At 69.8% G+C, this 57043-nt stretch carries 48 protein-coding genes, 1 tRNA gene and 1 pseudogene (2 of these 50 cut by a window edge); 28 read left to right on the top strand and 22 right to left on the bottom strand.

What is annotated here, in order from left to right; all coding sequences use genetic code 11:
• On the top strand, positions 1-1093 hold the 3' portion of the coding sequence (locus AB0M36_RS09860) for a hypothetical protein (protein WP_364154946.1). Its footprint begins 74 nt before the window's first position; the window shows 1093 of its 1167 coding nt (coding positions 75-1167); its start codon lies beyond the left edge, outside the window; the stop codon is at positions 1091-1093.
• 3 nt (positions 1094-1096) lie between these two features.
• On the opposite strand, the gene AB0M36_RS09855 is transcribed toward AB0M36_RS09860, so the two are convergent.
• From AB0M36_RS09855 to AB0M36_RS09840, 4 genes are read right to left on the bottom strand one after another with little or no spacing between them, the layout of a single operon-like run.
• Positions 1097-1978, bottom strand: coding sequence for an ABC transporter permease (locus AB0M36_RS09855; RefSeq protein WP_364154945.1), 882 nt, complete (start codon positions 1976-1978; stop codon positions 1097-1099).
• Positions 1968-2741 (bottom strand): ABC transporter ATP-binding protein, encoded by a 774-nt coding sequence (locus AB0M36_RS09850; protein WP_364154943.1) that lies wholly within the window; start codon positions 2739-2741, stop codon positions 1968-1970. The genes AB0M36_RS09855 and AB0M36_RS09850 overlap by 11 nt, the downstream gene beginning before the upstream one ends.
• Before the next feature lie 54 nt (positions 2742-2795).
• Positions 2796-3848, bottom strand: coding sequence for an ABC transporter substrate-binding protein (locus tag AB0M36_RS09845; RefSeq protein WP_364154942.1), 1053 nt, complete (start codon positions 3846-3848; stop codon positions 2796-2798).
• Positions 3849-3856: 8 nt separating this feature from the next.
• Complete coding sequence (locus AB0M36_RS09840; RefSeq protein WP_364154940.1) at positions 3857-4270, bottom strand: Rrf2 family transcriptional regulator; 414 nt, start codon at positions 4268-4270, stop codon at positions 3857-3859.
• Between the two features lie 223 nt (positions 4271-4493).
• Between AB0M36_RS09840 and AB0M36_RS09835 the strand changes: the two genes are divergently transcribed.
• Entirely contained in the window at positions 4494-5783 is a 1290-nt protein-coding gene (locus AB0M36_RS09835) for a radical SAM protein (RefSeq protein WP_364154939.1), read from the top strand.
• Here the strand turns inward: AB0M36_RS09835 and AB0M36_RS09830 are convergent.
• From AB0M36_RS09830 to AB0M36_RS09815, 4 genes are read right to left on the bottom strand one after another with little or no spacing between them, the layout of a single operon-like run.
• Positions 5681-6058, bottom strand: a complete 378-nt coding sequence (locus AB0M36_RS09830; protein ID WP_364154937.1) for a hypothetical protein — start codon at positions 6056-6058, stop codon at positions 5681-5683. The genes AB0M36_RS09835 and AB0M36_RS09830 overlap by 103 nt on opposite strands.
• Positions 6059-6117: 59 nt before the next feature.
• Positions 6118-8196, bottom strand: a complete 2079-nt coding sequence (locus AB0M36_RS09825; protein WP_364154935.1) for a hypothetical protein — start codon at positions 8194-8196, stop codon at positions 6118-6120.
• Positions 8193-9464, bottom strand: coding sequence for a YqgE/AlgH family protein (locus tag AB0M36_RS09820; protein ID WP_364154933.1), 1272 nt, complete (start codon positions 9462-9464; stop codon positions 8193-8195). Before AB0M36_RS09820 ends, AB0M36_RS09825 begins: the two co-directional genes overlap by 4 nt.
• Before the next feature lie 4 nt (positions 9465-9468).
• Positions 9469-9822 carry a hypothetical protein gene (locus AB0M36_RS09815; RefSeq protein WP_364154932.1) on the bottom strand — a complete coding sequence of 118 codons (354 nt, stop codon included), beginning with the start codon at positions 9820-9822 and terminating at the stop codon, positions 9469-9471.
• Between the two features lie 131 nt (positions 9823-9953).
• Between AB0M36_RS09815 and AB0M36_RS09810 the strand changes: the two genes are divergently transcribed.
• The 4 genes from AB0M36_RS09810 to mptB all read left to right on the top strand — a co-directional run bounded on the left by AB0M36_RS09810 (position 9954) and on the right by mptB (position 15062).
• Positions 9954-11261 carry a pitrilysin family protein gene (locus AB0M36_RS09810; protein WP_364154930.1) on the top strand — a complete coding sequence of 436 codons (1308 nt, stop codon included), beginning with the start codon at positions 9954-9956 and terminating at the stop codon, positions 11259-11261.
• On the top strand, positions 11258-12577 hold the full coding sequence (locus AB0M36_RS09805) for a pitrilysin family protein (RefSeq protein WP_364154928.1): 1320 nt from the start codon (positions 11258-11260) through the stop codon (positions 12575-12577). Before AB0M36_RS09810 ends, AB0M36_RS09805 begins: the two co-directional genes overlap by 4 nt.
• Complete coding sequence (gene nudC, locus AB0M36_RS09800) at positions 12574-13569, top strand: NAD(+) diphosphatase (RefSeq protein WP_364154927.1); 996 nt, start codon at positions 12574-12576, stop codon at positions 13567-13569. Before AB0M36_RS09805 ends, nudC begins: the two co-directional genes overlap by 4 nt.
• A 62-nt stretch (positions 13570-13631) precedes the next feature.
• On the top strand, positions 13632-15062 hold the full coding sequence (gene mptB / locus AB0M36_RS09795; protein WP_364154925.1) for a polyprenol phosphomannose-dependent alpha 1,6 mannosyltransferase MptB: 1431 nt from the start codon (positions 13632-13634) through the stop codon (positions 15060-15062).
• Between the two features lie 38 nt (positions 15063-15100).
• Here the strand turns inward: mptB and AB0M36_RS09790 are convergent, their stop codons facing one another.
• Positions 15101-15724, bottom strand: a complete 624-nt coding sequence (locus AB0M36_RS09790; protein ID WP_364154923.1) for a TetR family transcriptional regulator C-terminal domain-containing protein — start codon at positions 15722-15724, stop codon at positions 15101-15103.
• 90 nt (positions 15725-15814) lie between these two features.
• On the opposite strand from AB0M36_RS09790, the gene AB0M36_RS09785 reads away from it, so the two are divergent.
• Complete coding sequence (locus AB0M36_RS09785; protein WP_364154922.1) at positions 15815-16264, top strand: DUF1453 domain-containing protein; 450 nt, start codon at positions 15815-15817, stop codon at positions 16262-16264.
• Between the two features lie 92 nt (positions 16265-16356).
• Here the strand turns inward: AB0M36_RS09785 and AB0M36_RS09780 are convergent, their stop codons facing one another.
• Positions 16357-16620, bottom strand: coding sequence for a mycoredoxin (locus AB0M36_RS09780; protein ID WP_364154920.1), 264 nt, complete (start codon positions 16618-16620; stop codon positions 16357-16359).
• Between the two features lie 81 nt (positions 16621-16701).
• Here AB0M36_RS09780 and AB0M36_RS09775 point away from each other — a divergent pair, with 81 nt between their 5' ends.
• The 3 genes from AB0M36_RS09775 (at position 16702) to AB0M36_RS09765 (ending at position 19791) form a co-directional block, all read left to right on the top strand.
• Entirely contained in the window at positions 16702-18843 is a 2142-nt protein-coding gene (locus AB0M36_RS09775) for an ATP-dependent DNA helicase UvrD2 (RefSeq protein WP_364154919.1), read from the top strand.
• Positions 18844-18961: 118 nt separating this feature from the next.
• A complete protein-coding gene (locus tag AB0M36_RS09770; RefSeq protein WP_364154918.1) occupies positions 18962-19285 on the top strand; it encodes a hypothetical protein in 324 nt (107 codons plus the stop codon).
• A gap of 143 nt (positions 19286-19428) precedes the next feature.
• Positions 19429-19791: a WhiB family transcriptional regulator gene (locus tag AB0M36_RS09765; RefSeq protein ID WP_364154917.1), complete on the top strand. Its 363-nt coding sequence runs from the start codon at positions 19429-19431 to the stop codon at positions 19789-19791.
• Positions 19792-20942: 1151 nt separating this feature from the next.
• Here AB0M36_RS09765 and AB0M36_RS09760 read toward each other — a convergent pair.
• The 3 genes from AB0M36_RS09760 to AB0M36_RS09750 all read right to left on the bottom strand — a co-directional run bounded on the left by AB0M36_RS09760 (position 20943) and on the right by AB0M36_RS09750 (position 24307).
• Positions 20943-22289, bottom strand: coding sequence for an AarF/ABC1/UbiB kinase family protein (locus AB0M36_RS09760; RefSeq protein WP_364154915.1), 1347 nt, complete (start codon positions 22287-22289; stop codon positions 20943-20945).
• A gap of 4 nt (positions 22290-22293) precedes the next feature.
• On the bottom strand, positions 22294-23706 hold the full coding sequence (locus tag AB0M36_RS09755; RefSeq protein WP_364154914.1) for a hypothetical protein: 1413 nt from the start codon (positions 23704-23706) through the stop codon (positions 22294-22296).
• A 439-nt stretch (positions 23707-24145) separates the two neighbouring features.
• Positions 24146-24307 carry a DUF5679 domain-containing protein gene (locus AB0M36_RS09750; protein WP_015625326.1) on the bottom strand — a complete coding sequence of 54 codons (162 nt, stop codon included), beginning with the start codon at positions 24305-24307 and terminating at the stop codon, positions 24146-24148.
• Between the two features lie 665 nt (positions 24308-24972).
• Between AB0M36_RS09750 and AB0M36_RS09745 the strand changes: the two genes are divergently transcribed.
• The gene (locus AB0M36_RS09745) at positions 24973-25506 is read left to right on the top strand and encodes a M48 family metallopeptidase (protein WP_364154913.1); all 534 of its coding nucleotides are present in this window, start codon (positions 24973-24975) and stop codon (positions 25504-25506) included.
• A gap of 54 nt (positions 25507-25560) precedes the next feature.
• Positions 25561-26157 carry a hypothetical protein gene (locus AB0M36_RS09740; RefSeq protein WP_364154911.1) on the top strand — a complete coding sequence of 199 codons (597 nt, stop codon included), beginning with the start codon at positions 25561-25563 and terminating at the stop codon, positions 26155-26157.
• A gap of 48 nt (positions 26158-26205) precedes the next feature.
• On the opposite strand, the gene AB0M36_RS09735 is transcribed toward AB0M36_RS09740, so the two are convergent.
• Positions 26206-27450, bottom strand: a complete 1245-nt coding sequence (locus AB0M36_RS09735; RefSeq protein ID WP_364154910.1) for a zinc-dependent metalloprotease — start codon at positions 27448-27450, stop codon at positions 26206-26208.
• A 90-nt stretch (positions 27451-27540) separates the two neighbouring features.
• Between AB0M36_RS09735 and AB0M36_RS09730 the strand changes: the two genes are divergently transcribed.
• The 4 genes from AB0M36_RS09730 to AB0M36_RS09715 all read left to right on the top strand — a co-directional run bounded on the left by AB0M36_RS09730 (position 27541) and on the right by AB0M36_RS09715 (position 33585).
• The gene (locus AB0M36_RS09730) at positions 27541-28569 is read left to right on the top strand and encodes a PDZ domain-containing protein (protein ID WP_364154909.1); all 1029 of its coding nucleotides are present in this window, start codon (positions 27541-27543) and stop codon (positions 28567-28569) included.
• Positions 28570-28678: 109 nt separating this feature from the next.
• Positions 28679-31648, top strand: a complete 2970-nt coding sequence (locus AB0M36_RS09725) for a UPF0182 family protein (protein ID WP_364154908.1) — start codon at positions 28679-28681, stop codon at positions 31646-31648.
• 670 nt (positions 31649-32318) lie between these two features.
• Positions 32319-32392: transfer RNA gene (locus AB0M36_RS09720), tRNA-Met, on the top strand.
• Positions 32393-33417: 1025 nt separating this feature from the next.
• Complete coding sequence (locus AB0M36_RS09715; protein ID WP_364154907.1) at positions 33418-33585, top strand: hypothetical protein; 168 nt, start codon at positions 33418-33420, stop codon at positions 33583-33585.
• Between the two features lie 210 nt (positions 33586-33795).
• Here AB0M36_RS09715 and AB0M36_RS09710 read toward each other — a convergent pair whose 3' ends face one another.
• A complete protein-coding gene (locus AB0M36_RS09710) occupies positions 33796-34710 on the bottom strand; it encodes a hypothetical protein (RefSeq protein ID WP_364154906.1) in 915 nt (304 codons plus the stop codon).
• A gap of 228 nt (positions 34711-34938) precedes the next feature.
• On the opposite strand from AB0M36_RS09710, the gene AB0M36_RS09705 reads away from it, so the two are divergent.
• From AB0M36_RS09705 to AB0M36_RS09695, 3 genes are all read left to right on the top strand, one after another.
• Positions 34939-36360: a hypothetical protein gene (locus AB0M36_RS09705; RefSeq protein WP_364154905.1), complete on the top strand. Its 1422-nt coding sequence runs from the start codon at positions 34939-34941 to the stop codon at positions 36358-36360.
• A 651-nt stretch (positions 36361-37011) separates the two neighbouring features.
• Entirely contained in the window at positions 37012-38607 is a 1596-nt protein-coding gene (locus AB0M36_RS09700; RefSeq protein WP_364154904.1) for a hypothetical protein, read from the top strand.
• A gap of 647 nt (positions 38608-39254) precedes the next feature.
• Positions 39255-39431 (top strand): hypothetical protein, encoded by a 177-nt coding sequence (locus tag AB0M36_RS09695; protein WP_364154903.1) that lies wholly within the window; start codon positions 39255-39257, stop codon positions 39429-39431.
• 19 nt (positions 39432-39450) lie between these two features.
• On the opposite strand, the gene AB0M36_RS09690 is transcribed toward AB0M36_RS09695, so the two are convergent.
• Together AB0M36_RS09690 and AB0M36_RS09685 are read right to left on the bottom strand one after the other, a co-directional pair.
• A complete protein-coding gene (locus tag AB0M36_RS09690; protein ID WP_364154901.1) occupies positions 39451-39861 on the bottom strand; it encodes a hypothetical protein in 411 nt (136 codons plus the stop codon).
• 91 nt (positions 39862-39952) lie between these two features.
• Complete coding sequence (locus AB0M36_RS09685; protein ID WP_364154899.1) at positions 39953-42343, bottom strand: hypothetical protein; 2391 nt, start codon at positions 42341-42343, stop codon at positions 39953-39955.
• A gap of 374 nt (positions 42344-42717) precedes the next feature.
• On the opposite strand from AB0M36_RS09685, the gene AB0M36_RS09680 reads away from it, so the two are divergent.
• On the top strand, positions 42718-43296 hold the full coding sequence (locus AB0M36_RS09680) for a DUF3558 family protein (protein ID WP_364154898.1): 579 nt from the start codon (positions 42718-42720) through the stop codon (positions 43294-43296).
• A gap of 10 nt (positions 43297-43306) precedes the next feature.
• On the opposite strand, the gene AB0M36_RS09675 is transcribed toward AB0M36_RS09680, so the two are convergent.
• Together AB0M36_RS09675 and AB0M36_RS09670 are read right to left on the bottom strand one after the other, a co-directional pair.
• Positions 43307-45010, bottom strand: a complete 1704-nt coding sequence (locus AB0M36_RS09675) for an insulinase family protein (RefSeq protein ID WP_364154897.1) — start codon at positions 45008-45010, stop codon at positions 43307-43309.
• On the bottom strand, positions 45007-45951 hold the full coding sequence (locus AB0M36_RS09670; protein WP_364154896.1) for a hypothetical protein: 945 nt from the start codon (positions 45949-45951) through the stop codon (positions 45007-45009). Before AB0M36_RS09670 ends, AB0M36_RS09675 begins: the two co-directional genes overlap by 4 nt.
• A 381-nt stretch (positions 45952-46332) precedes the next feature.
• Between AB0M36_RS09670 and AB0M36_RS09665 the strand changes: the two genes are divergently transcribed.
• The 3 genes from AB0M36_RS09665 to AB0M36_RS09655 all read left to right on the top strand — a co-directional run bounded on the left by AB0M36_RS09665 (position 46333) and on the right by AB0M36_RS09655 (position 47515).
• On the top strand, positions 46333-46497 hold the full coding sequence (locus AB0M36_RS09665) for a hypothetical protein (protein ID WP_364154894.1): 165 nt from the start codon (positions 46333-46335) through the stop codon (positions 46495-46497).
• Positions 46498-46563: 66 nt separating this feature from the next.
• Positions 46564-46947, top strand: a complete 384-nt coding sequence (locus AB0M36_RS09660; RefSeq protein ID WP_364154893.1) for a helix-turn-helix transcriptional regulator — start codon at positions 46564-46566, stop codon at positions 46945-46947.
• Positions 46948-47026: 79 nt separating this feature from the next.
• Entirely contained in the window at positions 47027-47515 is a 489-nt protein-coding gene (locus tag AB0M36_RS09655) for a hypothetical protein (RefSeq protein ID WP_364154891.1), read from the top strand.
• A gap of 4 nt (positions 47516-47519) precedes the next feature.
• Here the strand turns inward: AB0M36_RS09655 and AB0M36_RS09650 are convergent, their stop codons facing one another.
• Together AB0M36_RS09650 and lysX are read right to left on the bottom strand one after the other, a co-directional pair.
• Positions 47520-49157: a methyl-accepting chemotaxis protein gene (locus tag AB0M36_RS09650; RefSeq protein WP_364154890.1), complete on the bottom strand. Its 1638-nt coding sequence runs from the start codon at positions 49155-49157 to the stop codon at positions 47520-47522.
• A 128-nt stretch (positions 49158-49285) separates the two neighbouring features.
• Complete coding sequence (gene lysX / locus AB0M36_RS09645; protein WP_364155414.1) at positions 49286-52660, bottom strand: bifunctional lysylphosphatidylglycerol synthetase/lysine--tRNA ligase LysX; 3375 nt, start codon at positions 52658-52660, stop codon at positions 49286-49288.
• 252 nt (positions 52661-52912) lie between these two features.
• On the opposite strand from lysX, the gene AB0M36_RS09640 reads away from it, so the two are divergent.
• The 5 genes and pseudogenes from AB0M36_RS09640 to AB0M36_RS09620 form a co-directional block, all read left to right on the top strand.
• Complete coding sequence (locus AB0M36_RS09640; RefSeq protein WP_364154888.1) at positions 52913-53854, top strand: hypothetical protein; 942 nt, start codon at positions 52913-52915, stop codon at positions 53852-53854.
• A complete protein-coding gene (locus tag AB0M36_RS09635; RefSeq protein ID WP_364154887.1) occupies positions 53851-54918 on the top strand; it encodes an alpha/beta hydrolase-fold protein in 1068 nt (355 codons plus the stop codon). Before AB0M36_RS09640 ends, AB0M36_RS09635 begins: the two co-directional genes overlap by 4 nt.
• Before the next feature lie 11 nt (positions 54919-54929).
• A complete protein-coding gene (locus AB0M36_RS09630; protein WP_364154885.1) occupies positions 54930-55619 on the top strand; it encodes an SGNH/GDSL hydrolase family protein in 690 nt (229 codons plus the stop codon).
• Positions 55620-55770: 151 nt separating this feature from the next.
• Entirely contained in the window at positions 55771-56514 is a 744-nt protein-coding gene (locus tag AB0M36_RS09625) for a hypothetical protein (RefSeq protein ID WP_364154884.1), read from the top strand.
• A gap of 22 nt (positions 56515-56536) precedes the next feature.
• Positions 56537-56758, top strand: a pseudogene (locus AB0M36_RS09620) (hypothetical protein); the annotation flags it as partial.
• Positions 56759-56770: 12 nt separating this feature from the next.
• Here AB0M36_RS09620 and AB0M36_RS09615 read toward each other — a convergent pair.
• Positions 56771-57043, bottom strand: partial view of a DMT family transporter gene (locus AB0M36_RS09615; RefSeq protein WP_364154883.1) — the final stretch only. It continues 744 nt past the right edge of the window; only the last 273 of its 1017 coding nucleotides appear in the window; its start codon lies beyond the right edge, outside the window — the gene reads right to left on this strand; the stop codon is at positions 56771-56773.

The raw sequence follows: 57043 nt of genomic DNA, 5'->3' as shown, positions 1-57043 counted from the left end.
CGGCGAGGCTAACCGCGACCCCGACGGGGAGGCTAACCGCGACCCCGACGGCGAAGCTGACCGCGAGCCCGACCGCGAGGGTGCACGCGATCCCGCCCGCGACCCCGACGGCGAGCCCGACCGCGACCCCGCCATCGCACCGGATTCGCGTTCGCGTTCGGCGGGGACACCACGCCCCGCCCCGGTGGTGTTCACTGGGATGATGCCCGAAAGCACAAAGACCCCCAGCGCCTGGCCGCGGCCGGGTGGTCCATGGGCTTCCGGCATGGTCACCGTCCACGACGTCCCCCGCCTCGTGCCGCCGCCGGACGAAGACCCGCCAACATCGTCCAGCGCGGACGGCCCACGCCGACGCCGGCAGCAGCTGGCGATTTTCGGCGGGATTGCCGGGGCGATCCTGGCGATCGGTCTGACGATCATTCTCATCGTGGGCCTGTCCTCGGAGGGCGACCCGTTCGGCAGTAAGGCCGCTGCGCCGAGCGAGGTCCGGCCGCCGCTCGCCCAGATGTGTCCGGCGCCGACGGTGCCGCCCAGCGCTGGCCCGGCCGTGCCGCGCGGCCAGCTGCCGCCCGTGACCGGCGAGCGGACCATCGATGCCGAGTCGGGCATCTCCTACCGCAGGTACGGCGCCCCGTGGCAGCCGTGGAACGACACCTGGCGTGCGGGAACGTTGCAGGTGCCCTACAAGGTCGGTCAGCACTTCATCACCGAGCAGTACAGCATGGGGACGTACCATGCCTCGATCTTGTCGGCGGCGGTGCCGGCGGCGGACAACGACGCCGTGAGTCTCAACCTGGAGTGCGTTGGCCGTCAGGTGTCCGCCGACGTCCGTGCCGAGTACTACCCGCAGCCGAACCGGTTGGAGCAGCTGCGGGACGAGATGACCACCCTGGGCGGGCGGCCGGCGTGGCTCAGCGAGTTCCGGCTGCATTTCCAGCAGCCGGGACTCACTGTGACGAACGAGCGGTCGGCGGTCGCGATCATCGACGTGGGCAAGCCGACGGCGGCCGTGCTGTATGTGTCGATCCCGGGCACTCACCGGCAGTTCGACTACGTGATCGACGAGGTCATGAAGTCGGTCCGTCCAGTCTGACCTTCAGGACCCGGTCAGGCCCCACCGCTTGCGCAGGGCGTTGTCGGCGGCGTTGAAGAGCACGTCGATCAGGATGCCGATCACGAGGACCACGATGATGAAGGAGATCACCAGGCTGGCCTCGCTGAGGTCCCGGGCCTGCTGCATCCGTACGCCGATCGACAGCGACCCCGGCACGATCACCAGCAGTTCGCCCGCCATCAGGCTGCGCCAGGAGAACGCCCAGCCCTGTTTCAGGCCGGAGATGAACGATGGCAGGGACGCCGGCAGGATGAGGTGGCGGTACTTGGCGAAGCCTTTCATGCCCAGCACCTGTCCGACCCGCAGCCAGGTGCGGGGTACGTAGTCGATGCCGCTGATCAGCCCGTTGGCCACCGAGGGGGCCGCGCCGATGACGACCACGAACATGATGGCGCTCTCGCTGATCTGGAAGAGCAGGATGGCGAGCGGGAACCACATGATCGACGGCATGGTCTGCAGGCCCGTGATGAGCGAGCCGATCGCCGCGCGCAGCGGGGCGAACCGGGAGACCGCCGCGCCGACGACCGTGCCGATGGCGACGGCCAGGGCGAAGCCGGTCAGTGCCCGGATCATGGTCAGGCGTACGCCCTCCCAGAAGTCGCCTGTGGTGATCAGGGTGCCGAGGTCGGAGAAGACCGTGAGCGGGCCGGGCAGGACATAGATCGGCTTCCATTCGGCCCAGACCACGACCTGCCAGACGGCGAGGACGATGGCGATCGCCAGCAGCTTCGGCCAGGCGCTGCGCCAGATTCGGGTGCCGAGGGCGGGCCTGTCGCTCTTGCCGCCGAGTTCGAGGGCGTCGAGGCCGGTGACGCGGTCGGCGGCCTCGGCCTCCCGCCGGGCGGTGGGGATTTCAGCCTGCATGACGGGCGACCTCCGCGCGGAGCCGGTCGGTGATCTCGGCGGCCTGGTGGGACACCTCGGGGGAGTCGATGCGTCGGGGCCGCTCGTGGGTCACGGGGTAGTCCTCGATGACCCGGCCGGGGCGGCTGCTGAGCAGGATGACCCGGTCGCCCAGGCGCACCGCCTCGCGCACGTTGTGCGTGACGAACAGGACCGTGAGCTGCTGCTCGCGCCAGATCCGCTCCAGCTCGTCGTGGAGGATGTCGCGGGTCATCGCGTCGAGGGCGCCGAAGGGCTCGTCCATGAGCAGGATGTCCGCGTCCTGGGCGAGGGAGCGGGCCAGGGCGACGCGCTGACGCATGCCGCCGGAGAGCTCGTGCGGCCGCTTGTCGGCGAAGCCGTTGAGCCGCACGATGTCGAGCAGTTGCGCGGCGCGCCTCCGGCGTTCGGCCTTGCCGACGCCGCGCAGCCGCATGGGCAGCTCCACGTTGCCGGTGACCGACAACCACGGGTACAGGGCCGCCTCCTGGAACATCAGGGAGACGTGCCGTCCGCCGGTGTCGAGGGTGCCGCCGCTGATCCGGTCGAGGCCGGCGACGAGGGAGAGCAGGGTGCTCTTGCCGCAGCCGGACGCTCCCAGCAGGCACACGAACTCGCCCTTGCGGACGGTCAGCGAGACCTTGTCGAGGGCGAGGAGGGCGTTGCCGCCGGTGCCGTACTGCTTGGAGACGTGGTCCAGGCGCACGACGTCGGTTCTGAGATCGGTTGCTTCCGCGATGCTCATGGTTTCTCCGCGGGTGAGTGCCGGCCGGACCCCGCGGGCCCGGCCGGCGGCTGGTCAGGAGGCGGCGTCGGTGACCGCGGGCTGACCGTCGGCCTTGAGCAGCTCGTTGAGCGGGCCGAGGTCGTAGATCCCCTTGAGGTCGACGGGCTTGAGCAGGCCGACGTCCTGGGCGTGCTGGGCGCTGGTGTAGAGCGAGGACGCGATCGGGTCGTTGGTGAAGGTCAGGTTCTTGAACGCGGCGGCGAGGATGTCGTCCTTGAGCGGCTTGCCGGACAGCGCGGCGATCTGCTCGTTGGCGGCCTTCTGCGCCCCGGCGTTGTCGCCGGCGATGTACTTCTCGGCGGCGATGTGGCCCTGGAGCAGCTTCTTGACGACGTCCGGGTGGTCCTCGAGGAACTTCTGCTTGACGATCAGGTGGGTGGTCACGAACTGCCCGCCCGGCCAGAGGTCCTTCTCGTTGACCAGGATCTTGCCCTTGGACTCGAGCACCATCCGGCTGAGGTTGGGCTCGGGCACCCAGGCGCCGTCGATGGCGCCCTGGGCGAACGCCTGGAGGGCGGTCGCGTTGTCCTGCGGCAGCACCGAGACGTCGCCGCCGCCCTGCTGGTCGGCGTTGAGGCCGTTCGCCTTCAGCCAGGCGCGCAGCGCGACGTCCTGGGTGTTGCCGAGCTGCGGCGTGGCGATCTTCTTGCCCTTGAGGTCGGCGGGGGCGTTGATGCCCTGCTTGACGACCAGGCCGGCGCCGCCGGAGGTGCTACCCGCGATGATCTTCAGCGCGGTGCCCTTGGACGTGGCCCAGCCGTTGATGGCGGGGTTCGGTCCGATGTAGGTGGCGTCGATCGCCCCGGAGAAGAGCGCCTCGATCGCGGCCGGGCCGGCGTTGAAGGTCTTCGCCTCGAGCTTGGTGCTGCCCAGCGCCTGCTGGTAGAGGCCGTTCTTGACGCCGATCAGCGCGGGCGCGTGGGTGATGTTCGGGAAGTAGCCCAGGCGCAGGCTGGTGACTTTGCCGCCGGCGTCCGCGGCGTCGTCGCCGCAGGCGGAGAGGGCGGAAGCGGAGACAAGGGCGGCGGCAGCGAGGGCAAGCGCACGGAGGGTGCGGGAGCTCATGCTCACTCCTAAATGGTGGAAGTCGCGGGAATAGTGAGTTCAGCGAGGGTGCGGTGGTCGACGACTCCCTCGATGGCCTCCTCCACCGCGAGCCATACGTCCCTGAGGCCGGTCGCGACCCCGTGGTACGTCGTGGTCGTGGTGGGTAGGCCACGAACGGTGGTCAGCGCTCCGCCGGAGGCCCGGACGACGTCGCCGACGGTGATCTCCTCGGCCGCTCGGGCCAGGGAGTATCCGCCGTCGACGCCGCGGTGGCTGTGCAGCAGGCCGGCGCGGCGCAGGTCGAGCAGGATGCCCTGCAGGAAGCTGAGCGGGATGTCCTGTGCCGCGGCGAGGTCGGCGGCCTTGACCAGGTGCGGATGGTCGGCGGCGACCGCCAGCATGGCCCGGACGGCGTAGTCGGTGCGTGCCGAGACGTACACAGGGATGTCCTCTCGGTCCGAACTCCGGCGGAGCGAAACTCTATCTGATGGATGGGAATAGTGGATCAGATGGGAGAAGTGCGTCAAGCCCCGACCGCATCATGGGAAGCTCCTCACCCGAACCGGGTCGGACGAAAGGCCCACAGAACCGAGCACACATGTCAGAAAAGTGTCAGGAAAGTGTCAGGGGTCGGGGAGCCCCGGCTGTGGGACTATCACCCCCGTGTTCGCTCTGACCGAGCGTCGTCGCACGTCACAGGTCGTACGCCTGGCACCCGGAGTGCGGGTTCGCGGGCCGATCGCCTACGTCCCGCAGCGCGACCACTTTTTCGCCCTCGATCCCGCGCACGAGTCGGTCGTGCGCCGGCTGGGTGGCTGCCGCTGGAGGATCGAGGGCCACGAGGACGAGGTGCGGACCCTCGCCCAGCTCGGCATCTGTGACACCGAGCCCTGGACGCCGCGCCGACCGTTCTTCGGGCGCTCCGTGGTCGGACGGCTGGACGCGCTGCCGCCGATCACCGAGCCGCTGGTCGTCAACTGCTTCGCGACGGCCCACTGCCCGCTGCGGTGCGCCTACTGCCACGCCGACGACCTCATGACCGGCTACCGCGAGCAGGAGAACGCCCGCTGGCTGGAGCGGGTGCTGCGGGTCGCCGGCGCCACCCCGGCGATGGTCGGCGTGGTCACCGGGGGCGAGCCACTGGCCCGCATCGACCGCACCACGCGGCTGGTCGAGCGGCTAGCCGCGACCGGCAAGGCGGTCGTGCTCGACACGTCCGGCGTCGGCGACTTCGGCCGCGTCGTGCCGTTGTTGGTGCGCCACCGGGTGCACGTACGGATCTCGTTGGACAGCGCGGACGCCGCGCTCAACGACTCCCTGCGCCCGGCGAACCGGAGGTTCGTGCCGCTCGGGACGAGCGCGGCGGCCTGTGCCAGACAGGCGATCAAGGTGGCCGTCCGGGCTGGCGTCCCGTGCAGCGTGCAGACCGTGGTCACCGCGCGCAACACCTCGGTCGTCGGGCTGCTCGCCCTGCGCGACCTGCTCGTGGAGCTCGGCGTGACGACGTGGGTCCTGCACGTCGTCGTGCCCGTGGGCAAGGCCGCCGACCCGCGGCGGGCCGCGCTGCTCGCGCCGGAGACCGTGCAGGACGTCCTCGACGAAGTGGTCCGGCGGACCGCCGCCGAAGGGGTGGCGATCGACATCCGGATCACCGGCACACACCGGGCGCCCAATTCCACCCTGCTGATCAGCGCGAAGGGCGAGCTCGCCGTGGAGGATGTGGCGCGGGGCGGCAAGAAGACCTTCGTGCTGCCGCGCATCGGCCTGCGCGGCGCGGTGCTCCGGCACTTCCGCGCCCACGTGGACCTGGAAGGACACGCGAACCGCTACCTCAACGGCTCACTGGCCGCCTATGACGCGAGGCTGAACGACCACGCCGCAGCGGTCTCGAGCAGCGCCTTCACGCTCGTCTCGTCGCCCTCCGAGAGCCGTAACACCCGCGCCGGGACATAGCCCTCGGCATCGACTTCCCGCAGCCAGGCGGCGGCCATGTCGGTGCGGTTGGCGGTCTCGAAGACGCTGACGATCTCGGCGGCCGCGGCGAGGCGCCGGCGTACCGCGTACCCGGGTCGGGTCGGCGCGGCGAACCAGGACCGGAACTCCGCGACGGTGGTCGCGCCGGCCAGGTAGGCGGTCAATTCGTTTCCGAGCGCGGTGACGCACAGCTCCGCGTGGTCGTCGACAGTCGCGGGGTGGTGGCCGACGCGCTCCAGCACGGGAGCAGTCATGACATCGACGCTAGCTCCGTCCGGCCAAGAGCGCGACCGCCGAACGGACACCTCGTGCTTCATCGGAGAAAAAGGTCGGTAACCCGGGCGGCGAGATCGTCGAGAACGGGCTTGCCGTCCTCGATCGCCGCGACGAACGCCGCCCACGAGTCCAGCGGGAAGTCGTCGGTCTCCGGCACCGGCTCATGATTGAGGTACCCGGGCAGAAGCAGCGCGTTCTGGAACAGCCAGGGAATGTAGCTGCCCTCCGCGTCCCAGCCGGGCAGCTCCCGGGTGCGGTGCAGATAACGCCCCAGCTCCTCCTGCGACGACCACCGCAGCATGTGGGCGTCATGGCGCAGACTCTTGATGTACGGGTTGTAGAGATGCCCCGGACCCAACCCGAACGTCTGTCGCCACTGTGCCCACAGGATCGCCTCGTCGCGCCCGCCCAGCGTCATGACGTCGTTGGTCGCACTCTCCAAGAGCATGCTGTTCAGGTACGGCCACAGCGTCAGCGGCGTCAGCAAATTCTTCGCATCCGTACGCAGCAACGACTGCAAGATAGGCCACGCGTTCTTCTCGAGCTCGTCCCACGACGTCAGGTTGGGCACCGCCTTCACCGCCGCCAGCAGACTGTAGAGCGACGGGTTGTGGTCGCCGTAGAAAGTGCGGGCCACCGACCAGGGATCCGTGGGGCGCAGCAGCGCCTCGGGGCCGTCCGCGGCCGGGAGCCGCGAGCTCTGGTCCAGGAATTCCGTCAGGCTGACGAAGTCGCGCACCGCGCCGTGGCCGGTGTGGTCGATCCACCGGTCCAGGTCCGCGCGGAATTTCTCCTGCGAGTCGTGGTTGCGGGAGCCGACGTCGTCCACGCAGACCCGGACCTCCACGCCGAGGCGGGCGAGCGCGCCGGCCACGAACGCCTGCACCATGTGGATCACCGACGCGCGGGCGCGCAGCCGTACCGGCCAGAGCATCCGGATCGGCTGGACGGTGCCGCTCAGCTGGGTCACCCAGCCGAACCGGCGTTCCAGCTGCAACAGCAGGCCGGCCACGTCGCGCGGCGGCAGCGTGCCGGGCTGGGAGACGAGCTGGCGCTCCCAGATGTGGTGGCGTACCCGGTTCTGCAAGCCGGTCGCGCGTGGCGGCACCGGCACCTCGGCCCGCTCGGCCAGCGCCGGGAACAGCCGTTCCGAGTCGACGCCGGGGAAGCACTCGACGGCTACTCCGGTCCGGTCGCGCAGCCCTTCCGCCGTGCTCAGCGCGGTGGCCGCGTCCGCGTCGCCGAGCGCCCACAGCACCCGCATCGGCCGGGTACGGCCCAACGCCGCGGCGATCGTGCCGGCCCAGTCGCTGCTGCCGATCACGCAGACCGTGTCGCCGCGGATCAGGTCGGCGGTGGTGGCCACCAGCGGCGCGTTGTCGGCGAGTCGGGCGGGGTCGTGCAGCAGCTGGGGGCCGCGGACGTGCAGGGTCGGCCGCCAGAAGCCGTGCAGGTGGAAGACGCGGACGGCACCGTCGGACCCGCCGGTGTGCCCGAAGCTGCCCCGGCTGTCCAGCGGCAGGCTCACCGCGCGCCCACCCGCGTCGCGGATCGCGATCTCCAGCAGCGGGTCGAAGTTGGTGGTCAGCACCCGGTGGTCGAACGCCTCGGGGATGCGCGCGAGCAGATGCCCCAGGGCCTGCACGCCGCGCGGCAGCTGCCACGAGAAGCGGTCGTTCTCCACGCCCTCGCCGATACCGCGCTCGAGGCGTTGGCCCAGGCCGTGGGTGGCCAGCGGCGACTCCATCGGGTCCGGGGCCGCGTACGCCTTCAGCACGGCCTGCTGCGCGATCACGTCGAACGCGTCGCCGGAGACCCAGTCGGTGAAGACCCGCCTGTACGCGCGGTAGACGGCGATCGGCGCGGCGCCCACCAACTCGGCCCGCGCCTGCGCCAGGGCTCGCTCCAGCGCCCCGTCGTCGTTGCGCCCCGCGGCGTAGCCCTCGGCGATCTCCAGAACGCCGTGCACCCGGGGTATGACGCTCGCCGTGATGCCGGAGCCGACGAGCAGGGTGATCTGGTCGGCGTCGCGCAGCGCCGCCGTCAGCCGATCGAGCAGCAGCAGCTCGCCGGCGCTCAGGCCGCCGTCCACCGGCTCCGCTTCCGGCGTCGTCATCGGCCCGCCTGCAAGGACTGCCAGAGTTCGCCGGGGCGTTCGGTGAAGACCTGCCGGGAGGTGTGCCGGCTGGTGATCAACGCGCCGCGGTCGAGATATTCCTCGAGCTCCCCGGCCCGCCACCCGAGGTAGCCGATGAAGACCCGCATCGCGTCGACGCTCTCGCTGACGTCCTCCGGGGTCCCGGAGAGGTGCATCGTGCCCAGTCGTTCGCGGACCGGCGTGAACCGCAGCGGCTTCGGGGCGCCCGCGCGCAGCGAGGTCACCACGATGTAGCCGTCCTGGGCCACCGGGCCGCCGTGGAACAGCATCATCGGGTTGCGCAGCAGCGGCCGCCACGAGGCGGGAAAGTCGGCGGGGAGGTCGCCCTCGGGACGGGTGATGCACACGCCGAGGGCGCCCGTCTGGTTGTGCCGCAGCACGAGGATCGCCCGCTGGCCCAGGTCCTCGTCGACGAACCAGGGCGCCGCGTAGAGCACGCTGCCGGCCAGGTTGTGTCGGGGCGCGGCCGCGTTGTGCACCAGGGAGATCTCCCCGCCGGCGTCCCGGGCCCGCAGTTCGGGCCGCTCGAAGCCGCGGCGCAGCATGGCGCGGCGCACCGTACGCCAGATGGCGTGGACGGTGAGCGCCGGCGGCATGGCCTCCGGCGGCGGTGGCCGCAACCCCTCGCGCAGCAGCCGGATCAGCTCCCCGGTGAACGCGGTGTGCACCTCGTCGCGCGGTGCCATGGCGGGCCGGTTGGCCGGAGCGGACACCAGCAGACACGTGCCGGCGGTCTCCGCCTTGTCGGCGACCGCGTCGGTGCCCGTGCTGTCCCCACCCATCTCCGACCCGGCGCGGCCGGAGTAGCAGCAGTCGAGGATCACGACCCGGCGGCGGGCCCGGGTGTCCGCGACGGCGCGGCGGATCCATTCGTACGGAACCCCGCGCTCGTAGGGCACCTCGGGGTCGCAGCCGGGCAGCCCCAGGATCAGGTTGTCGTCGTCCGCGTCGACCAGCCCGTGCCCCGCGAAATACACCAGCAGCAGCCCGTCCCGCTCGGTCGCGGCCGCCGCCCGCCGGATCGCCCGGCTGACCTCGGCCGGGTCCTCGGGGTCCGCCAGCACCTGCACGTTCTCCGCGGGCACACCCCAGAGATCCTCGCTGTGCAGCAGATCGTTCAGGTCGATCACGTTGCGCCGGGCGGCGGGCAGCGGGGAGAGCCGACGGTACGCCGCGACGCCGATCAGCACGACCTGCGAGACGGCCGGGTCTGCCACGTCAGCCATCGGCTTACTGCTGCTCGCGGTCTTGAAGCTGCTGGAGGGCGTTGGCGAGGGCCTGAGGGTCCTCCGCCTCGATCCGGGTGGTGGTGCCGTCCGCGGCCGAGTGCACGATGGTGACGTGTGGGCTGGGATGGCGCGCCTGCCGCCAGGACGCCACGGCGAGGGCGAGCTGACCGGCGGAGAGCCCGCTGCCGATGACGAGTGTCAGAACGTCGAGCAGGGCGCCCATGGCCTCCGGGTCGTCGCTTTGCGCCCGCGCGAGCCGGCCGTCGACGCGTACCCGCTGCTCGCCGCGTAGCCAGCGGTGAAGCGACTCGGCGTCCTCGGTCGACGCGCACTCCAGTCGCAGCTCAACCGGCATTGAGCCCCCTCGCTCATATCGATGCATTTAATGACGTCGTGGACCTGCGTTACGCGAAAGCTAGCACTCCGCCTCCAGCCGGTGACCGGGCGTACCCATCGGATGCGGTGGCGGGGGGTTAGATTCTTGGGGTGGCCCGCAGAACGAAGATCCCCGCGACGAAATATCCGGTCGAACGGTTCACCCTCGGCAATGGCTTGCGGGTGGTGCTCACGCCCGACCGCAGCGCGCCGGTCGTCGGCGTGGCGGTGGTCTACGACGTCGGCATCCGCTCCGAACCCGAGGGGCGCACCGGCTTTGCCCACCTCTTCGAACACCTGATGTTCCAGGGCTCGGAGAACCTCGAGAAGCTCGCGCACTTCCGGCACGTGCAGGGCGCCGGCGGCAGCTTCAACGGCTCCACCCACCTGGACTACACCGACTACTTCGAGATCCTGCCCGCCGGCGCCCTCGAGCGCGCGCTCTTCCTCGAGGCGGACCGGATGCGCGGTCCCCGGCTGACCGAGGAGAACCTGCGCAACCAGGTGGACGTGGTCAAGGAGGAGATCCGGGTCAACGTCCTCAACCGGCCGTACGGCGGCTTCCCCTGGCTGAAGCTGCCCCCGGTGATGTTCGAGACCTTCCCCAACGCGCACGACGGGTACGGCTCCTTCACCGACCTGGAGAGCGCGACCGTCGACGACGCGGCCGAGTTCTTCCACAAGTACTACGCCTCGGGCAACGCGACGCTGGCGGTGGCCGGTGACTTCGACCTGGCCGCCACCGTCGAGCTCGTCGAGCGGCACTTCGGCGACGTGCCGGCCCGGCCGAAACCGGAGCTGCCGGACTTCGCCGAGCCCGCGCTGTCCGGCGAGCGCCGGGAGAGCTATGTCGACCAGCTCGCCCCACTGCCGGCGATCGCCGCCGGGTGGCGGGTGCCGGATCCCATCGCCGACTTCACCGCCTACCTGCCGTACGTCGTGCTGGCCGAAGTGCTCACCGACGGCGACGCCTCGCGCCTGGTGGAGCGGCTCGTGCAGCGGGACCGGATAGTCACCAGCGTTGGCGGCTACCTCGGCTTCATGGGCGACGAATACCAGGTTCGCAACCCGACGGCGCTGCTGTTGCAGGCGCACCTGCCACCCGGCGGCGACGCCGACAAGGTGCTGCGGGTCGTCGACGAGGAGCTCGACCGGCTTGCCACCGGCGGGCTCGCGCCGGGCGAACTCGCCCGCACCCAGGCCCGCATGGCCACGCACCTGCTCCGCGACACCGACGCGGTGCTCGGCCGCGCGCTGCCGATGGCGGTGCTCGAATTGCAACGCGGAAGGCCGGAACTGCTCAACGAATTGCCGAAACTTGTCGGCGAGGTCACCGAGGCGCAGGTCGTCGCGGCCGCCGCCACCCTGCGGCCCGAGGGCCGCGCCACCGTCGAGGTCGTCCCGGGAGTCGACAAGTGAGCGCCAGGACCCTGCCGGACCTCATTCCGGATTCCAAGATCAAGCTGCCGAAGCAGGCCGAGCGCACGCTGAGCAGCGGCCTCACGGTCATCGCCATCCGGCGACCGGCCGTGCCCCTGGTCGAGCTGCGGCTGCGGATCCCGTTCGGGCGCTCGCCGCTGGCCCGCGCGACCCTGCTGTCACAGGCCCTGTTCACCGGCACGGCCACCATGTCCAGCGTCGACATCGCCGCCGAGCTGCAGACCGTCGGCGGTGGGCTGTCCGCCGGACTCGACCCCGATCGACTGCTCGTCACGGGCAACTCGCTCGCGTCCGGCCTGGACCGGATGCTGGAAATCCTCGCCGGGGTGCTCACCGACGCGGCGTACCCGGCCGAGGAGGTCGCCACCGAGCGGGACCGGCTGGTCGACCACATCCAGGTCGCCCAGAGCCAGCCGGGGCACCTGGCCCGCACGGCGCTGCTGAAGCGGATGTACGGCCGGCACCCGTACGCGGTCCAGACCCCGGAGCCGGAGCAGGTCAAGGGCGTACGCCCGGGGCAGCTGCGTGCGCTGCACGCCGACCGGATCCGCCCCGACGGCTCGGTGCTGGTGCTCGTCGGCGACATCAACGTCGAGAAGGCGATCGACGCGGCGGAGAAGGCGCTCGGCGGCTGGATCGGCGCGGGCCGCGACGGCAACGTGCCCGCCACGCCGGCGCTCGAACCCGGCCCGCTGCTGCTGGTCGACCGGCCCGGCTCGGTGCAGTCCTCGATGCGCATGGCGCTGCCGGCAGTGCCGCGCACCGACCCCGACTACGCCGCGCTGCAACTGGCCAACATGGTGTTCGGCGGCTACTTCTCCTCGCGCTGGGTGGAGAACATCCGCGAGGACAAGGGATACACGTACGGGCCGCACACCGCGATCGAGCACTTCGTCGCGGGCTCGGCCCTGGTGGTGGCGGCCGAGGTGGCCACCGAGGTGACCGGCCCGGCAATGCTCGAAACCCTGTACGAGCTGGGCCGGATCGCGAGCCTGCCGCCGGGCGAGGACGAACTGGAGCAGGCCCGCCGCTACGCCCTGGGCACGATGCGCCTGGGCATGTCGACCCAGGCCGGCCTGGCCGGGCTGGCCAGCATCTACGCCACCTTCGGCCTGCGGCTGGACTACCTCACCGAACACTCGGCGGCGCTGGCGTCGGCGACCCGCGAACAGGTTGCCGAGGCGGCCTCGCGCTACCTCGCCCCGTCGCGGGCGGTCTCCGTGGTCCTCGGCGACGCGGACCGGGTCGAGAGCCAACTCGCCACCCTGACAACGGTCGAGCGCGGCGCCGCGTGAGCCTCTCATCCCCACAGCAAGCGGACCAGCCTGACGTCGGCGAGCAGCAGCCGGGCCTCGACGGCCCGCCGCTCGCCCGCACCTCCCTCGACCGGGCGTCGCACCACCGACAGGACGAGGCCTGGCTCGCCGAGGCGTGGAAAACCGGCCTCGTCCTGATCGTCGACATCGCCAAGGGCGGCCGCGCGCTCGTGTCGGGTGCGTCCTCGGACAACCCCGCGTTGGTGCTCGTCGGCGCGGACGCGGCCCCGGAGGGCGAACGGCTGTTCCTGGGCATCGACCCGGGCGGCGTACCGATCTTCGCGGTCGACGCGCCGCTGCCCGAGACGGACGGCGCCGAGCCCCGCAGCCTGCGAGACATCGGCGACCGGCTCGACGCACGCGACGCCGGCATCCTCACCGCCGCCGCCGCACTGGGCAACTGGCACGCCACGCACCTCTACTCGCCGCGCTCCGGGCAACGGACCACGGTCATGGAGGCGGGCTGGTCACGGATCGACGCGGACGGCGCCCAGATGTGGCCACGCACCGACCCAGCCATGATCGTCCTGGTGCACGACGGCGTCGCCGGGCCGGAGGGAGTCTGCCTGCTCGGCCACAACGTTGCCTGGCCGGCGCAGGACGGCGTCCGCCGCTTCTCCTGCCTGGCCGGCTACGTCGAGCCCGGGGAGTCCGCCGAGGCCGCGGTCGTCCGCGAGGTCCGGGAAGAGGTCGGCGTCAGGCTGCGGTCACTGCGCTACGAAGGCAGTCAGTCGTGGCCGTACCCGGGCTCGCTGATGCTCGGATTCACCGCCGTCGCCGACCGGAACCAGACGATCGTCGTCGACCCGGAGGAGATCGACGAGGCGCGGTGGTTCACCCGGCGGGACGTCGCTCGGATGATCGCCGGAGACTACGTCGACCCGGCCTCCGGCGTACGGATGAGCCTGCCGATGCGGTCTTCGATCGCCTTTTATCTGGTCGAGCGCTGGTTGGGCGATTCGCTCCCGTAAGGCGGGCTACTGCCCACCGTTTGGCGGAGGTTGTGTGCACCGGCGAACCTGATCATGTGGTCGTGACCCCGAAATTCCTCCGCTACCTGGGGCTGGCCGGCTCGGTGCTGCTCGCCACCGCCGGCTGGCTCGGCGGTGCGCTGCCCGCGGCGGACCTCGCCGCCACGCCGGTCAGCATCGCGCGCGGTTCCTATGGCCCGGCCATCGTCGGTTTCTGGTTGGTTGGGACCGCTTTGCAGGCGTACGCCTGGTGGGCCGGCCGCGACCGCATCCCCTCGGCCCGCTGGGCGTTGACCACGGCGCTGCTGTGGATGGCCCCGTTCCTGCTGGTCCCGCCAGTCGGCAGCCGGGACATCTACTCGTATGTGTGCCAGGGCGAGATGTATCTGCAGGGCGTCGACCCGTACACGAACGGGGTCGGGGTCCTGCCCTGCACCTGGCTGGAGACCGTCTCGCCGATCTGGCGCGACACCGCGACCCCCTACGGTCCGCTTTTCATCGTCATCGCCGCGGCGGCAATCTCGGTGGGCGGCAGCCTGACCGGCGCTCTGATCGCCTTTCGCCTGATCACCGTCGTCGCGATCGTCGCGATCGCGGCCGGCCTGCCGACGCTGGCGCGCCGCTGCGGCGTCGAGCCGCGACTGGCGCTCTGGGTGGGCCTGGCCGGTCCGCTCGTAGGTGCACACCTACTCGGCGCGCCCCACAACGATGCGATCATGCTCGGCCTGGCGGTTGTCGCGCTCCTTCTGATCGTACGGATGAGCCCGCACCCGCTCGCACTACTGATGGCCGGGGCGCTGCTGGGCCTGGCCGTTGCCGTCAAGGCGACGGCAGTAGTAATCGTCCCGTTCGCCGTTCTGGCCGCTTCCCGTCCGCTATGGCGGGCGTTCGCGTTGGTCGGCGGCTCGGCGCTGGCTGTTCTCACGGCGGTGACCGTGGCCAGCGGGCTCGGTTTCGGGTGGATTCCCGCGATGCGCGGCGGCAGCTCCCTGATCCAGTTCACCTCGCCGCCCACGGCGATCGGGATGACCCTGACCTACATCGGGCGGCTGTTCGATCCCGACTTCGACGCCGTCCCCGCCGTCCGTACCCTGGCTCTCGCGCTGCTCGCCGCCGTTCTGGTCGCGCTCTGGTGGTGGGCGTACCGCAACCCGGACCCCACACGTGCCGCACTGCGCGGCGCCGCCCTCGCGCTCGTGGCGTTCGTCGCTCTGGCCCCCGTCTTCCACCCCTGGTACGCGCTGTGGCCCCTGACCCTGCTCGCGGCCACCACCACCCGCATCCGGGCAGTCATGATGATCTCGATCGCCGCCGCCTTCTCGGTCATGCCCGACGGCAGCGGCCTGACCCGCTTCGTCAAATTCCCCGGCGCGCCGATCGTCACCCTGCTCCTCATCGCCCTGCTGGTGACGGCTGTCAGGCGCTCCGGCGCACGCAAGAGCCCCGGCTCATCGCCGGGGCCCGATGCGTCACTGAACCGCTCAGCGGTGTGAAAGTCGGATCAACCAGCCACGTCTGTTACTCCCCTGCGTCATGCCGCGGCGGTCAGCGAGTCCAGGTGACGGCGCACGACCTTGCTCAGGAGGTCCGGCGGGAACCGCTGCGGGAACAACACGGCCTGCAATCCCAGCCCGTCGAGCACGGCGTGCAGGCGGATGCTCTCCAGCTCCACATCGAGGTCAGCAGGCAGGCCGCCGGCTGCCTGCGCACCGCGCAGCGTGCGGTGGACCAGGTCGTACATGGTCTGCTGGATCGCCTCGGCGTGCGTCAGCAGGGTGGGACGAGTCTGGGCCGCTACCGCGAACGCGTGCCGCAGCACCACTTCGTCGCGGCGTACGTCGTCTAGCGGGAGCAACTCGGCTAGCAGCTCCTCGGTGCGGTGCCGCCGTTCCTCCCGGCTGTCGCTGGTGCCCGTCAGCAGGCGTTCGGCGTGCGTCCACACTCGTTCCCCGACGCGGCGCCCCAGCTCCTGTACGGCGAAGATCATCAACTCGTCGTGATCGGTGAAGTAGTGCCGGACCGACCCGATGGCCAGTCCGGCCTCGTCCGCGACGTTGCGCAGCGTGGCCGCTTGCAACCCGTAATGCGCGACGACGGCGTGCACGGCGTCGGCCACCGCGCGGCGCCGTTGCTGGGGATCCACGATCTTCGGCATGGGCTTTTATAGCACGGTCATGCCACAATGTTTTGGCACGGTGATGCCAAATACGGAGGTTGCGGAATGAGCGGCTGGACTCTGGCGACGATGACTGTCGTAGTGCTGATCGTCATCGTGGTGAAGAGGTTGATCGGCGAGCCGCTCAACCTGCGGGACGCGTGGGCGGCGCCGGTCATTCTCACCGCGATCGGCCTCTACGGCCTCTTCAAGGCAGAGGGCCTGGACGTCGGCGACTACGCCTGGCTGGTCGGCGGCTCCGTGCTGGGTCTTGCGCTCGGCTACCTGCGCGGTTCCTTCGTCGTGGTCTACGAGAAACGCGGCTTCCTGTGGCAGCGATACCGCGGCCGGACCTTTGCGGCGATCATCGGCACGCTGGTCCTGATGTTCGGCTACAGCCTGCTCGCCGACAAGCTCGGCATGCGGGCCGAAGCTCGCCCGATCCAGCTCGCCATCGGCATCAGCTTCATCGGTGAAGCGCTGGCCGTGACCCGCCAGGGACTCGCCCTACGGGTTCCGTTCGCACCCGCGCACCGATGACGGCTACAGCGCGCAGGCATACGAGCAGACCCCGGCTCATCACCGGGGCCTGCTGTACGACTGGACCGCCAAGGCGGTCGACGGTTGCTGGATCAGCCAGCCACACCCGTGCCTGTCAGCGCTGCCTTGACCTGCGTGATCGACGGATTCGTCATGACGATCTCGTCTCCGCCATCGGTGGGAACTATGCGTACCGTCGGCACCGTCTGGTTGCCGCCGTTGACGCTCATCACGAACTCGGCGGCCTTCGGGTCCTGCTCGATGTCGACGACGACGTACGCGATGCCCTCCCGGTCGAGCTGTGACTTCAGCCGGTGGCAGTAGCCACACCAGGGGGTCGAGTACATGGTCAACATCGGTCAGGTCCCTTCGGAGAGGTCACATTGGCACTATGCCATCCGCTCCAACGTCGGACCCGGGTGCCATGATTCCCGGTTGTGACAGCGGAAAGGGTTCTCGCCGGGCTCGACCCCGACCAGCGGCGAGCGGTGACCGCCCCCGCCGGACCGGTCTGCATCCTCGCTGGAGCCGGCACGGGCAAGACCAGGGCGATCACCCACCGCATCGCGTATCGGACGCTGCGCGGTGACATCAGCCCCCGCCATGTGCTCGCCGTCACCTTCACCGCGCGCGCCGCGGCCGAGATGCGCGCCCGCCTGACCGGCCTCGGCGCCGGCCGCGTCCAGGCCCGCACCTTTCACGCCGCCGCCCTGCGCCAGCTGCGGTATTTCGCGCCGCGGCTGCTGGAGGGCCGGGCGGTGCCGGAGCTCGTCGAGAGCAAGGCGCGCCTGGTGGCGCTGGCCGCCAACCGGGTCGGCGTGCGCGCCGACCGCACCGCCGCCCGCGACCTGGCCAGCGAGATCGAATGGGCCAAATCGTCGCTGGTCGAGCCAGGGGAGTACGTCGTCGCCGCGACCAAGGCGCTGCGCGAGCCGCCGTACGAGGCCGCCAAGGTCGCGGAGATCTTCGCCGCGTACGAGGCACTCAAGCGCCGCCAGGGCGTGATCGACTTCGAGGACATGCTGCGCGCCGCCGTCTGGGGCATCGAGGAGCACCCCGACGTCGCCGAGCAGGTCCGCTCGCAGTACAGGCACTTCGTCGTCGACGAGTACCAGGACGTCAACCCGCTGCAGCAGCGCCTGCTGGAGGCCTGGCTCGGCGGCCGCGACGACCTCACCGTCGTGGGTGACGCCAGCCAGACCATCTACTCCTTCACCGGCGCCACCTCGTCTTACCTCGTCGACTTCCCCCGGCAGCGCCGCGAGGCCGTGGTGGTGCGCCTGGTCCGCGACTACCGCTCCACCCCGCAGGTCGTCGGCCTCGCCAACGCGGTGATCAAGCAGGCCCGCGGCACCGAGGCCAAGCTCCGGCTCGAGCTGATCGGCCAGCGGCCCCCCGGCGCCGAGCCCGATCTCAAGATCTTCCCGGACGAGCCCGCCGAGGCGGTCGCCGTCGCCCGCCGGTGCCGCGAGCTGATCGCCGCCGGCACCCAGGCCAGCGAGATCGCCGTGCTGTTCCGGACCAACGCGCAGTCGGAAACCTACGAGAAGGCGCTCGCCGACGCGGAAGTGCCATATGTGGTCCGCGGTGCGGAGCGGTTCTTCGAGCGCCCCGAGGTGCGCAAGGCGGTGATCGCGCTGCGCGCGGCCGTGCGTTCCACCCCGGGGGAGACCCCGCTGGTCCAGGCCGTCGTGGACGCCCTGTCGGCGACCGGCTGGGCCCGCGACCGCCCCCCGCCCGGTGGGGCGCAGCGTGAGCAATGGGAGGCGCTCTCGGCGATCGTCACCCTCGCCGAGGAGTACGAACGCAGCCCCGCGCTGCTGCCCATCGGCGAGGCCGGAGCGGTGCAGCGCGACGTCTCACTCTCCGCCTTCAACGAGGAACTGGCCCGCCGCGCCGAGCAGCAGCACGCCCCGACCGTCGAAGGCGTCACCCTCGCCTCGCTGCACTCCGCCAAGGGCCTCGAATGGGACGCGGTATTCCTCGTCGGGCTCGCCGACGGCACCCTGCCCACCACGTACGCGAAGACGCCCGACCAGCTCGAAGAGGAGCGCCGCCTGCTCTACGTCGGGGTCACCCGGGCCCGGCAGTGGCTCTGGCTGTCCTACGGGCAGTCGCGTTCCCCGGGCGGACGCACCCGGCGCACCTGCCGGTTCCTGCCGCAGCTCGGCGATACCCAGCACCGCACCTTCGACAAGGCCGGGGCGGGAAGTCGGAAAGCTGTCAATCGACGTACGCAGGTGATCTCCTGCCGGATCTGCGGCGCCACGCTCCTGGCCGGCGCCGACCGCAAGCTGGGCCGCTGCCCCACCTGCCCGTCGGACCTCGACGAAGAGCTGTTCGAGCGACTCCAGGCATGGCGAGCGCACACCGCCGCGGAGCAGAAAGTCCCTGCGTACGTGGTGTTTACCGACGCCACGATCGTGGCCATCGCGGAACGCCGACCGAGCACCCCACCGGAACTGCTGGCCATCGCCGGAATCGGCCCCCGCAAGCTCGGCCAGTACGGCGCCGCGGTCTTCGCTCTGGTCGGCGGCGCGAGCCCCGCGGAGCTCGCCGCGAAAAACTTTGAAAACTAGTCCGTTAATTCGTTTGCCCTCGCTTGCGGGGACCGCATAGCCTCAGGTCACGCCTTGGCGAGCAGCATGCTCGACGAGGGTCCGGCAACGAGTGCAAGAAGTGGAGGAGGTGGCACCGATGAGGATCAACAAGACGATCGAGCGACCGTCGATGCTGCTTGCTGCCGTCTGCGCTCCGTCCGTCTCGTGCCTGCCAGTCCCCGCCCCGGTGGCGACGTCCGTCCTCGCGACGGCGTATGTCCCCGCGGCGACCTTGGTTGCCGAACGGGCCCCGGCTTCGCAGGCGCACCAGGTCCAGATCCAGGCCGAGCTGGTCCGGATTCTGGTGTCCGTCGATGGAAGCAACGGGACCACTGGGTTCGTGGGCAGCAACAGCATCGCCCGGAAGCGTCAGCTGATGGATGGTGCCAGCGGTGTCCCGCCTCGAGGAAGGCCGGTCTGAGCAATCAGACCTCCGGCTCACCTCGAGGCCGCGGAACCCGTAACCGGGATCCGCGGCCTTAATTTTTTGCCGGCCCACAGGCCGGCGTGTCACAGCACCACCGATCCAGAAGATCGCGAGAAAGAGAGAGGTGACCGGGCTTTATGAGTCTGGCGCTGGCCCCACTCGACGTGAGCGTCGAGATCGAGGCAAACCTGCCCTGTCGGAAGTTCGACCCGGACCTGTGGTTCTCGGACTCCCCGGCCCAGCTGGAACTGGCAAAGTCGCTCTGCGGGGACTGCCCGCTGCGCGTCGAGTGCCTGGCCGGCGCGGTCGAGCGGAACGAGCCCTGGGGCGTCTGGGGCGGCGAGATCTTCGAGCGCGGCGCCGTGGTGCCGCGTAAGCGGCCCCGTGGCCGCCCCCGCAAGGTCGACGTCGCCCGCGACGCCGAGCTGGCGGTCGAGGTAGAAGAGCGGCTCGCGGCCAACGGCCTCGAGAGCCGCAGCTCGGTCCGACTGGCGGCATGACATGACCATCACCACCCCTTACCGGAAGACGGAAAACGTAGCCATGACCTCGAACGGAACCACCAAGGTGAGACTTATCCAAGAAGCGCTCTCGCGAGCACGAATGCGTCGGCCTCAGGCCGACCACCACCCTGAGGCGCACCGTCCCGCACGCCAGATCGCCATGGCGGCCCGCCACCGGGCCGCACGGGAACTGGGTGGACGCCTCTGATCGACCATGAATCATCTGGCCCCGTCCGCAGTCACTGCGGGCGGGGCCCTTTCTATGGCACCGGTTTCCACTGGCACCGGCTTCTACGGCACAGGCAGATTCACGGATCTACAGACCTGCGCGGGTGCTGTGTGCGAGCCGATGCCCGTGGTGCCGGCCCTTGGGCAGGCCCCCGCTGCCCCCATTGCCGATTGCCCGATTGCCGGCGTTGACCACCGCCCGCCGCCGGCATTGCCTGCTGCCGGCCGACCTCCGGCGGTAGCGGCTTACTGCTGGCGTTGCCCGTCTCCGTGCCCGGTGCCTGCTGCCCGCGTTGCGCGCTGCCCGCGTCGCCCGCGTTGCCCGCTGCCCGCGTTGACTGCTGACGGCCGACCTTCGGCGACGGCTGACCGTTCGACCTCCGGCGGTGACGGCTGACTGCTGGCGTTGCCCGCGTTGCCCGCGTTGCCCGCGTTGCCCGCGTTGCCCGCGTCGCCCGCGTTGCCCGCTGCCCGCGTCGCCCGCGTTGCCCGCTGCCCGCGTCGCCCGCGTTGCCCGCTGCCCGCGTCGCCCGCGTTGCCCGCTGCCCGCGTTGACTGCTGACGGCCGACCTTCGGCGACGGCTGACCGTCCGACCTCCGGCGGTGACGGCTGACTGCCGGCGTTGCCCGCTGACGGCCGCCGCCCGCCCGCCGTCGCCGGCCGTCGCCCGCCCGCCGTCGCCGGCCGTCGCCCGCCCGCCGTCGCCGGCCGTCGCCCGCCCGCCGTCGCCGGCCGTCGCCCGTCGCCGGCCGAAGGCCGAGAGCAGCACCGTTCCAGAGGACCTAGTTGGCGGGGTGATGCCCGCGGCACTTCTTGCTTCGCCGGCGGGGATGTCTGGCGGTGGCTGGTGCTGGGTCGGCGGGGATGTCTGGCGGTGGCTGGTGCTGGGTTGATGGGGATGTCTGGCGGTGACTTCTGCTCAGTCGACGGGGGCGAAGCCTGGCAGCCACTCCTCGAGGATTGCGCGGTAGGGCGCTTTCGCCTCCAGTTGGCAGAGGACGCCGATTGAGCCCAGCGTGACGCGGTGGATCAGCAGGTAGGAGGGGGGCAGGTTGAGCTTGCGGCTGAGCTGGAAGGCGGGCGACCGGGGGCTTGACAGGCGCGCCGCCTCCGAGCGGATCCAACTGCGGGTGAAGCGGAAGTCTGGCACCGCCACCGGCTCGATCATTGGGAGCAGGAACGCGAGGACCGCTTGGGCGTCGAGCTCGTCGTCCGGTTTGATGAAGCCCTCGTCCCGCAAGCCGTCGGCCACGGCGTCGGCGTCGCCGTCGAGGGCGAGGCGGACGAGGCGGCCGATCGGCTCGGGGTGGCCCTCCGGGAGCCGGGCCACCGCGCCGAAGTCGATCACGCCCAGGCGGCCGTCGGGCAATATGCGGAAGTTGCCCGGGTGCGGGTCGGCGTGCAGCAGCCCGGCCCGCGCGGGAGCCGAGAAGTGCAGCGTCGCCATCAGGCGGCCGGCCTCGTCGCGCTCGGCCTCGGTGCCGCCGCTGATGACCTTGGACAGCGGTGTGCCGTCGACCCACTCGGTGACCAACACCTGGGGCGCAGAGGCGACGACCCGGGGCACGTAGATCTCCGGGTCGTCTTCAAACGCGGCGGCGAACGCCTTCTGCGACTCGGCCTCCATCGCGTAGTCGAGCTCCTCGGTGACGCGATCGCGTAGCTCCGTGAGCAGTGGCTTCATGTCCATGCCGGGTTGAATGAGCTTGAACATCCCGGCCAGCCGGCCCAGTTGCTTGAGGTCGGAGAGCAGGGCCTCCCCGGCGCCCGGATATTGCACCTTCACAGCCACGGCGAGCGTTTTCGGCTTGGCGCCCTTGCGCGAGGGCGGCAGCTTCCAGAGCGCCTTGTGCACCTGCCCGATGCTCGCCGCGGCGGCAGGGCTGTCGTCGAACTCGGCGAACCTGTCCCGCCAGTCCGCCCCGAGCTGCTCGGCAAGCGCCTTGTGCACGCTCGCGACCGGCATCGGCGGCGCCGCCTCCTGCAACTTGGTCAGCGCCTGCCGATAGGGCCCGGCCATCTCCTCGGGCATCGCCGCCTCAAAGACCGACAACGCCTGTCCGAACTTCATCGCCCCGCCCTTGAGCTGCCCCAGGACGCTGAAGAGCTGCTCGGCGGTGCGCTGCTGGATGTCGGCGGAGATGACATCGGTGGCGATCCCCGTGACCCGCTTGCCGATCCCCAGCACGGTTCGCCCAGCGAAGCTGAGGGGGAGGGCGGCGAGCTTCGCGGTCCGGGAGGCCGCACGACGCGGGATGTCGGTCACCAGATCATTGTGCCCGGCGCGGCGGCGTTCGACCGCCCCGCGCGGGTCCACCGCGACTTCCTACACAGAAACAACACGGATGGGAGGCCCAGCTCCGCCGTCGGAGCCGCCCCGGCGCCCCGATCTCGATCTCGGCTCCCCGGCTCGCTGGCACCTGCCCGTCGACGAAGTCGAGCACCTGAGCGACGGCGTACGCGGTGGCCGTGAGCACCGTCACCGCCGCACAGGGCTCACCGTCGCGAGGATCGGGCGAGGGCCGGGCGGCGTCCGGATTTCGGTCGTGGCGGTGCAGATCCAAACAGTTCAGGCAGGGTCCACCGATGGCCGGGACCAGCGGACCGATCACGACCGCGGCCTCACGGATCGCCACCGCCAGGTGCGGTTGGCGGCGCTGGCCATACCCGGCGGCCAGCAGCGCGACGGGCTGGTCGTAGTCCAACTGGACGACCAGGTCGGCAACGCCCCGGCGGATCGCCCCGGTCCCGGTCGCGGGAACGGCACGCAGGATGGCGGCGGTAACCGCTGCGCTGCGGGGTGTGCCCACGGCGGAGTCCCGCAGCGGCCCAGCGATCCGATCCTGACGGGTGACGGCGCCGGACAGGTCGGCGTGCACATGACCGATTCCGGACTCGGCCAGGCCGACAGCGATCCCCGCGGCGAGCCGTCCCCGTCCCCGAATGACAATCCGAGCCGCCCGCCGCCGACGCAGAACAGCCGCGGCCGTGGTGTCCGCGCCCACGGGCGAAGCCAGACCGGTCAGATCCGTGATTGGTGAAGGGACTGCGGGCCGCTCGGTATCGCTCTTGGCCGGCGGCGAGCTGGCGGGTGTGCGGGCTGGGTCTGGGTTGGGTGGTGGGTTGGCGGGTGTGCGGGCCGGGTGTGGGTTGGGTGGTGGGTTGGCGGGTGTGCGGGCCGGGTGTGGGTTCGGCGGTGTGCTGGCGGGTGTTCCGGCCTGGCCCGGAATCGGCGGTTGGCCTGGGGGCGGCGCGGCGCGATCTGTGCTTGGCGGTGGGCCTGTGGGTGCGTCGATCAGGTCTGGAACGAACGACGGCCCGGCGGGTGGCCTGGTCGGGTCTGGGGCGAGGACCAGGGCGGCTGCTTCGCCGGACAGCTGCTCGGCGTCGGAGCCCGAGGGGTAGAGGGTGTGTGCCGACACGACCAGGCCGGCACGGGACAGGGAGTCGAGCAGGGCCTCGGCCTCGGCTGGGGGTGCACCGAGCCTGGCGGCACGCCGGAGGACTTCTCGCTGCGATCGGGAACCGTCCAGCAGGGTGAGCAGCCGGGCGGTGGCCGGGTTGGGCAGATCGATCAGCACGGCGCGGGGTGGCCGGAAGCCCAGTTGCAGCGTGGAGCTGCCGTGCCAGGTGCGCAGGAGGCCGGGGAGCAGGGTGGGGCGGGAGAGGGGAGTTCCGCTCATGCTTGACAGGGTGTCACGAGCTCAACTCGGAGCGAGTTGGTTATCCACAGGCACGACGGACGCCCGTCCTCTGTTGTCCACAAGCTGGGGCGAGTTATCCACAGGGGGCTTGGGAGGCGTGAACAACTACTCAACGTGGCGGACTGAACACGGGTTACGACCCGCGCGGGTGAACCGGACAACCTCGGTGCGGGGGGCGCCGCGTGGAGCGGACTCCGATAGAGCTGCCCGCGAAGTGGGGTGCCCTGGGACGGACGCCGACGGGGCTGCCGTGGGCGCGCTTCGATGGGCGGCTGTGGGATGCCCGGGTCGGTGCTCGCCGAGTCCGGCGCTGCCGTCCCTTATGTCCCGCCTGCGGCCCGCCCGCCATCGCGGCGGTGATCCGGTGCGAACGAGGCGGGGGCGGCCATCGGCCGCCCCCGCCTTCAGTAGCGTCCGGTCAGGCCTTCGCCTTGCCCAGGATGCGGTTCACCGTCGTGCCGCAGACCGGGCACTTGCCCTTGGCCATGTTCATGCCGGTCTTCGAGACCTCAACGGTGCCCTGGAAGTCGCGCTTCTCCTTGCACTTCACGCAGTAGCCGTTGTACGTGTTGTCGGCCACGGTTCCTCCTCGTCATGTTGTCGGCCGGGTCGGCCCGATGCCCCGGGATGCGATCAGGTCGGTGACCTGGACCTGCCCGGGGCCCTGCTCGCGGCGACAGGCCGCGATCTGTGTTCGGCGCTGGACCGCTCCGCGACCACGTGGATGTGGCCACCCGCTCGGGGCGGTCACTACCCAGGTCCGGCCATTTCCATGTCAGCGCAGCGTCGGCGGTGACGTCGACGTCGTGAGTGTGCCGGTCGGGATGAGCCTTTGTGGGCAGATACCGGCGGACACGCCGACGAATTACTTCACACCGGCAGAAAAAGGACGTTCCGCGCGGAAAACTTCGCCGTCCGGGATGTGCAAGAAGAGGTGCGCCGAGGCCTGCACGGCAGCGACGACAGCGCGACCAGGTCGAACGACACGGGAAGCTTGCCCGCGACCCCGGCTGGGGCGCCGGAGTTCCTCACCGGCGAGGTTTGAGGCGCGTCGTGGCGGTGAATGGGAAGGTGTAGCGTGGCCCGTTCCGCGTCCGCGTGTTGCCGGCATGCAAAATATTTTCGGATCTTCTGGGGCGAAGCTCACATTTTGGGTGCGTGTCGTTTGCCGTACCCTTGCGGTGACCTGGCCCTGACCGTTTAACGTCGCAATGTGAACCCTAGTCTGGGCCGCGCGAGCCGGTAATGGCCAGGACGCGCAAGCCTGTCGTCGAAGTGCGGCGCAGCCAGCGTCGTCGTCGCACGGTGTCCGCCTATCGTGAGGGCGAGCGGGTCGTCGTCCTCATCCCCGATCGGTTCTCCCGGGCAGAGGAGACCGAGTGGGTCGCGCGGATGCTAGCCCGGTTGGCCGCCCGCGAGGAGCGCGTCCGACGTACGGACAATGAATTGCTCGGTCGGGCCCACAAGCTGATCGCGCGCTACCTCAGTGACCACGCTGGTGACGTCGCGCCCGCGAGCGTGCGGTGGGTGACAAACCAGAACGGTCGCTGGGGTTCCTGTACGCCCGACGACGGCACGATCCGCATCTCGCACCGGATCCAGGAGATGCCGGACTGGGTCATCGACTACGTGCTGCTGCACGAGCTGGCCCATCTGGTCGTGCCGAGCCACAACGCCGCGTTCTGGGAGCTGGTCAGCCGCTATCCGAAGGCCGAACGCGCGCGTGGCTACCTCGAGGGCATCTCCGCCGCCACAGGCCTGGTGCTCGCCGACGACTGATCGGAACGGGACGGCGCCAGGTTGCGGAGATGACCGGGCCGCTAGCGTTCGGGTGTGACCAGACGTGTGGTGGTGGCGCTGCTGAACCCTGTCTCGTGGAGCCCGCCCGGCATCGACCTGGTGCGATGGCGCGCCGCTCTGGCCGAGGACGTGGTCGATCTGCTGGCCCGCCTGGCCCAGGCCGAGCCGGCCATCGCGGCCACCAGCGGGGATCTGTCGCTGGCCCGGGAGGTCGCCTGGCCCGGCATGCCGATCTACGAGGTGCCCTCGCCGACCGTGCTTCCCGTCTTCGCCGCCGCGGAGAAGGACGGTTTCGACCAGGCGGCCGTGCTCGCCGCCGACGCCGCGGACGTGCCGGGCATGATCCTGGGCAAGCTGCTGCGGCCGCTCGGTGGCAAACCCGTCGCAGTTGCCCCGACCGGGCCCGGGAGTGGGGTGCTCGCGGTCGCCGCACGGCTTCCCGTGCCGGAGTGGTTGGTCGACACCGACCTCGACTCGGCCACCCCGATGACCCTGCGCCGCGGTGCGCCGGAGCCCAGCCTCGTGGAATCGACTGCGGACTGGCGGCGGCTGCGCGGGCCGGCCGACCTTGCCACCCTCGACCCGGCGCTGGAGGGCTGGGAGAACACCAGGGCGCTGCTCGGCGGGTGACCCGGTGAGGTGCAAGGGCAGAGCCCCGCACCCCACCGAGCTACGACATCAGGAATTTGATTCTGGTTCGTCGCCCTTGCCCAGGTTGTCGAGTTCAGAGATGTCCCAGTCGAGCTGGCTGCGGGCGAACTTGTCCGGGTCGGCGAAGTCCTCGTCCGTCGGCAGCAGGTCGGGGTGGTCCCACAGCGCGTCGCGGCCCTGCACGCCGCGCGCCTCGGTGACCGCCGACCACAGGGCGCCGGCCTCGCGCAGGCGGCGCGGGCGCAGCTCCAGGCCGACCAGGGCGGCGAAGGTCTGCTCGGCCGGGCCGCCCGCGGCGCGGCGGCGGCGGAACGCTTCACTGAGCGCTGCCACCGACGGGAGCCTCTCGCCCGCCGCGCTGTCGACGACGTGGCCGACCCAGCCCTCGATCAGCGCCAGGGCCGTCTCCAGGCGGGCCAGGCTCGCCTTCTGCTGCGGCGTGTCCTCCGGGGTGAAGATGCCCTCGAGCGCCATCGCCTGCATCGACTCGGGATCGGAGGGGTCGACCCGGCTCATCGCCTCCTCGATCGCCTCGCGGTTGACGGTGATGCCGTTCGCGTACGTTTCCACCGCGTGGAGCACGTGGGCGCGCAGCCACGGAACGTGCTCGAACAGCCGCTGGTGGGCCGCTTCGCGCAATGCCACGTACAGTCTGACCTGGTCCTCGGGGATCTCCAGGCCGTCGCCGTAGGTCTTGATGTTGGACGGGACGAGCGCGGCCGTGCCGCCCGGGCCGAGCGGCAGGCCGATGTCGCCGGCCGATAGCACCTCCGCGGCGAGCTGGCCCAGCGCTTGGCCGAGCTGACCGCCGAAGAGCGCGCCGCCGAGGGTCGCCACCATCGATTGCATGGGGCCGAGCTGCGCGCGGGCCTCCTCGGGCACGAGGTCACCCATCGCGCCCACCATGCGGCCCGCGATCGGGTCGCACAGCTTCTTCCAGACCTCGAGGGTGTTGAAAACCCACTCGTTCCTGTTCCAGGCGGTCGCGTCGCGGACGCCCGAGGGAAGGGAGGAGACCGGGTCGAGCCACAGGTCAGCGAGGCGCAGAGCCTCGGAGACCGCGTTGTGCTCGTACATGTTCACCGAGGGGTCGCCGGTCGCGCTCAGCTGGCTGGCCGCCACCTGGCGGGCCAGGTCCCAGTTGACCGGGCCACTTCCAGGCGCGGCGAACATCTGCTGCAGCTGATTCATGAACTGCTGCATCTGCTGCGGGTCGGAGGGATCGGGCGGCTGGGCGCCCGGCAGGCTGAAGCCGAACGGGATATCAGGCACGTCCCCAACGGTACGCGTGTCGGACCCCGTCGTGCCCGTTGCCGGTGTCAGCTCAGAGAGAACTCAGGGTCGGTTGGTACGGTCACGCGCATGAGACGTCGCGGTGTCACGGTCATCCTCGGCGCCCTGATCACCGCACTGCTGGCAGTCGGAGTCATGGCCGTGCCACTGCCCTACGTGGTGCTCAAGCCCGGTCCGACCGTGAACACGCTCGGTTCGGACAACGGCAAAGAGGTCATCCAGGTGACGAAGGCGCAGACCTCGACCAGTAAGGGTCAGCTCCGGCTGACCACCGTAGGGGTCCAGCCGAGCGTCGAGCTGGTCTGGGCGATCCGCGGCTGGTTCAGTGACGAGCAGGCCGTGGTGCCCCGCGACCTCATCTATCCGCCGAACCGCAGCGAGCAGCAGGTGGAGCAGCAGAACGCCGAGGAGTTCAAGTCCTCGCAGACCAGCGCCGAAACGGTCGCGCTGCGTGAGCTCGGCTATCCGGTGCAGGTCTTCGTGGCCGAGGTGGTCGCGGATGGCGCCTCGGCCGGGATGCTGCGCAAGGATGACGTGATCACCGCCGTGGACGGCACCGCGGTCACCAGCCCGGACAAGCTCACCGAGCTGGTGCAGGCCAAGCCGGCGGGCACCACGCTGGCGATCGCTTACAGCCGGGCGGGCAAGTCCGGCACCGCCCGCGTCACCACCAAGGTCGCCGACGGCAACGACACCCCGCGCATCGGCGTGTCGATAGACAAGAAGCAGCCGCATCCGTTCACTGTCGCCATCGACCTCGACGAGATCGGCGGCCCGAGCGCCGGCCTGATGTTCACCCTCGGCATCATCGACAAGCTCAAGCCCGAAGACCTTACGGGCGGCAAGATCATTGCGGGTACGGGAACGATCGACGACGAGGGCAGCGTCGGACCGATCGGCGGCATCCCGCAGAAGCTCGTCGGCGCCAAGGAGGCGGGGGCGCAACTTTTCCTGGTTCCGGCCGACAACTGCGCCGAAGCCCTGCGCAACGCCGTGCCGGGCCTGCCGATGGCCAAGGTGAAAACGGTCGACGACGCGCTGACCGCACTGCAGACCTTCACCGCCGGGGGTACGCCCCGGCCGTGCACGGTGTCATGAGATATCCACAGGCGCCCGGAGCCGAACAGCGCAACACCCTAGAGTGAAGAACCGGTCTTGAGACTTTGTGGGGTTCACGTTGGTCATGCGTAACAGTCCTCTACCGAGGATGAGCCGGCGCGGTCGCGTGACCGTCGGCGTCCTCGTAGGGGTATTCCTCCTTTTCACGGTGCTGGGCTGGGGCATCGACGCCTATACCGACTACCTGTGGTTCGACGAGGTCGAACAGACAGGCGTCTACACCGGCGTCCTCCTGACCCGCCTCCTGCTCTTCGCCGCGATCGGTCTCGCCATGGCGCTGATCCTCGCGGCGAACCTCTACCTCGCCTACCGCCTGCGTCCGCTGCTGCGCCCGCATTCGGCCGAGCAGGCCACCCTCGAGCGCTACCGCATGGTGGTCCAGCCGCGCCTCGGCACCTGGATCGCCGTGATCTCGGTGGTCATCGGCTTCTTCGCCGGCCTCTCCGCCCAGGGTCGCTGGAAGGAGTGGACGCTCTTCCAGAATTCCCAGACGTTCGGAGTGCGGGATCCGCAGTTCAACGTGGACGTCGGCTTCTATGTCTTTGACTACCCGCTGCTGCGTTACGTGCTCGGGGTGGCCTTCACCGCCGTCGTGCTGTCGGTGATCGGCGCGCTCGCGGTGCACTACATCTTCGGGGGTGTGCGGCTGCAGGGCGTCGGTGACCGGATGACCTCGGCGGCGCGCGCCCACCTGACCACCCTGGTGGCGATCTTCGTGCTGCTCAAGGCGGTCGCCTACATCCTCGACCGGCGCGCGCTGCTGCTGGAGCAGCACGTCTCGCCCGGCCTCTACGGCGCCGGCTACACCGATGTGAACGCCCTGCTCCCGGCCAAGGAGATCCTGGCGTACATCTCGATCGTGGTCGCCATCGCGATCGTCGTGTTCTCCAACGCGGTCATGCGAAACCTCGTCTGGCCGGGCGTCTCGCTGGCGCTGCTGGCGATCTCCGCGGTGGCCATCGGCGGCATCTACCCGCTCGCGGTGCAGAACTTCCAGGTCAAGCCGAGTCTGGCGGACAAGGAAAAGCCATACATCGAGCGGTCGATCGCCGCCACGCGGGACGCGTTCGCGCTCAGCGCCACGGATGTCCGGCCCTACGCGGCGTCCACCACGGTGCCGCCGGCCAACCTGGCGGACAACCCCAGCGCTCAGGCGGTGCGGCTCATCGACCCGCAGCTGGTGTCCCAGGCGTACACCCAGCAGCAGCAGGTCCGCGGCTTCTACGACTTCGGTCCCAAGCTCGACGTCGACCGCTACACGGTCACCGACAAGTCCCAGGACTACATCATCGGCGTCCGTGAGATCAACGACCAGGCGCTGACCGAGCAGCAGCAAAACTGGCTCAACCGGCACACCGTCTTCACCCACGGGTACGGGATGGTCGCGGCGCCCGCCAACCGCATCGTCTGCGGCGGTCTGCCCTACTTCGTCTCCGGCTTCCTCGGCGACGACCAGCAGCCCGGCTGCGCCTCGGACAGCGAGCAGATCAAGGTCGAGCAACCGCGGATCTACTTCGGCGAGCAGTCCACCGAATACGCGATCGTCGGGCAGACCGACGACGCCAAGAAGGTCGAGTTCGACCGGCCGCAGTCGGCCGACAAGAACGCCGAGGAGCGGTACACCTACCAGGGTGAGGGCGGCGTGCCGATCGGCTCGTTCTTCCGCCGACTCGTCTTCGCGATCAAGAACACCGAGAGCAACTTCCTGCTCTCGGACGCGGTGAACGACTCCTCGCGGCTCATGTACGTTCGCGACCCCCGCTCGCGGGTGGAGAAGGTCGCTCCCTTCCTCACCATCGACGGCGACCCATATCCGGCCGTGGTCGACGGGCGGATCAAGTGGATCCTCGACGGGTACACGACCTCGGCGACGTACCCGTACGCCCAGCGGATCAACCTGCAGGAGGAGACGCAGGACGAACTCACCAACCGGGGCACGTTCGCGCTCGCCCGCGACAACATCAACTACATGCGCAACGCGGTGAAGGCGACCGTCGACGCGTACGACGGCACCGTCACCCTCTACGAGTTCGACGACAAGGACCCGATCCTCAAGGCGTGGAACCAGGCGTTCGGCGGCAAGCTCATCACGCCGAAGGCGGAGACGCCCAAGGCGCTGCAGGAGCACTTCCGCTATCCCGCGGACATGTTCAAGGTGCAGCGCAACCTGCTGGCCCGCTTCCACGTGACCGACCCGGCGACGTACTTCTCCGGTCAGGACTTCTGGCAGGTGCCGAACGCGCCGGACAACCCGGACCAGGCGGTCAAGCAGCCCCCGTACTACCTCAACGTGCAGCTACCCGGGCAGGCGGGCACCCGCTTCCAGCTCACCTCGGCGGTGACCCCGAACGGGCGCGACAACCTTGCCGCCCTGATCTCGGGCTCATACGTGGACGGCGAGCCGAAACTCGAGGTGCTCGAGCTGCCGAACCAGACAGCCATCCAGGGGCCGGTGCAGGTCCACCAACGCATGACCAACAACGCGACGGTGAGATCCGAGCTCACCCTGTTGTCCAACAGCAACCAGTCCCAGGTGCTGTACGGCAACCTGATCTCCCTACCGGTCGGCGACGGCATGCTCTACGTCGAACCGGTGTACGTGAAGAGCGGGCAACAGGACGCCGTACCGCTGCTGCAGAGGGTGCTGATGTCGTACGGCGACGGCGGCACGTACGTCGTCCTGGCGGACAACCTCGAGGCCGGCCTCAAGCAGCTCGTGGCCCAGGGTAAGAACCAGCCACCCCCCACCACGACGACGCCGGGCAACACAGGCACCCCACCCAGCGGAACCCCGCCGGCGCTGACCGGGCAACTCGCCCAGGCGGCGGCAGCCCTCGACAAGGCCATCGCCGACGTCAAGGCAGCTCAGAAGTCAGGCGATTTCGCCAAGTACGGGCAGGCGCTGCAGGCCCTCGACACGGCGATGACCAACTTCCAGAACGCCCAGAAGTCCGCCAACACCCCGGCCTCCCCACCTGCCGGCACATCGGCACCACCGTCGACGCCGGCCTCGGCCCCGCCGGCGTCGGCGCCCGCCCCAACACCCAGCGGCGGCTGACGGGCCCGGATTCACGGGACTGCGGGGGCTGACGACCTCCGCATCCCACAGAACCGCGGCGGCTGACGACCTCCGCGCGCATAGAACCGCGGGGCTTACGGCCCTCGCGCGTCTAGGACTGCGGCGGCTACGGCCGCCGCACGACACAGGACTGCGGCGGCTAACCGCCCCGCACGACATGCAGTGCGGCGGGTGATGGCCTCCGCACGCACACGACAGCGGCCCGCCGGCTCACCCCGGCGGGCCGCCGCCATCTCCGCCGTGGCCGCCGCCGTGGCTCCTCGCTCTGGCTGCTCGCTTCGACTGCCCGCTCTGGCTGCCCTAAGCGCGTGCCCCGCCGGGCGCTCGGTAGCCGCGTGACCTGGGTGCTCCTCAATCGCCTGACCTAGGCGTCTTCATCCGCTCGACCTGGGCTCCTTCGGCCGCTCGATCCGGGCGCCATCGACCGCGTGGCCTGGGCGCCCTTCAGCCGCCTGGCCTTGCCGCCTCACTGCGTGGCCTGGGCGCCCTTCAACCGCCTGGCCTTGCCGCCTCACTGCGTGGCCTGGGCGGCTGCGGCCGCGTGACCCGGCCGGCCTTGCGGCGTGGCCTGGCAAGAAGCGGTGTGGTGAGCGTTACGGGGGGTCGCTTTGCGGGCCAGGGGAGACTCGGGATAGAGTGGTGAAACCGACGCGGGGTGGAGCAGCTCGGTAGCTCGCTGGGCTCATAACCCAGAGGTCGCAGGTTCAAATCCTGTCCCCGCTACTAGCGTTATCGCAGGTCAGGACGCGGTTCCCTACGCCAGGGGAACCGCGTTTTTTGATCTTCGTCCGAGCATACTCGCGGAGATCTGTCCTTCAGGTTCTGCTTGTCGATGGGTCGTTGCCGGCGGCGCACTCCAGGCCGTCGACGGCCGAGGCGGGCACGAGTTGACCATCCTGTAGCTCGCGCCGTCGCATAGGAACCTGGCCGACTTGACGGTGCCGGCGTTCACGCCCGGACCGGAGATCGACCACTTGAGCAGGATGGCTACCAGCCTTGACGCTGGTCCGCCCCAGAGTCACCACCGGCGCCTCGAAGCCCCCGAGGTGTACGCGGAGACCACCCAGTGCGTCTCTCCCGGCCTCGCCGGCTGGCGCCCCAGCTGTCGGCTGATCTGCCAGCTTCGCCAAGCGCCGTACATGATCAACGGAACCAGCGTCACCACCAGTACCACGTCGCCGGCCGCCACCGAGGCGACCACCTGCCATATCATCACCGCCACGAATCCCAGCTGGAGTAGCACCACCGGCAGGAGGGACACCAGCAGGATCGCGCGCTCCCCGGCCGATGGGGGCTCCTCCGGCGGTGGCATGGCCGCCCGACCGGCACGTGCGCAAGTGCGGTCGGCAGGCCCACGCCTTCACGGCCTGCCGCCGTGTCCGGGCGGGACACGGCGCAGGACGACCGTCGCCGCGGTCGGCTCGGCCTTGCCGGGCCTCGCTGAGCTGCTCGTCACTTCCCGGTCCGAAGGCGGTCGGGCATCGTGGCATCCGGCGGTCATGGAATCCGTCACACAGGCTCAGGAGCCACGGGTCCGACCCGGCGAATCTCGGTAGCCGACCTCGCCCGTAGCGCCAAAGGCGCCGTTCTGAGCCGCGTCCTCGCCGGGGAGCCAGTCATCGTCAAGCTCCTCACCGCACTACGCGCCGTTTGGCGGCGCAAGTTCGCGGCGAAGATCGCCGCCTACCGGGCGTTTGCCGTTGCCGGTGCCCGCGCCACGGTTGCTGGTTGCCTCGCCGGAGGCCGGCGTGCTGGTCACGAGCCGCATGCCGGGTACGCCGGTGGCAGCCGAGCGGTACCCGAGCGGGCTGACCACCGCCGGCGCGTCCCCGCTGATGGACGCGATACGGGCACTGTGGGACTACACCGAGCGGCTGAACCGGTACCACGACGAATCGGTTACTCACCGGCCATGAGAGCGGCCAGCTAAGCGCGTTGGTTGCGGTAGCCACCCCCATGCGGCTGGCGCACGGCGACCTGCTTCCCGTCAATGTATTGCAAGCCCACGGGCTGTTGTCGGGGGGTATTGGACCTGGCATTGTCGGTCGTTTGCAAGGCGATCGCAGGCGAGGGCGCGAAAGGCGCTTTCGAAGCCGAGCGGGGAGGACGCCACTGGCGACGTTGAGTCAGACCGCGGGCGTCTCGGGAATGCGCCAGGTGATCTCGAACCGCTCGCTGTGAGGAAGACCCGGCGGCCCGATCGGGCCGATCTCTTTGATCAGGTAGCCGAAGACCATGCGGTGCGCCTCCTCCGAAACCTCTTCCCATGTGTCCGGAGTCACGATCATCACCTCGCGCATCAGGCTCAGATCGGCCTCGTTCTCCAGCATCTCAGCCCGGTCTTCCCGCTCCATCGATTCGTCGGCACGCATGGCACGAACAGAGTCCGCGAGCAGGTTGGGCTCACGGCCAAGACGCTTCCGGATCTCCTGACAGCCGTAGTCGTAGGCCGCGTACGCATCTCGGGCCTCTCGGTCGGGATTCTGGTAGCCGTACGGTGCGCCCCGTTCCGCCCCGACGTAGTCACCCTTCAATGTGTGCAGCAGGATCCGCAGCACATGTTCGGCCCCGTGTTCCTCGATGACTCGCGCCATCGCGCGTACCCATTGCTCTTCGGGAATCGACGGCTCGTGCGGGACGGAAAGTGATGGATGGATCTCGATGGCGTTGAAGGGGTTGACCAGGACGCCCATGACCAAATCTGCTGTCCACTTGCCATCGGCACCTCCCCAGCCGCCGGTGACGAGCTCCTGGAAGGACTTAAGCGTGCCGGATTCCCCTTCGCCGATCGCGCGCCACAGCGGTAGGAACCTCGCTATCTCGGACGCCGCGTCTCGGGGTGGTGTACACAATCCGGCCAGGACCATGACGATGTCGTGAACGGTCTCCCAGCGTGGCACTCGCATCCCGTTGACGGCGGAGCGCACGGTCTCGTGGCTCGCACATGACAATAGGTCCTCTCGGTTACGGATGAGGGTGCTCACCTTCCGGTGACTCAACCGGCCTGCCGAGCGATGCAACTCCTGCAACGCATCCGTCAACTCTCCTTGTCGGTCTGCCTTCTGAGTTTGTGTACCGGCGTTGACCAAGAGGGCTTCTCCTCGTCCAAGGTGTCAAGTCTCGTGAGCACAGCAGGGGCCGCGAGTCGGGTCAAGGTCAATATTCGTCAAGTTCGTCGGCTGACCGCCAAACTGTGACTCGCGGCCAATTGAAGAGGTGAGCATGGATGCGGCGCCGATGGAGCGCCGTCGTCCGAGGAGTCGCCGCGCATGCACATCCCTTCCTACGCCCATGACGCGATCCGCGCCGCCGCGTTGCTCAACCTTCCCAGTTCACAGCAGGTCGGCGGCCTCCATTGTTGCCTGTGCGACGAGCCGTTCGGCGAGGGCCGTGCTGCCGTCCCGCTGGGGCCGACACCGAAATCCGGGCTGTGTGGATGCCGATCGTGTCTGACCAGGTTGATCACCCGCGCGCGACGGGACCGGGACGCCGCGCTGGCTCATGACGCCAAGGACGTCCGAGCAGAGGGCGCGTCCTGGAATGCGGTGCGTGAACGCCATCTTGCCCAAGTGGCCGGCGTGCGGCAGGCCGCCGAGGCAGTCGCCGGACTGGTGCGGAGCAACGATACCCAGGCAATGGATATCGCCTGGCTGTTGATCTCGCTTGAGTCGGCGTACAACTGGATCCCCCATGCTCCGGAGCAACCAGCCTCAGTAGGTCAGGAGGATCGGCGGATTCAGGACGAGGCTTTCCGTCTTGACTTGGCCATGATGACGGCGCGGGAGGCAGTGGCGAGCCGGTTGGCTTACCACCTTCTCAACCAGGCCGGTCGGGTGGAGCCCGAGATGTGCGAGGAGTTCGAATGTCCGGAAGGCTGCTTGGGACGTCACGATGCTACGTACATCGACTGTGGAGCGGACGCCGTCTTCGACGACCTGGCGAAGTTCGGCATCGCCCTGGAGCGGGTGACACCCGATCCTCTGGCACCGCGATTCGCGGCCCCCTCGGGGGTTGCCGGCACTGAGCGAAAGCACGGCCGATTCTCGAACGTCGGAAGACAGGCCGCCGCTGCCCTGAGGCACGTCGGGATCGACACCGACGACACGGAGTCCCTGGTTAGCGCGGCGGCGGTCGGCCTGGTCATCGACGCGTGGCGAGAAGGACCGCTGGACGAGGTGTGGGCGGTCGATGGTGGGCTGAACAGCGGGGAGATCCTCGTCCAGAGCGTCGATCTTTACCGTCGAGCCCGCACGGCGCTGGCCACCGCGCGCACTGATGGGCCCGAGGCGCTGCTCGCACTTGTGGCCGTCGCCTCGGACGTAGACCTTCCCTGGGCCGGTGGCACGCGCCTCTCGCTGCGAGCTTTGCCTGGATCGATGGTGGAGTTGGTCCAGCACGTCAACGACCAGGTCTGTTTCACCGCGGAGATGATGCGCGAGCGAGGGTGGCGCGCCGGCCTGTTGCACCGAGCCGCTTCGGCCGCCTTCAAGGCCCCCACCCACTTCGGCATGCCGGGCTGGCCCAGCACCGTCTCCACCGCGATGGAACGCCTCGCCCCGCTGGATCGCTCGGGCGCGCCCGAAGCATTAGTCGACCTCGCGTTTGTGGAGACCTCGTTGCTCGAAGCGCCCGAGCGCTTGGGGGTGGACGCCCTCGACTGGATCTCGCGACTCGTGCCACTCGGCTGGTGAGTCCGGTGAGCTGGGACGACCTGAGCCTGATCATCCTTGCTGCCTTTGGTTGCCTTACGCTCCTGCTGACACAAATCAGCGAAGTGTTGTCGAGGCTTCCGCAGATCATCCGCGCTTGGCGGCAAGTCCGAACTGAGCTCCGTAACGGAACGGATCATGACTGCCATGTCGACACGGATAGCTAAAGATCGGTCGAGTGAAGGAGGCGCCTTCTTCAGGAATGTGAACGTGGATCCGCCGACACGGCAGTCGACGCTTCCCGGGAGCGGCTTTCCGGCTATCACATATAGAACCTCTCCGCCGAGGAAGACGTCTTTTGACGGGAGTGCGACTCGTCCGTCGCGGATTGGCGGCTCGGCGTCTTAACGTGACCCTATGGATTGCGAACAGCTGTCAAGGGGAGACTTTCGTGATGCCGTGCGTTCGATGCGCGCCGCCGAATTCGGCGGCGGGGCAATAGGATTTCTGCGTCCCCGAACGATCGGCGTTGCCCGAACGCGAGCACCCGTCTCATGGCAGCTCTACCGGGCTGCACGGGAAGGTCGCTTGATCTGGCACGGACCGCGATCGTTCGCGATGCTCAGCCGGCCCGCCGATCGCGCGCTCGCGGGGAGCGGGAGGGCGCGCAGATGGATTGACCATCAGTGGCCTGTGATCGTTTTGCTGATCAGTTTCACAGCCTTTCTTCTGGCGGCCTTGGCTATCGTCGCACTGCGTCCGTTAACTGGACCTGCGTTTACCTGGTTCGCTCTGCATATCCTGGAAATCGTCTTCATTTTCGGGGTAACCGCCGACCAGATATTCCATCTCCTCGCAGATTGCTGGCGCGGATTACGGGCGCTGGTGCGAGGGCGCCCCCACGCGGGCCGGATAGCCGCTGAGACGCTGCCGTTCGAGGAATGGACTCTGCGGCTGTGTCACCACGACGAGGTCAGGGGCTCGGCCGCCCTGCTCGCCTCCGTCGACGAGAGGCTTGCCGTCCTGTCCGGCCCCGACACTGCGCTGGCCTGCCCTCGAGACGGCATCACCACCGAGCGGATGCGAATCCAGGTGGCCGACTGGGCGAACGGCCTGCGGATCGACGATGACCAGGAGGTCAATGTGCGTGTTCCACGGAGGCTGCCGGTTCTCCGGAATCGGATCACCGAGACAGGCTCATTCTTCTTTCTCTGGCTTGCGGCACTTGCGGCATTCCTGCTCTCGACAGCTTCCTATGTGGCGGACTGGGAGCGAGCCGCATGTCGCGATTCGTGCGCGGATCGCCCCGCTACGTACGCGTCTGCTCTGGAGTGGGTTGCCTATCGGCTGCTGTGGCAGGAGCCGCCGGGCCTGGCGGCGGGGACGTTCTTCGCCCGGAGTACCGGTCTCATGATCGGCCTCCTATTGCTGGTCACGGCCATGATCGCGGCGGCCGCCACGATCCGCTATGCGGGGTATCGCAACCAATTGCGCCAAGAGCACCGACAGCGGATGCACGAAATCTATCACCGGAACCGGATCCTCCTCGTCGTGGCTACACCGGTGGAAAGAGAGGCGGTCTTGCGGCAGGCTCGTCAGCACGGAGTCGCCGAATCGGTATGCGAATCCGCGGGCGTTCACCCCGTCCACCGTCTCGGCGTGATCGGCGGCACCGAGGTGTTGCTGGCACAGGTCGGTCAGGGTGCGACGGGTCCAGTATCGACGGCCTATAGCCTTCCCGGCATCTTGGATGAGTGGCGTCCAGACTTCGTGATCATGTTGGGAGTCTGCTTCGGACTGGACGAGGGGCGGCAACGCCTCGGGGATGTCATCGTGGCTGAGCAGCTTCAGGTGATCCGTCTTCGTGTCGGAGCGACCGCAAGCCGAGATCGAGGTGACAAGACCACCGCCGGCCATCGGCTGGTCGAGGTGTTTCGTGTGATGGCGCCACCTTCGGGTTTCGGCGTGTGGACAGGTCTTCTGCTGTCCTGGGACGTGCTTGTCGACTCCGCAAGACTCCTTGCGGAGCTGAAAGACCGCTATCCGGATGCGCTCGGTGGCGAAATGGAAGGCTCGGGAGTGTATGCATCGTCTGCGCGTGCCGGCGCAGAATGGATCGTCGTGAAGGGAATCTGCGACTGGGGTCGGGACAAGGATTCAGATGCGCAGGAACTGGCCGCGGGCAACGCGGCCAAGGTCGTCCTGGATCTGATCGCCGCGGGTGCGCTCATGGCACGGCCGGACAGGAATCGTCGTGGCTGGCCGGGCAACGGGCTCGGCGTGCGGTGAGCATCCACGCGAGGAGTGCGACCGGGAGGCTGGCGGCGGGTCACGATGATGTCGGTCCGGCCCTCGCCAGCCGAAGAAGGCGTGTCCCGTCAGGCATTGACGAACACCCAAGGCCAGTACTCCTTGGCCAACGACCATGGGCCGCCGTTTGGAAAGAATGCCCGGCGTCAGTTGGTCGACGAGCAGGACGTGCTTGCCGAGCGCAGTCCGCGGGCGAGACCCGTCGATGCCCAGGTCAGAGCGATTGGAGGGAACGGCGACCCTGGGCAGGGCAGTCGTGAGGTGGCCACAGGCGACCAGGCCCCCGCGGCTCTGCCCGTTCAACGCAGGACGTCGAGGAGCAGTCCGTTGAGGGGCCGGCTGGCGAAGGGCGGTTCGTCGAGCGGAAGGATGGCGAGGGGCAGGATCTCGGTGGGCTGAAGACGTCGCCGGCGGGGGAGAGCGCTGGCGACACGATGGTGGATAAGACCGCAGCCGCGAGCGACGACCTGCCGTCAGGCGATCGAGCACCGGCGATCCCAGTTACCGGCGCGCACATGCCGCGGCGCTCGAAGCCGGCCTCACCTGGGATTCGAAAGCCGCGGCCAATGATGGGCTCGGTTACCAGCTGCCATGACGGACCTGACCGACATTTTGGAGAGGCGACTATGACCGCGTCTTTGGGGATTTGGGCGCACGGCGCGGGCGCCGACGGGGTGATCTATCGCTGGGTGGCGGACGAGGGCCAGGGCGGTGAAGGCTTCGTGTATTTCAACCCGGCCCTCAAGACGTTCCGGCCGTGGGACGGCGAGGTCCCTGAAACCGCACACGCCTACTTCCACTGATCTGAGGAGCGTGGGCCGCTCAGCTCCAGATCCAGATCAAGACACTCCACGGGATCACCAGCAGGGCGGCGAGCGCGAGAACCATGTGACTCGGCCGCCAGCGGGCCGCCGGCGTCAACGCGAGCAGCAGGATCGCCGAACTGCACCAGATGATCCAGAGCCCGCCGAACATGGCCATGGTGCCCAGGGCCGCATGCAGCGCGGCGACGATGAGGCTGGTCGCCGCGAAGGATCGCCAGGTGCGCATGGCCAGGGGCAGGGCGATGGTCGCCACGACGAGCGCGCAGAGCAGGGCTCCGGAGTCGAAGTTGTCGAAGCCGCCGGGCCGGGCCACGGCCAGCAGGCCGTTGAGCACTGCGACCTTCACCAGCAGGCGTCTCCCCGGGTGGGGCTCGCCCTGCCCCGTAGCTATTTGAACGCGTTCAACCATGCCTGGATCCTACGACATGGAGTAAAGGGAGCGCCTCCGCCGGTGGGATCGGGCGAGTGCCGCGCCGATCCCACCGGCGGCCCCCGTCCGGTTAGAGGGCCGGCACCTGGATCTGGGCTGACATCGATTCACCGGCGGCGGAGATGCCACGCAGCACGAAGCCGCTCGGCGTGCCGTCCGCCCACTTCAGCGCCAGGTCCTGTGCGGCCTCCGGGTCTGTCTGGGACCACAGCGACTTGGTGTCGTCGAGCGGTGCGGCGATCGATGGGCGGATCAGGCGGACGCCGAGCCTTGCCCACCCGCCGGCGCGGTCCCAGTTGGACTGGGACACCCCGGGTGGCGCGATGCGCCAGGTCGCTTCGTCGTCGATGACGTGCCAGATCGCCAGGCCCTTGTCGGGCAGCACCGTGTCGTAGGAGGTGCCGCCCCACCTGTTCTCGATGATGAAGTACTCGTTGGGCCGGGCCGGGTTGTAGAGCGCCCAGGCCTCGTTGTTGCGTTCGACGTCCTTGAGGCTGTATCGGCCTGAGCTGAGGATCGGGCGCGGGTGCAGCCAGCCGAGCTTCAGCTTGGACGGCGCGTCGATGTGCGGGGCCTGACCGTCCTGGTCCATCAGCGAATACGCTGCCGACGCGTACGGGTTGAAGTAGTCGAAGTACATGTCGCCCAGGCCGACGATCAGGTGGCTGAGCTCGTGCGCGCTGATGCCCGGGCCGGGCGGAGCGCCGAGGCTCACCTCCGCGATGGAGCGGATCCGCTTGCCGTCGACGGTGATGCCCCGCGCGGTGTTGCGGTCGGTGTAGTCCTCGCCGACGGTTCGGATGAGGCCGCCGCCGTCGCCGTCGCCCGGCAGGATGAACAGGATGGCGAGCTCGTCCTGGTGGACGTCGCCGTCGTTGTTGGTGTCGAACTGGGCGAAGTCGAACTCGGCCGCGGCCTTGCGGATGGCTTCGGCGCCGCTGTCGCGGCCTGGCCTGCCGTCGGTGGGCCAGTATTCCGACGGTGCGTAGTTGCTGTCGTACCAGCCGAATACGCCGGCGTTCTCGATCGTGAACTGGCCGCCGCTGTTCTGGAGGAAGAAGTCGCGGACGCTGCGGGTGGCGCCCAGTACGGACGCCTCGGCCGCCTCCCGGGTCGGGCGCGGGATGGTGGGCTTGTGCGGGTCCCACAGGATCGTGAGGACCTTGCGGCGCAGGTTGCGCTTGTGCTGGACGTTGTTGGCGGCGACCGGCGTGCGGAGCGCGTCGACGATGTGCCGTTCCTGTCCGGCGGACTCGAAGACCACCAGGTGGCCGCTCGCGCCCAGCACGGCGATGCGCTCCGTGCGGGTTCCGGTGGAGGCGCGCCAGGCCACCGGGTCGCCGTACACGAGGTGTCCGGTGGCGGTGGAGAGGTCCGCGACCTGCCAGTCGAGGGTGGGCGCCCACCAGTGCAGGAGCAGCCGGTTGCCGATCGAGCGGGAGACGACCATCTCCGGCGTGGTTTGCAGGGGCGGCGGGGACAGTTTCGCCGAGCCGCCGTTGACGGCCGGTCCCCTGGCGGTCTGGGTCGCGTCGACCGCCCGCCATCCGCCGACGGTCGGCGTCCACCAGAACACCAGCTGCCGTGCGTTGGAGACGGCCCCGATGTGTTCGACGGTCACGCCGTTGTCGACCGAGGTCCAGCTTGTCAGGCCGCCGCCGACCCGCGGTCCGGCCTGCGCGCTCGCGTCCACGAACTGCCAGCGGCTGGTGCGCGGCGACCACCAGAACACCAGCAGCTCGCCGCCGGAGCCGACCGCCGCGACGTGCTCGACGGTGAAGCTGCCGTCCTTGGACTTCCAGGCCGTCAGCGTGTGCGAGCTGAGGGAGGCGCGGCCCGCCTCGCCCGACGCGTTGACCGCGCGCCAGCCGCCACCGCCGGGCGCCCACCAGAAGACCACCAGGCGGCCGTCGGAGGTGACGCCCGCGATGTGGTCCACCGTCGCGTTGCCGTCCGTTGTCTGCCAGCTCGTCAGGCCGTGCGCGATCCGTTGCCCGGACTCCGCCGTCGCATCGGCGAACTGCCACCGGCCGGTGCGGGGCGACCACCAGAATGCGAGCAGCTCGCCGCCGGCGCCTACGGCCGCGACGTGCTCGACCGTGACGTCGCCGTCCTTGCCTGTCCAGCTTGTCAGTGGCGAGTTGGCGCGGACCTGCTTGCCGGCCTCGGCGGACGCGTCGACCACCTGCCAGCCGCTGTTCTGCGACCGCCAGAAGACCACGAGGGCGCCGCTGGTGGTGGTGCCGGCGATGTGCTCGACGAGCCCGCTGCCGGAGCCCGTGCTCCAGGCCGTGATCGGGCCGGTGATCGACTTTCCGGTCTGCGCCGACACGTCCACGGCGGTGGTTCGCGGCGTGGTGATCGGTGCCCGCGCCGCCGCGGCCGCCGGTTTGACCGACGCCTTGGCGGCCGCGGGCTGGTCGCCCACCACTATGGTGACCGCCGAAGCCAGCGCCACCACTGCGGCGAGTGTCGTCCTGCGCGGTCGGAGTCGTCCCCCGCGCTGTATGTGTCCCATCAGATCTCGCCCCTCACGAGTCGATTCGCGCGCGACCGACGTCCACGCGTCGGCCGCGCGTCGTATCCGGGCTGTGCCGGACCGCGGGAACACCGATGCTCGACGTCGGGAGAGCGACAACGGGCGCGAGGTGGGATCGGGCACAACGGGCTCCATGAGCTGCGACCTCCGACGGGGACGAGCGTGCTACGGCCGCGAGGGCGGCCGTAGCAGACTGCCGGGAGAGGTACCTCTGTGGACATTCCGAGTCTTCGGTAGTCCGAACGGAGGAGGGGGCATCACCCGTTCGCTGCCGAGCGAAATCTGTACCTGTATGGATGACGTGGCTCTTCCCGTGGCCCACGGTGCCCGGCAACCTGAGCGCCATGAAGCGCCTCTGCACCGCTCTCGCCGCCGTCGCCGCTCTCACCGGCTGCGGAGGGCTCACCGACTCCGACGCCAACTCCGCGCCCGTCCCCACCGTCGCCGACGGCGTACCTTCGCCGACGCCGTCGTCGGCTTCCGGGTTCGGCGACTCGGTGAAGGACGCGGGTGACATCCCCGACCCGTGCACCTTGCTCGATGACACGGAGGTCAAGGACCTCACCGGCCGCGGCATCGGCCAGATCGACCGGGACGGCGCCGAGCCCGGGGACGCCTCCCGGTTCTGTCAGTGGCAGCAGCCGGGCGGCCAGCTAGCGGTGTTCCTGGCGCGGACGACCGAGTCCGACTTCACCGTCAAGATCGCCGAGGCCGAACCGGTGGAGGGCGTCGGCGAGGACGCCTTCGCCCTGGCCGGCCACCTGTACGTGCTCTGCGGCACGGTCTCGATCGACGTCTACTCGCGGGGCGACAGCGACGAGGAGAACCTGGCGAAGGCGACGGAGATCGCCAAGGTGCTGATGCCGAGGATCTGACCGCGCCCCCTCAGTTCCGGAAGGCCCGGATGATGGTGATCAGGCGATGGCCGTAGCGCACCGCGTAGGTGGCGCAGAAGGCGATGGGGATCAGCGACAGCAGACGCACGCGCTCCTGGTAGACCTGGAATCCGATCAGCGCGAGCACCGCTCCGACGTTCAGCAGGACCAACAGCAGGGACGGCAGGATAAGTCGCATCTTCGCGGCTGGGGCGGTGCGCCACCAGCCGAACCTCTGCCGCCAGCGGAGGCGACCGGGTACGCGCGATGCCTGGGGAATGTCCTCCGGGTCCCGCGGCGGCAGGTCGACGCGAAGCTCACGGGGCACGCGGGCGTCGATGTCCGGCACCGCCTCGGCGCCGTTGCGATAGAGGGTGGGTTCGACGGCGACGACCATCCCGTCGTGGCCGAACAGGCGCCGGCCGCCGTCCGGCCAGGCCAGGACGGCCGCGCAGGAGTCGTAGCGGACCGTCGCGATGTCGTCGCCGGAGATGGCGCTGACGCCGTCCGGGCCGGCGATCACGCAGCGTTCCTGCTGGTGCAGGGCGCGATAGCGGGTGCCCTCGACCGCCTGGTCGGAGTTGGCCGGCGCCGCCGCGTAGCCCGCCCAGTCGGCGCTACTTCCGCCGGGCGTCATCAGCAGGCCCGCGTCGTACGCTTCGACGGCGATGGCGGCCACGTCGTCGCGGGAGACGGCGCGCATCTCCGCCATGATCTCCTCGGCCTCCCGGACCTGCCGGCCGGCGAGGAGGTTGAACACCTGACCCGGCAGCCGGGCGCCTTGCGCGTCGGCCTGTCGCGTGGACTCGCAGGCCTGGTGGGCGACCGAGGTCACCTCCTCCTCGTCGATCCGGCCGATCCGCAGGGCGGCCAGCAGATCGACGAAGCCGCCGAGCACCGCGCCCTGCTTCTCGGGCAGCGCGTCGGCGATCGCCGTGATCACGGCGGTGTCTCCGCCGCGTACGTCGTAGTCGGTGTGGGTCGAGTAGGACAGCCCGGCCTGCTGGCGCAGTTCGGAGAACATGCGTCGCTCGAGGACGGAGCTGAAGAGCGCGGCACCGGCGCTGTGTGGGAGCACGGTGTCCCAGGCCACCACGCCCGACGGACTGCTGAACCAGGCCGGCGTGACGGGCAGGGCGCAGGACGCCGCGGGTGCCGGACGCCGGACGCCGGCGGGTAGGTCGAGCCGCAGGCCCGCCGGGACCTCGTCGCCGGCGATCCAGAGAGCGGCGTTGTCGCGGGTGAAGTAGCGGGCCACCCACTCGCGGAGGTCCTCGGCCGTGAGCGCGGACAGGCCCCACTCGGGGTAGGACGACAGGCCGAAGTCGCGGGCGCCGTGGCGCCACACCAGCAGCGGCTCGGTCGCGCCGGTGCCGCGGCTGTTGCGCTCGGTCCGCAGGATCTCCTTCTCGGTGGCCAGGCGCTGCATGGGCAGTGCCTGCAACGCTGCGCACACGCCGGTGAGAAAGCCGGTGATCTCCTCGGCGCCTCCCTGCATGTGGAAGTAGGTGTGCTCGACCCCGGTGGCGCCGTTGTAGTGGTAGTCGGCCACCCCGAGGGAGTGCAACGCCAGGTGTTCCACCAGGTGCGTGATGCCCTTACGGGCCAGCGTCTCGTCGGCCTGTCCGACCCGGAACACCAGGCCGGCGTGCATCGGCCCGGTGGTCGGCGCGAGCAGCGTCGGCACGCCGTCGACGTCGAGCTGCTTGATCATCTCGCTCCTCGCGATCCGGTTGCCCAGTAGCGGCGCTCCGGGATCACGGTCTCCGGGTCGCCGAGGTAGGACCATGGCCACTTAGAGGCCAGGGGGCCCATCGCGGCGAACAGCGGTGCGGCCGCCCGCTGGTCGCCCATCTCGCTGAAGAGCATCGTGAAGGCGCTCATCACCGAGACCCAGCCGAACGTGCGCTGGAACTGGGAATTCCACACCGAGTGCCCGGCCGCCTCGTAGACCTCGTCGCGCACCTGGGAGGTCCTGAGATATTCGCGGTCCTCGCCGCTGTCGAGGTCCAACCACCGCTCGAGATGTGCCACGGCGACCAGCACGGCATTGTGCGAGCCGGGCGGTGAGGTGCGCATCGCCTCCCGGGCGAACTCGTGCACCTCCTGCCAGGAGCCGCCCCACTTGGGGCAGAGCTGCTGCAGCAAGTGCTCCTGACCCGGGAGATGGTGCGGGTCGGTCGCCGCGAGACGGTCGTAGCGGCGGCGTGCCTCGGCCTGACTGAGCTCGAGCCCGCGCGATGTCGGCATCCGGGCCGTCCACACCGCGGGATCCGCCGGATTGCGTGCCGCGCCGTCGACCAGGACCCGCTCGGCCTTGGCGAGCCAGTCGTGGAAGACGGCGAACTGATCGCGGGTCACGTATTTCGCCCGGGCGCCACTGCGGACGTTCCATCCGACGGTGGTCAGGTGGCTGCCGAGCATGGCGCTGGCGGTGCCGTCGTCGGGGTTGTCGCCCAGCACCGTACGCAGAAAGTCTTCCAGGTCCGGCTCGTCCGCACCGATGATGATCAATCGGGTACGGGCCACCGGCGTCGCCGCGTCGAGCATGGCTCGGCAGGCCGGCCAGTCCCGGGCGGCCAGCGCCGCCCGGATCCCCCTGACCTCGGGGTAGGCCGCCGCCGGATCGAGCACGACGTCGCTGAACGAAGACATGGCGGGCAGCATAGAAGATCTTGCAAGCCCGCAAAGCCCCGGTCGTGTCGCTGCGATCGAGCAATCAGTATGTAAGGGCCACTTCGGTCATAAGGGCGAGTGGCGTGCGGATTCGGTGGCCGTGCTCCGGCCCATCGGGGAGAAGCGGGACGCGCCGCTGTTTCTGGCCGCTCGCCGGGCGGCGGGGCTCACTCGATCGGGTGAGATCTCCGCCGGCGTCGGGAGCGGCGCCGGGGCGGCGGGACGCCGGGCGGGCCGCGGTGTAACCCGGACGGGTGGTGTTGTCCGCGGTCCCACACCCGCGGCGACCGCCATCGCCGGCGGGTGTGGGACCGGGGCCGGCGGCGCTGCAGGATGAGCGCCGCCGGGACCAAGGGGCTGGTGGAGATTCGCGTCGGCGCGCCGGCGCTTGAGCAGGAACTGGAGCAGGAGCAGGAGCGCGCCGGTCAGCACCGGGAGGATCGCCATGATCGTTGTTTGCACCACGGCGCCACGACCTTTCTCATGCGCGGATGGCCGGCCGGCCATTGGTTATCCAGCCAATGACGCTAGCATTACATGGCGCTTCAACCAATGTGTCGAGTCATCCTTCCCCCGGCCTATGCTTCACGAATGAGTTTCGGCGGCTATCTGAAGGAAGCGATCCACGCCGCCCGGTTTCCGACGCCTACCCACTTCGCTCGGACCGTGGGCATGGATCCCTCGGTCGTGCTGCGCTGGCTGAGCGAGGAGCAGCGGCCCACGATCCGGTCCATCGAGCGGATCGCGCCGGTGCTGGGCAAGAGCATCAACGATCTGGTGCTCGCGGCGTACCCGGATCGGCTCGCCGGCCCCGTGCCCAAGCCGGCGCCCGCACACCCCCTGGTGCACGAGTTGGCCCGGATGCTGGCCGACGATTCGCCGATCCCGGCGGCCGACCGCCGGGCGCTGGAGACCGTGCTCGATCGGATGATCGATCCATACCGGAAGGTGCTCCGGCGCCGGCGTTCCGCGTGACTGTAATTCGCGTCACGCCGGTTTACTCCGTAATCTCGGCTGCATGACTTCGCGGGCCGCAGCCGATCGCGGGTTATCCGTGAGCGGGCTTCACTTCCAGATGAGCAAGCTGCTCGTCGGTTGTCTCGTGGTGGCGATCGCCTCGACCGGGGCCCTGGTCATCACGTCCATCGTGGGCTTTCCCGAGCGGCCCGGGCCGCCGCCCGGCCTCGGGCTCCCGCCCGGCCCGCCGCCGAACGTGCGGGGCATCGCCGTACTCATCGTGGTCACGGGGATCTTCGTGCTCGCCTGGCTGGCGGTCCTGGTGGCCTTTGCCCGCGACCAGATCCTGCGCCGCCTCGGCGACCAACCCGCCGGCCCGGATCAGATCAAGGACCTGCTGACCGAGGTACGGGCCCAGCTCGCGACCGACCGTGATCGCGAGTGGCAGGTGGTCCTCGAGCGCCTCGCGGAGTTCGGCGAACAACGCGAGACCGACGGCTACCTCAACGCCATGCGCGCGGCCGCCGGCGACGAGCCGACCGAGGCGAACGTCCGCTCCCTGCGCCGCCCGCCCGGCCCGCGATAACCGCTCAGAAGTGGAACTGCCCGACGAGCTGGTTCAGCTCGGCCGCCATCCGAGTGAGGTCCTGGGCGGCGCGGGCGGTGTCGTTCGCGCCGACGTTGGTCTCCTGCACGGTGTCGGCCACCTGTGAGGCGTTGCGGGCGATGTCCGTGGCGCCCTCGGCGGCCTGGGCCACGTTCCGCGAGATCTCGCTGGTCGTGGAGGTCTGCTGCTCCACCGCCGAGGCGATCGTGGTCTGCGAGTCGTTGATCCGGCCGATGACCGAGGAGAAGCCCTCCAGCGCGGTGGCGGCGGCGGCCGTGTCGGACTGGATGGCCTGCACCCGCCCGGCGATGTCGTCGGTGGCGCGTGCCGTCTCCTGAGCCAGGTCCTTGACCTCGCTGGCGACGACGGCGAAGCCCTTTCCGGCATCGCCGGCGCGGGCGGCCTCGATGGTGGCGTTGAGAGCCAGCAGGTTGGTCTGCTCCGCGATGGACGTGATCAGCTTGATCACATTGCCGATCTCGGTGGACGAGGTGCCGAGCCGCTGCATCGTCGCCGCCGTGTTCTCGGCCATGGTGACCGCCTCGGCGGCGATCGCGGTCGCGCCGGCGGCATTCGTTGCGATCTCGCGGATCGAGGCGTCCATCTGTTCCGTACCCGCCGCGACCATCTGGACGTTCGCGGAGACCCGGTCGGCGGAGGCGGAGACGGTGCCGGTCTGCTCCGCCGATTCCGCCGCACCGGCGGACATCTGCGAGGCGGTCGCGGACAACTCCGCGGAGGCCGCGTTGAGCGCGGTCGCGCTGCCGGCGATCCGGTGCATCGTCGTGTCGAGGGTCTCCAGCGCCCGGTTCAGCGCCCGGGCCATGGTCCCGACCTCGTCGGCGCTGGCGACGTCCAGGCGCTGGTCCAGCCGCCCGTCCGCGAGCGCCCCGAGCACATCCGAGGCCCGGCGCAGCGGCACCACCACGAGCCGGCGCAGCACGAAGACCAGGCCGATGCTGATGAGAACCGCGATGCCCACGGCCACCCCGGTGAGGATGAGCGACGACCGGGAGGCGGCGGCGCTGTCGGCGAGGAACACCCGGCCGTCGCTCTCCTCCCCGGCGATGAGCTGGTCGAGTCGCTGCTGAGCCTCGTCGAGGATCGGCCCGCTGGTCTTTTCACGCGCCTCCCGATACTCGTCTCCCGAATTGCTGCCCAGCGCGATCGGCACCAACGTGGTGTCGCGGCTCTCCCGCCAGCGCTTGAGCGCGTCGACAAACCCGTCTCGGGCCTGCTCGCGGCCGGTCATGTCGCCGGCCGCGTACCCGGCGAACAGCGCGTCCAGGTCGGCGTCGGCCTTCTTCACCCGCTCCTGGACGGCGCGCACCCCGGCCTGGTCGGCCTGGACGAACATCTCCGTGACCAGCGCGTCGGAGTCGGCCAACAGGGTGTGTATCCGGCCGAGGTCGCGAATGGGCAGGGTGATGTCCGAGTAGAAGGTGTTGATCCGCTTCTCGGCGGCCTCCTGCCTGCTCACGGCGATGGCGCCGAGCGCCATCACGACCAGCGCGACCAGCAGGAAAGCGGCGGTCAGCTTCGTCGCCGTCGGCCAGTCCTGTACCCGCAGATAGCGCGGCTTGCGGCCTGCGGGGTGGTCGGTGGAGGTGTCGGTTGTCATGGAAGCCCCTGCGATAGGCGAATCACGACGGGCGGCCGGCCGTAGCTCAGCGTGACCGGAATGTGCCCAGATCCGAGTATGGCGAGGACCGGACCGCCGCGAGGGCCGAACCGCGATCACCGATCGTTTCACGCGTCGATAGATGCCGCCTGGTATTCCTGCGGCCGCCGGGCCGCCGGGCGGTTGAGGGGGAACGGCAGGGTGTCGCGGATGCTGCGCCCGGTCAACATCATGATGAGCCGGTCAACGCCCAGCCCGAGACCGCCGGTGGGTGGCATGGCGTACTCCAGCGCCTGCAGGAAGTCCTCGTCGAGCTGCATGGCTTCCGGGTCACCGTCGGCCGCGCGCAGCGACTGGGCGGTGAGCCGGCGCCGCTGTTCCACCGGATCGACCAGTTCGGTGTACGCCGTGCCCAGCTCCATGCCGAACGCGACCAGGTCCCAGCGTTCGGCGAGGCGCGGCTCGTCGCGGTGCGCCCGGGTCAACGGCGACACCTCGGTCGGGAAGTCGGTGTAGAACGTCGGCTCCTGGGTGTGCTTCTCCACCAGCTTCTCGTACATCTCCAGGACCATCTGGCCCGCGGTCCACCCGGGTTGCAGGGCCACGCCCGTCGCCATGGCGAGTCGGCGCAGGTCGGCGACGTCGGTGTCCGGGCAGACCGGTTCCCCGACGGCGGCCGAGACCGCGTCATGGACCGTCGCGACCGGCCACGGCGTGTCCAGATCGATCTCCACGCCGTCGCGGCGGGCCACCGGGGCGCCGTGCGCGGCCGTCGCCGCGGCGAGGATGAGGGTGCGAACGAGCGTACGCATGGAGGTGTAGTCGCCGTATGCCTCGTAGGCCTCCAGCATGCTGAACTCGGGATTGTGGGTCGCGTCCACACCCTCGTTGCGGAAGTCCCGGCCCAGTTCGAAGACCTTCTCCACGCCGCCGACGGCCAGCCTCTTGAGGTAGAGCTCCGGGGCGATGCGGAGGTACAGCGGCATGGCGTAGGCGTTGCTGTGGGTGACGAACGGGCGGGCGTTCGCGCCGCCGTGCACCGGCTGCAGGATCGGCGTCTCGACCTCGAGGAAATCCCGCCCGATCAGCACGGTTCGCAGCGCGTGGACGGCGGCCGACCGGATGCGCAGCATGTCGCGGGCGGCGGGACGCACGATGAGGTCGAGGTGGCGCCGTCGGCTCAGCATTTCCAGATCCGCGAGCCCGCGGCGCTTGTCGGGCAACGGATGCAGGCATTTCGCGGTGATCGTCCACGAGTCGGCCAGCACGGAGATCTCGCCGAGGCGGGAGGTGACCACCTCGCCGGTGACTCCGACGTGGTCGCCCAGGTCCACGCTGCCGCGCCACCGCGACAGCTCCCGCCGTCCCAACCGGTCGACGGTCAGCATGATCTGCAGGTCACCGCTCGGGTCGCGCAGCTCGGCGAAACACACGCCGCCGTGGTCGCGTTGCAGCACGAGCCGGCCGGCGACGGACACCCTCTGCCCGGTGGCGGTGTCGGGTGCCAGGCCCTCGTGTGCGGGCCGCACCGTGCCGCAGCCGTGGGTACGCGCGAAGCCGGGCGGGTACGGATCGACACCCTCCGCGCGCAGCGCCGACAGCTTCGCCAGCCGTACCCGGGTCTGTTCGCTCAGTCCGGATTCGCGGGCGGCCTCGGCGTCGGACACGGGCTCGGTTGCGGCGTCGCTGGAGACCCGGGGGAGCGGAATCCGGGGGCCCGTTGCCGCCTGGGTCGCCGCCGCGGTCCGGCCGCGCCGCAGCCGGGTCAGCAGGCTGGGCACCTCGATGAAGCCCTCCGCGACGGCCGAGGCGAAGCCGACCTTCGCCAGGTCGCTGACGTCCTCGAAACAGAGGAACCGCGGAATCCACTGAGGTTGGTACTTGATGTTGGATCGGTAGAGGGACTCCAGCTGGAACCAGCGGGAGAGGAACAGCAGCAGCCGCCGCCACGCCAACAGCACCGGTCCCGCCCCGATGCGCGCGCCCTCCTCGAAGGCGGCCCGGAACACGGCGAAGTTCAGCGACACCCGGGTGACACCGAGCCGCGGTGCCTCCTCCATCAGGGTGGCCACCATGAATTCCATGAGGCCGTTGTCCAGGGTCCGGTCGCGGCGCATGAGATCGAGCGACAAGCCGTCGCCGCCCCACGGCACGAAGGACAGCAGCGCCGCCTCGGCGCCGTTGCGGTCGAGCGCCTCCACCAGGACGCAGGCGCCGTCGGCGGGGTCGCCGAGCCGACCGAGGGCCATCGAGAAGCCCCGCTCGGTCTCGGTGTCACGCCAGCGGGACGCCAGCGAGACGATGCGGTCCATCTCGGCGGCGGGAATGTCACGGTGACGGCGGATGCGTACGGTGTAACCGGCCCGTTCGACCCGCGCCACGGCCTGGCGCACCTGGCGCATCTCCCGGCCCTCGAGGCTGAAGGCGGCGGGCCGCAGGATCGCCTCGTCGCCGAGTTCCAGCACCCGCATCCCCGCCCGGGCGTAGGCGGTCGCGCCCGCCTCTCCGGCACCCATGATGGCCGGTGTCCAGGCGTACTCCCGGGCCTCCTGGAGCCAGGCGGCGATGGCCGGACCCCACGCGTGCCGGTCACCGATCGGGTCGCCGCTGGCGAGACTGACGCCGCCGACCACCCGGTACGTCACCGCGGCCCGACCCGATGGCGCGAAGATGACTTCCTTGTCGCGTCGGGTGGCGAAGTAGCCGAGCGAGTCGTCCTGGCCGTACGTGTCGAGCAGTTCTCGGACCCGGCTTTCCTCCTCGACGTCAAGCGACGCGGCGGCCCGCTGGGAACGCAGCAGCACCGCGAAGGCGGTGAGCAGGGTCAGCGCGCCGAAGAAGCCGAGGACGAGGTTGATCCAGCCGGGAGCCATTCCGGCCCGGTGGACGTTCAGGTCCAACGCGCCGCCGGTGACCTGGCGAACGGCGTACGAAAGCTCATAGAGACCGTTGCGACGCAGCGACCCGGGGAAGGCCGCCACGAGTCCCCAGCCGATCAGCGAGAAGACGGTGATCATCGCGCCCACCGTGATGAGGGCCTTCGGCAGGCTGGCGCGCTGCACCCGGGCGTAGAACTGCTGGTGTGCGCGGGCGAGCACGGCGAGCATGACCAGGGTCACCGCCAGGTTCCCGGCGAGGAACCACCAATGCCGGTCGGGAATGTGGGTCCAGGCCGGCGGAGGGCGTTCGAGCCGCACGAACAGCAGCGTCGCGTCGGTGACCAGTTGCAGCCCCAAATAGCTGATGAGCAGCCAGTACGCTACGCGTTTGCGGTTGTTGACGCCCACCGCGAGCATGGTCAGGAAGACGGCGTAGCCCAGGTTCGCCGGTGCGGGCATGAGCAGGGCGTCGACCAGTCGGCGCAGCGGGAGCAGCCGGGCACCGAAGGCGGCACTGACCGCGGCCAGCGCGCACAACACCGCCACCGCGAAGAGAACCCTGGCGGCCACCTTCGGCACCGACGCACGCCAGTCCCGACGCGGGGACCCAGGCGATTCGGTCACCCCTTTCGCGGGTGCCGTCACCTTTTCTGCCGTCGCATTCACCAGTATCTCCGCCCCCATCAGTCCGACGGGACGCGACGATACGAGACGTCCGCCACCCCGCGATCATCTCGTCACGCATTCGGCGGCCGGCCATGGTGGTAACCGGTTGTGCGTGTCGCGATAGCGTCGCGGCACCTGACGGCGTCCACACACCCGGTCCGCGATGCTGTCCGGCGGCAATCGATGGAAAGGCGAGACCATGGTGTTCAGATGCGTAGGGAGTCGGCCGTCGGGCGCGGCCGTGGTGAGAGCCGGTGGGTCGGCGTCTTCATGAGCCTGACGGGGATTCCCCTGCTTGTCGTGGCGGGGTTCGTGGCGGTCGTGTCCGCCGCGATGACGATCCTGCTCTGGTCCCGGTTCGGCCGCTGGCGCTTCGTCGTCCGCACCCTCGGGGTCCTGGTGACCGAGGTCCTGGTGGTGCTGTGCGTGGGGTTGGTGGCGAACCGCTCGGAACAGTTCTACCCATCCTGGTCGGCTCTGGCCGGCGACACCGGCACCGAGACCGCGACTGCTCCGACGCTGGTCGGTGAACTGGACGGCACTCTCGCGGGACGGTCGACAACGACGTGGGAGCCACCGGACCTGAAGAGCTGGCGCCTCGCGGCGACGCCGACGGTGACGGTGCCGTCCGAATATTCCCCGGCATATCCCGCGGCTGACTCGAGGCCTTATCCGGTCCTCGTCGTCCTCGGCGCGTCCGGTGTCGTCGCGGACCCGGTGCCCGGCGTGGTGATGGTGACGCTGATACCCACGCGGGCGACAAACGCCCAGGCGCTGCGCACTCTGCTGCCCAGTCTGCGTCGAGCCTTTCGCGTGACCTCGGACCGCTGGGCCCTGGTGGCCGGCGCGGGGGAGGTCACCCTGGCCGGGCGACTCGTCCGGGCCCTGCCGACGCAATTCAGCGCCATGGCCCTGGTGCAGAACGCCCCGAAGCCGTTCACCGCGGCACTGGGTCACACACCCGCCGGAACCGCCGTGGCGGTGGTGGGCCCGGTCAAGCCGTCGGGAAGCTCCCCGAAGTTGCCATCGACGGTGACCGTGCTAACCACCGCCGCGCCGAAGGCGTGGCGCACCGCGATCACCTGGACCACCGCGCACCTGAGCCCGCCGCTGGCGCCGCCGCTGGTGCTGCCGACAGGAAAGACCGAATGAACCTCGCAGGAACTCCGCTGCTGATCACCGGTCTCACGGCCGTGGTGCTGACCGCCCTCCTGATCGCGGTGACCTGGGAGCGCGGTGGGCGGTTGCGGGTGGTGCTGCGGACGGTGGGCGTCATAGCCGCGCTGCTCAGCGTCACCGTCACCGTGCTGGTGCAGCTGAATCGGATGACCGAGGCGTACGTCGACCCCGAAGCGGATTCCGTCGCCTCCGGGACGGAGTCCGACGAATCCGAGCCCGACGCCGCCGAGCCTGAGCTCTCCGAGCCCGATTCGGCGTCCACGACCTCGACCGCGTCGGCGCGTAGCACGATCCGCGCGTTCAAAGTCAAGGGAAAGGCCAGCGGACTCACCCTGAGCATGTACGTCTACCTGCCCGCCGCCTACGGCACCGGCAACCAGCGGTTCCCGGTGGTGCAGGCGGCGCACGGCTATCCGGGATCCCCGCGTACGTGGCTGAAGAAGCTCGAGGTCCAATCGGTCCTGGACGCCGAGATCGCCGCCGGCCGGATGGCGCCCACGGTCGTGTTGTTCCCCTTCCAGACGCCGCGGCAGCTGCTCGACACCGAATGCACGAACATGCGGGGCGGACCGCAGACCGAGACGTTCCTGACCGTCGACGTGCCGGCCTTCGCCAAGGCGCACCTGCGGGTCCGCACCGACCGTGCCGGCTGGGGTCTGATCGGCTATTCGGCCGGCGGTTACTGCGCGACCAGCCTGGCACTGCGGAACCCCACCAAGTACGCGGCCGCCGCCAGCATGTCCGGCCTGGCGGGACCGGGAATCGTCGTCGGCGACGGTAAGGAACACACCGAGCACAACGTAGCGTGGCGGCTGCAACACATGCCCCGGCCCGCTATGGCACTCTGGATCGGGTGGGCGAAGGACGAGGAGAAGATCCGCCGCGATTCCCTGCTCATCGCCCGCGCCGCCCGGCCACCGATCTCGCTCACGACGGCCGAGGTGGAACGCGGCGGTCACAACCACGCGGTCTGGCGTCAGATGGAAGCCCCCGCGTTCAACTGGCTCTCCGCTCAGCTGGGTCGGCCACTGCCCTGACCACGGCGGCGATGCTGCTGCTCACGCTCGTGGGCGGATGCGAGCCGGGCGGGACCGCGCCGGTGCGGCCGACGGTGGTCACGCTCGGCGACTCGGTGCCGGCCGGCACCGGATGCGCCTGTTCGGCGTTCCCGGAGCTGTACGCCCGCCACGAGAACGCTCTCTCCCTCAACCTGGCGGAGACCGGACTCACCTCGGCCCAGGTCCGCGCGCAACTCGGCGATCCGACCGTGCGCGACGCCCTGCGGCGGGCCGACGAGGTGTTGCTCATGGTGGGCGCCAATGACGTAGCCGACGATTTCACCGACTCGACCGCTGTGGCCGCCGCGGCGGCCGACGTCCACGCCAATGTGCGCGAGACGATCGACGGCATCCAGGAAATTCACCAGACCACCGTGGTCGTGCTCGGTTACTGGAACGTCGTCCGCGACGGCAAGGCGGGGTTGGACGAATACGGCGAAAGCGGGGTCGAGGCGTCCGTCGAGACGACCCGCGCCATCAACGACGCGCTCGAAGCGGCAGCCTCCGAAAGCGGCGCCGCCTATGTCTCGACCGATCCCGCGTTCCACGGGCCCGACGGGGGAAAGGACGCGACCTCGCTGCTGATCGACGACGGCGACCATCCGGACTCCGCCGGCCACACGGCGATCGCCCGCCTCATCCCGCCGGTCGGCAAGCCGTTCACGGCATTTCCCGGCTGACGTTCCCGCGCGTTTCCACGCCTTGTCGTCCGGGCGTACCCATGGTCATAAAGTTCAATTACGTCAATACTTCACGTATTTCGCATTCGGGCGCATCACGCTACCGTCCATCGTGTTCATGCTTACCGATTCCAGGTATCAGGAGGCACCCGTGAAACGTCGTATGCTCCGCACCGGCCTGCACGCAGCATTGGCGGTGTGCGTCGTGGCCGGCGGCGTGGCAGCGGGCGCGGCGGCCAACGCCGCTCCCCGTTCGCACGCCGAGGCCGCGGCAGCGACTGCCAGCTCGTCATCGACGCTCACCGAGACGAGACTGTGGAACCTCGCCTGGGCCACGCAGCCCACCTGGCCGAGCGGAACGGTCAAGGTGCTCAAGCTCCAGTCGCCGGCCGACAGCGGGACCGGGGAGTACTTCCTGTTCGACCCGAGGACCGGTGAGGTCGTCGACTTCATCTACCAGGGCGACATGGTGATCCACAGCACGCCCGACTGGACGATGATGGAGTTCCAGCCCCGCACCAGCACCACCCAGGTGCGCTTCGGCAACGTCGACGACCCGACCAGCGCCGGGGTCTACGCCGAGCAGACCGTCGCCCGCTACCGCGTGACCAACCTCGAACTCGGCACCCAGCCCAGCATCGGCGGCGGCACCGTGTCGGTGCTCAAGGTGGCCAAGCGCCCGCAGGTCCCCAGCGGTGGCGTGTACTACCGCTACAACCCCGCCACCCGTCAGCAGGAAGGCGGCTTCCTCGTCGGAGGCGACATGCTGTTCCAGACGGTGACCAGTTGGACCCAGGCCCAGTTCCAGCTGAGCTCGGGCAGCACCGAGGTTCGCTACGGCGATCCGCGCCAGGCACACCGAGGCAAGGTCGTCGCCACCGCGACCGTTCTCTGACCCACTGTCGGACCCCGAGGCGGTGACGCGCGCAAAGCGTCCCTCTCGGGGTCCGTGTCCGGTCAGACCGCGGGGGCCCAGCGCCGGACAGCGGCGGCCCCCGCCAGCACGGAATGACCTTCATCCCCACCGCCTTCGGCCGTCCCCACCTCGTCTCCGTCTCCGCCCCCGGCTGCCGCTGTGCCGAACTCTGGCGCGCGGGCCGCGCACGACGGGCGAACTCGCGGAGGCGTGGCAGCTGAGCGCCCCGGAGGTGTCACGGCACCTGGCGGTCCTCAAGAAGGCCGGCCTCACCGTGACGACCCGACGCGGCTGCTACGTCAGCCACCAGCTCGACCTGTCGGCGACGGCCGCGCTGGGCGCGGATCTGATCGCCGTTCTGCTGCGCTGACGGCTCGGCCCCGGACCGCGACCGCCGGTCAGGTGCCAGACCGATGACGACGCCCAAGCCCACGATGACCGCACCCACCACGTCGGCACCGGAGGGCTGGCCGGTACCCAGGACCGCGGCGGCGACGACCGCGCTGGC

Source organism: Actinoplanes sp. NPDC051346, from assembly GCF_040682215.1.
Classification (GTDB): Bacteria; Actinomycetota; Actinomycetes; order Mycobacteriales; family Micromonosporaceae; genus Actinoplanes.
The sequence above is the reverse complement of the archived record's forward strand: the minus strand, read 5'-3'. Positions and strand labels throughout refer to the sequence as shown.

Bases quoted from the DNA above. Each gene is read 5' to 3' on its own strand.
- AB0M36_RS09855 (WP_364154945.1), bottom strand. From the start codon at position 1,978: ATGCAGGCTGAAATCCCCACCGCCCGGCGGGAGGCCGAGGCCGCCGAC.
- AB0M36_RS09850 (WP_364154943.1), bottom strand. From the start codon at position 2,741: ATGAGCATCGCGGAAGCAACCGATCTCAGAACCGACGTCGTGCGCCTG.
- AB0M36_RS09845 (WP_364154942.1), bottom strand. From the start codon at position 3,848: ATGAGCTCCCGCACCCTCCGTGCGCTTGCCCTCGCTGCCGCCGCCCTT.
- AB0M36_RS09830 (WP_364154937.1), bottom strand. From the start codon at position 6,058: ATGACTGCTCCCGTGCTGGAGCGCGTCGGCCACCACCCCGCGACTGTC.
- AB0M36_RS09825 (WP_364154935.1), bottom strand. From the start codon at position 8,196: ATGACGACGCCGGAAGCGGAGCCGGTGGACGGCGGCCTGAGCGCCGGC.
- AB0M36_RS09820 (WP_364154933.1), bottom strand. From the start codon at position 9,464: ATGGCTGACGTGGCAGACCCGGCCGTCTCGCAGGTCGTGCTGATCGGC.
- AB0M36_RS09815 (WP_364154932.1), bottom strand. From the start codon at position 9,822: ATGCCGGTTGAGCTGCGACTGGAGTGCGCGTCGACCGAGGACGCCGAG.
- AB0M36_RS09790 (WP_364154923.1), bottom strand. From the start codon at position 15,724: ATGCCGAAGATCGTGGATCCCCAGCAACGGCGCCGCGCGGTGGCCGAC.
- AB0M36_RS09785 (WP_364154922.1), top strand. From the start codon at position 15,815: ATGACTGTCGTAGTGCTGATCGTCATCGTGGTGAAGAGGTTGATCGGC.
- AB0M36_RS09780 (WP_364154920.1), bottom strand. From the start codon at position 16,620: ATGTTGACCATGTACTCGACCCCCTGGTGTGGCTACTGCCACCGGCTG.
- AB0M36_RS09770 (WP_364154918.1), top strand. From the start codon at position 18,962: ATGAGGATCAACAAGACGATCGAGCGACCGTCGATGCTGCTTGCTGCC.
- AB0M36_RS09765 (WP_364154917.1), top strand. From the start codon at position 19,429: ATGAGTCTGGCGCTGGCCCCACTCGACGTGAGCGTCGAGATCGAGGCA.
- AB0M36_RS09755 (WP_364154914.1), bottom strand. From the start codon at position 23,706: ATGAGCGGAACTCCCCTCTCCCGCCCCACCCTGCTCCCCGGCCTCCTG.
- AB0M36_RS09745 (WP_364154913.1), top strand. From the start codon at position 24,973: ATGGCCAGGACGCGCAAGCCTGTCGTCGAAGTGCGGCGCAGCCAGCGT.
- AB0M36_RS09730 (WP_364154909.1), top strand. From the start codon at position 27,541: ATGAGACGTCGCGGTGTCACGGTCATCCTCGGCGCCCTGATCACCGCA.
- AB0M36_RS09725 (WP_364154908.1), top strand. From the start codon at position 28,679: ATGAGCCGGCGCGGTCGCGTGACCGTCGGCGTCCTCGTAGGGGTATTC.
- AB0M36_RS09705 (WP_364154905.1), top strand. From the start codon at position 34,939: ATGCACATCCCTTCCTACGCCCATGACGCGATCCGCGCCGCCGCGTTG.
- AB0M36_RS09695 (WP_364154903.1), top strand. From the start codon at position 39,255: ATGACCGCGTCTTTGGGGATTTGGGCGCACGGCGCGGGCGCCGACGGG.
- AB0M36_RS09690 (WP_364154901.1), bottom strand. From the start codon at position 39,861: ATGGTTGAACGCGTTCAAATAGCTACGGGGCAGGGCGAGCCCCACCCG.
- AB0M36_RS09680 (WP_364154898.1), top strand. From the start codon at position 42,718: ATGACGTGGCTCTTCCCGTGGCCCACGGTGCCCGGCAACCTGAGCGCC.
- AB0M36_RS09675 (WP_364154897.1), bottom strand. From the start codon at position 45,010: ATGATCAAGCAGCTCGACGTCGACGGCGTGCCGACGCTGCTCGCGCCG.
- AB0M36_RS09670 (WP_364154896.1), bottom strand. From the start codon at position 45,951: ATGTCTTCGTTCAGCGACGTCGTGCTCGATCCGGCGGCGGCCTACCCC.
- AB0M36_RS09660 (WP_364154893.1), top strand. From the start codon at position 46,564: ATGAGTTTCGGCGGCTATCTGAAGGAAGCGATCCACGCCGCCCGGTTT.
- AB0M36_RS09650 (WP_364154890.1), bottom strand. From the start codon at position 49,157: ATGACAACCGACACCTCCACCGACCACCCCGCAGGCCGCAAGCCGCGC.
- AB0M36_RS09640 (WP_364154888.1), top strand. From the start codon at position 52,913: ATGCGTAGGGAGTCGGCCGTCGGGCGCGGCCGTGGTGAGAGCCGGTGG.
- AB0M36_RS09635 (WP_364154887.1), top strand. From the start codon at position 53,851: ATGAACCTCGCAGGAACTCCGCTGCTGATCACCGGTCTCACGGCCGTG.
- AB0M36_RS09630 (WP_364154885.1), top strand. From the start codon at position 54,930: ATGCTGCTGCTCACGCTCGTGGGCGGATGCGAGCCGGGCGGGACCGCG.